This is a genomic window from Methanoregula sp. (genome assembly GCF_049518935.1).
Classification (GTDB): domain Archaea; phylum Halobacteriota; class Methanomicrobia; order Methanomicrobiales; family Methanospirillaceae; genus Methanoregula.
The window spans coordinates 1-55,978 of sequence record NZ_JBEKRH010000006.1 but is presented as its reverse complement, the minus strand read 5'-3'; the positions used below and the strand labels follow the sequence as shown (position 1 = coordinate 55,978).

62 protein-coding genes and 1 pseudogene are annotated in these 55,978 nt (G+C 53.5%); 35 read left to right on the top strand and 28 right to left on the bottom strand.

The features are described from left to right. The first annotated feature begins 46 nt into the window (after positions 1-46). The 5 genes from ABSE13_RS06025 to ABSE13_RS06005 all read left to right on the top strand — a co-directional run bounded on the left by ABSE13_RS06025 (position 47) and on the right by ABSE13_RS06005 (position 4,277). Positions 47-544: a hypothetical protein gene (locus ABSE13_RS06025; protein ID WP_424027602.1), complete on the top strand. Its 498-nt coding sequence runs from the start codon at positions 47-49 to the stop codon at positions 542-544. Between the two features lie 473 nt (positions 545-1,017). Beyond that, a complete protein-coding gene (locus tag ABSE13_RS06020) occupies positions 1,018-1,473 on the top strand; it encodes a hypothetical protein (protein ID WP_424027601.1) in 456 nt (151 codons plus the stop codon). A gap of 144 nt (positions 1,474-1,617) precedes the next feature. Continuing rightward, positions 1,618-2,904 carry a nicotinate phosphoribosyltransferase gene (locus ABSE13_RS06015; protein WP_424027600.1) on the top strand — a complete coding sequence of 429 codons (1,287 nt, stop codon included), beginning with the start codon at positions 1,618-1,620 and terminating at the stop codon, positions 2,902-2,904. A gap of 19 nt (positions 2,905-2,923) precedes the next feature. Continuing rightward, a complete protein-coding gene (locus tag ABSE13_RS06010) occupies positions 2,924-3,694 on the top strand; it encodes a YkgJ family cysteine cluster protein (RefSeq protein WP_424027599.1) in 771 nt (256 codons plus the stop codon). A gap of 88 nt (positions 3,695-3,782) precedes the next feature. After that, positions 3,783-4,277 carry a peroxiredoxin gene (locus ABSE13_RS06005; RefSeq protein WP_424027598.1) on the top strand — a complete coding sequence of 165 codons (495 nt, stop codon included), beginning with the start codon at positions 3,783-3,785 and terminating at the stop codon, positions 4,275-4,277. 23 nt (positions 4,278-4,300) lie between these two features. Here ABSE13_RS06005 and ABSE13_RS06000 read toward each other — a convergent pair whose 3' ends face one another. After that, a complete protein-coding gene (locus tag ABSE13_RS06000) occupies positions 4,301-5,122 on the bottom strand; it encodes an N-formylglutamate amidohydrolase (protein WP_424027597.1) in 822 nt (273 codons plus the stop codon). A 135-nt stretch (positions 5,123-5,257) separates the two neighbouring features. Next, the gene (locus ABSE13_RS05995) at positions 5,258-5,509 is read right to left on the bottom strand and encodes a DUF504 domain-containing protein (protein WP_424027596.1); all 252 of its coding nucleotides are present in this window, start codon (positions 5,507-5,509) and stop codon (positions 5,258-5,260) included. Between the two features lie 580 nt (positions 5,510-6,089). Here ABSE13_RS05995 and ABSE13_RS05990 point away from each other — a divergent pair. Continuing rightward, entirely contained in the window at positions 6,090-7,574 is a 1,485-nt protein-coding gene (locus ABSE13_RS05990) for an MFS transporter (protein WP_424027595.1), read from the top strand. 49 nt (positions 7,575-7,623) lie between these two features. Here ABSE13_RS05990 and ABSE13_RS05985 read toward each other — a convergent pair whose 3' ends face one another. After that, entirely contained in the window at positions 7,624-8,139 is a 516-nt protein-coding gene (locus ABSE13_RS05985) for an adenosine-specific kinase (RefSeq protein WP_424027594.1), read from the bottom strand. Positions 8,140-8,264: 125 nt separating this feature from the next. On the opposite strand from ABSE13_RS05985, the gene ABSE13_RS05980 reads away from it, so the two are divergent. The 3 genes from ABSE13_RS05980 (at position 8,265) to ABSE13_RS05970 (ending at position 10,383) form a co-directional block, all read left to right on the top strand. Continuing rightward, entirely contained in the window at positions 8,265-8,936 is a 672-nt protein-coding gene (locus ABSE13_RS05980) for a lactate utilization protein (RefSeq protein ID WP_424027593.1), read from the top strand. Between the two features lie 94 nt (positions 8,937-9,030). Further along, positions 9,031-9,774 carry a hypothetical protein gene (locus ABSE13_RS05975; RefSeq protein ID WP_424027592.1) on the top strand — a complete coding sequence of 248 codons (744 nt, stop codon included), beginning with the start codon at positions 9,031-9,033 and terminating at the stop codon, positions 9,772-9,774. A 102-nt stretch (positions 9,775-9,876) separates the two neighbouring features. Beyond that, positions 9,877-10,383: a hypothetical protein gene (locus ABSE13_RS05970; protein ID WP_424027591.1), complete on the top strand. Its 507-nt coding sequence runs from the start codon at positions 9,877-9,879 to the stop codon at positions 10,381-10,383. A gap of 119 nt (positions 10,384-10,502) precedes the next feature. Here ABSE13_RS05970 and ABSE13_RS05965 read toward each other — a convergent pair whose 3' ends face one another. Together ABSE13_RS05965 and ABSE13_RS05960 are read right to left on the bottom strand one after the other, a co-directional pair. Next, positions 10,503-10,988 (bottom strand): deoxycytidylate deaminase, encoded by a 486-nt coding sequence (locus ABSE13_RS05965; RefSeq protein WP_424027590.1) that lies wholly within the window; start codon positions 10,986-10,988, stop codon positions 10,503-10,505. 60 nt (positions 10,989-11,048) lie between these two features. Further along, the gene (locus tag ABSE13_RS05960) at positions 11,049-11,336 is read right to left on the bottom strand and encodes a DUF1294 domain-containing protein (RefSeq protein WP_424027589.1); all 288 of its coding nucleotides are present in this window, start codon (positions 11,334-11,336) and stop codon (positions 11,049-11,051) included. 137 nt (positions 11,337-11,473) lie between these two features. Between ABSE13_RS05960 and ABSE13_RS05955 the strand changes: the two genes are divergently transcribed. After that, complete coding sequence (locus tag ABSE13_RS05955) at positions 11,474-11,845, top strand: hypothetical protein (RefSeq protein WP_424027588.1); 372 nt, start codon at positions 11,474-11,476, stop codon at positions 11,843-11,845. On the opposite strand, the gene dinB is transcribed toward ABSE13_RS05955, so the two are convergent. The 4 genes from dinB to ABSE13_RS05935 all read right to left on the bottom strand — a co-directional run bounded on the left by dinB (position 11,846) and on the right by ABSE13_RS05935 (position 15,959). Continuing rightward, positions 11,846-12,928 carry a DNA polymerase IV gene (gene dinB / locus ABSE13_RS05950; protein ID WP_424027587.1) on the bottom strand — a complete coding sequence of 361 codons (1,083 nt, stop codon included), beginning with the start codon at positions 12,926-12,928 and terminating at the stop codon, positions 11,846-11,848. It abuts the gene before it with no gap. A 417-nt stretch (positions 12,929-13,345) separates the two neighbouring features. Next, entirely contained in the window at positions 13,346-14,434 is a 1,089-nt protein-coding gene (locus tag ABSE13_RS05945) for an ABC transporter permease (RefSeq protein WP_424027586.1), read from the bottom strand. Beyond that, positions 14,431-15,513, bottom strand: a complete 1,083-nt coding sequence (locus ABSE13_RS05940) for an ATP-binding cassette domain-containing protein (protein ID WP_424027585.1) — start codon at positions 15,511-15,513, stop codon at positions 14,431-14,433. Before ABSE13_RS05940 ends, ABSE13_RS05945 begins: the two co-directional genes overlap by 4 nt. An 8-nt stretch (positions 15,514-15,521) precedes the next feature. Then, a complete protein-coding gene (locus tag ABSE13_RS05935; protein ID WP_424027584.1) occupies positions 15,522-15,959 on the bottom strand; it encodes a MarR family winged helix-turn-helix transcriptional regulator in 438 nt (145 codons plus the stop codon). A gap of 226 nt (positions 15,960-16,185) precedes the next feature. Between ABSE13_RS05935 and ABSE13_RS05930 the strand changes: the two genes are divergently transcribed. The 5 genes from ABSE13_RS05930 to ABSE13_RS05910 all read left to right on the top strand — a co-directional run bounded on the left by ABSE13_RS05930 (position 16,186) and on the right by ABSE13_RS05910 (position 20,084). Next, complete coding sequence (locus tag ABSE13_RS05930) at positions 16,186-17,247, top strand: RMD1 family protein (RefSeq protein WP_424027583.1); 1,062 nt, start codon at positions 16,186-16,188, stop codon at positions 17,245-17,247. Between the two features lie 11 nt (positions 17,248-17,258). Then, positions 17,259-17,741: a YkgJ family cysteine cluster protein gene (locus ABSE13_RS05925; protein ID WP_424027582.1), complete on the top strand. Its 483-nt coding sequence runs from the start codon at positions 17,259-17,261 to the stop codon at positions 17,739-17,741. Between the two features lie 133 nt (positions 17,742-17,874). Further along, positions 17,875-19,065, top strand: coding sequence for an Nre family DNA repair protein (locus tag ABSE13_RS05920; RefSeq protein WP_424027581.1), 1,191 nt, complete (start codon positions 17,875-17,877; stop codon positions 19,063-19,065). Between the two features lie 430 nt (positions 19,066-19,495). Beyond that, complete coding sequence (locus ABSE13_RS05915; protein WP_424027580.1) at positions 19,496-19,807, top strand: MarR family transcriptional regulator; 312 nt, start codon at positions 19,496-19,498, stop codon at positions 19,805-19,807. 139 nt (positions 19,808-19,946) lie between these two features. Beyond that, entirely contained in the window at positions 19,947-20,084 is a 138-nt protein-coding gene (locus tag ABSE13_RS05910) for a hypothetical protein (protein WP_424027579.1), read from the top strand. A gap of 42 nt (positions 20,085-20,126) precedes the next feature. Here the strand turns inward: ABSE13_RS05910 and ABSE13_RS05905 are convergent, their stop codons facing one another. Together ABSE13_RS05905 and ABSE13_RS05900 are read right to left on the bottom strand one after the other, a co-directional pair. Next, positions 20,127-21,113: a hypothetical protein gene (locus ABSE13_RS05905; RefSeq protein WP_424027578.1), complete on the bottom strand. Its 987-nt coding sequence runs from the start codon at positions 21,111-21,113 to the stop codon at positions 20,127-20,129. Positions 21,114-21,205: 92 nt separating this feature from the next. Further along, entirely contained in the window at positions 21,206-21,949 is a 744-nt protein-coding gene (locus ABSE13_RS05900) for a hypothetical protein (RefSeq protein WP_424027577.1), read from the bottom strand. A 104-nt stretch (positions 21,950-22,053) separates the two neighbouring features. Between ABSE13_RS05900 and ABSE13_RS05895 the strand changes: the two genes are divergently transcribed. Further along, entirely contained in the window at positions 22,054-23,283 is a 1,230-nt protein-coding gene (locus tag ABSE13_RS05895; RefSeq protein WP_424027576.1) for an MFS transporter, read from the top strand. Here the strand turns inward: ABSE13_RS05895 and ABSE13_RS05890 are convergent. Continuing rightward, a complete protein-coding gene (locus ABSE13_RS05890) occupies positions 23,273-23,890 on the bottom strand; it encodes a YbhB/YbcL family Raf kinase inhibitor-like protein (RefSeq protein ID WP_424027575.1) in 618 nt (205 codons plus the stop codon). The genes ABSE13_RS05895 and ABSE13_RS05890 overlap by 11 nt on opposite strands. A 146-nt stretch (positions 23,891-24,036) precedes the next feature. On the opposite strand from ABSE13_RS05890, the gene ABSE13_RS05885 reads away from it, so the two are divergent. Continuing rightward, on the top strand, positions 24,037-25,113 hold the full coding sequence (locus ABSE13_RS05885; RefSeq protein WP_424027574.1) for a CorA family divalent cation transporter: 1,077 nt from the start codon (positions 24,037-24,039) through the stop codon (positions 25,111-25,113). On the opposite strand, the gene ABSE13_RS05880 is transcribed toward ABSE13_RS05885, so the two are convergent. The 3 genes from ABSE13_RS05880 to ABSE13_RS05870 all read right to left on the bottom strand — a co-directional run bounded on the left by ABSE13_RS05880 (position 25,061) and on the right by ABSE13_RS05870 (position 26,843). After that, positions 25,061-25,624: a ribonuclease III domain-containing protein gene (locus ABSE13_RS05880; protein WP_424027573.1), complete on the bottom strand. Its 564-nt coding sequence runs from the start codon at positions 25,622-25,624 to the stop codon at positions 25,061-25,063. The genes ABSE13_RS05885 and ABSE13_RS05880 overlap by 53 nt on opposite strands. A 123-nt stretch (positions 25,625-25,747) precedes the next feature. Next, positions 25,748-26,212 (bottom strand): peptide-methionine (R)-S-oxide reductase MsrB, encoded by a 465-nt coding sequence (msrB, locus tag ABSE13_RS05875; protein WP_424027572.1) that lies wholly within the window; start codon positions 26,210-26,212, stop codon positions 25,748-25,750. A 79-nt stretch (positions 26,213-26,291) separates the two neighbouring features. Next, positions 26,292-26,843 carry a DUF2179 domain-containing protein gene (locus ABSE13_RS05870; protein WP_424027571.1) on the bottom strand — a complete coding sequence of 184 codons (552 nt, stop codon included), beginning with the start codon at positions 26,841-26,843 and terminating at the stop codon, positions 26,292-26,294. A gap of 499 nt (positions 26,844-27,342) precedes the next feature. On the opposite strand from ABSE13_RS05870, the gene ABSE13_RS05865 reads away from it, so the two are divergent. After that, entirely contained in the window at positions 27,343-27,732 is a 390-nt protein-coding gene (locus ABSE13_RS05865; protein WP_424027570.1) for a hypothetical protein, read from the top strand. 50 nt (positions 27,733-27,782) lie between these two features. On the opposite strand, the gene ABSE13_RS05860 is transcribed toward ABSE13_RS05865, so the two are convergent. The 10 genes from ABSE13_RS05860 to fhcD form a co-directional block, all read right to left on the bottom strand. Then, the gene (locus ABSE13_RS05860; protein WP_424027569.1) at positions 27,783-28,751 is read right to left on the bottom strand and encodes an isocitrate/isopropylmalate dehydrogenase family protein; all 969 of its coding nucleotides are present in this window, start codon (positions 28,749-28,751) and stop codon (positions 27,783-27,785) included. After that, positions 28,748-29,548 carry a DUF7714 family protein gene (locus ABSE13_RS05855; RefSeq protein ID WP_424027568.1) on the bottom strand — a complete coding sequence of 267 codons (801 nt, stop codon included), beginning with the start codon at positions 29,546-29,548 and terminating at the stop codon, positions 28,748-28,750. The genes ABSE13_RS05860 and ABSE13_RS05855 overlap by 4 nt, the downstream gene beginning before the upstream one ends. After that, positions 29,545-30,072 carry a LeuD/DmdB family oxidoreductase small subunit gene (locus ABSE13_RS05850; protein WP_424027667.1) on the bottom strand — a complete coding sequence of 176 codons (528 nt, stop codon included), beginning with the start codon at positions 30,070-30,072 and terminating at the stop codon, positions 29,545-29,547. The genes ABSE13_RS05855 and ABSE13_RS05850 overlap by 4 nt, the downstream gene beginning before the upstream one ends. After that, positions 30,072-31,283: an aconitase/3-isopropylmalate dehydratase large subunit family protein gene (locus ABSE13_RS05845; protein WP_424027567.1), complete on the bottom strand. Its 1,212-nt coding sequence runs from the start codon at positions 31,281-31,283 to the stop codon at positions 30,072-30,074. Before ABSE13_RS05845 ends, ABSE13_RS05850 begins: the two co-directional genes overlap by 1 nt. After that, positions 31,280-32,407, bottom strand: a complete 1,128-nt coding sequence (locus ABSE13_RS05840) for a homocitrate synthase family protein (RefSeq protein ID WP_424027566.1) — start codon at positions 32,405-32,407, stop codon at positions 31,280-31,282. The genes ABSE13_RS05845 and ABSE13_RS05840 overlap by 4 nt, the downstream gene beginning before the upstream one ends. Continuing rightward, on the bottom strand, positions 32,388-33,665 hold the full coding sequence (locus ABSE13_RS05835; protein WP_424027565.1) for a thiamine pyrophosphate-dependent enzyme: 1,278 nt from the start codon (positions 33,663-33,665) through the stop codon (positions 32,388-32,390). The genes ABSE13_RS05840 and ABSE13_RS05835 overlap by 20 nt, the downstream gene beginning before the upstream one ends. Further along, the gene (locus ABSE13_RS05830; RefSeq protein WP_424027564.1) at positions 33,662-34,630 is read right to left on the bottom strand and encodes a radical SAM protein; all 969 of its coding nucleotides are present in this window, start codon (positions 34,628-34,630) and stop codon (positions 33,662-33,664) included. Before ABSE13_RS05830 ends, ABSE13_RS05835 begins: the two co-directional genes overlap by 4 nt. Next, positions 34,612-35,508 (bottom strand): methanogenesis marker protein 11, encoded by an 897-nt coding sequence (gene mmp11, locus ABSE13_RS05825; protein ID WP_424027563.1) that lies wholly within the window; start codon positions 35,506-35,508, stop codon positions 34,612-34,614. Before mmp11 ends, ABSE13_RS05830 begins: the two co-directional genes overlap by 19 nt. Continuing rightward, positions 35,492-36,448 carry a tRNA(Ile2) 2-agmatinylcytidine synthetase gene (locus ABSE13_RS05820; RefSeq protein WP_424027666.1) on the bottom strand — a complete coding sequence of 319 codons (957 nt, stop codon included), beginning with the start codon at positions 36,446-36,448 and terminating at the stop codon, positions 35,492-35,494. The genes mmp11 and ABSE13_RS05820 overlap by 17 nt, the downstream gene beginning before the upstream one ends. 91 nt (positions 36,449-36,539) lie before the next feature. Then, positions 36,540-37,424 carry a formylmethanofuran--tetrahydromethanopterin N-formyltransferase gene (fhcD, locus tag ABSE13_RS05815; RefSeq protein ID WP_424027562.1) on the bottom strand — a complete coding sequence of 295 codons (885 nt, stop codon included), beginning with the start codon at positions 37,422-37,424 and terminating at the stop codon, positions 36,540-36,542. A 301-nt stretch (positions 37,425-37,725) separates the two neighbouring features. On the opposite strand from fhcD, the gene ABSE13_RS05810 reads away from it, so the two are divergent. The 12 genes from ABSE13_RS05810 (at position 37,726) to ABSE13_RS05755 (ending at position 50,116) form a co-directional block, all read left to right on the top strand. Beyond that, the gene (locus ABSE13_RS05810) at positions 37,726-37,992 is read left to right on the top strand and encodes a ferredoxin family protein (RefSeq protein ID WP_424027561.1); all 267 of its coding nucleotides are present in this window, start codon (positions 37,726-37,728) and stop codon (positions 37,990-37,992) included. 22 nt (positions 37,993-38,014) lie between these two features. Beyond that, positions 38,015-39,190 (top strand): 4Fe-4S binding protein, encoded by a 1,176-nt coding sequence (locus tag ABSE13_RS05805; RefSeq protein ID WP_424027560.1) that lies wholly within the window; start codon positions 38,015-38,017, stop codon positions 39,188-39,190. A 5-nt stretch (positions 39,191-39,195) separates the two neighbouring features. Beyond that, the gene (gene hdrC, locus ABSE13_RS05800; protein ID WP_424027559.1) at positions 39,196-39,777 is read left to right on the top strand and encodes a CoB--CoM heterodisulfide reductase subunit C; all 582 of its coding nucleotides are present in this window, start codon (positions 39,196-39,198) and stop codon (positions 39,775-39,777) included. A 2-nt stretch (positions 39,778-39,779) separates the two neighbouring features. Continuing rightward, a complete protein-coding gene (hdrB, locus tag ABSE13_RS05795) occupies positions 39,780-40,703 on the top strand; it encodes a CoB--CoM heterodisulfide reductase subunit B (protein WP_424027558.1) in 924 nt (307 codons plus the stop codon). Positions 40,704-40,713: 10 nt separating this feature from the next. Continuing rightward, positions 40,714-42,888 (top strand): 4Fe-4S dicluster domain-containing protein, encoded by a 2,175-nt coding sequence (locus tag ABSE13_RS05790; RefSeq protein WP_424027665.1) that lies wholly within the window; start codon positions 40,714-40,716, stop codon positions 42,886-42,888. Continuing rightward, complete coding sequence (locus ABSE13_RS05785; protein WP_424027557.1) at positions 42,889-43,347, top strand: hydrogenase iron-sulfur subunit; 459 nt, start codon at positions 42,889-42,891, stop codon at positions 43,345-43,347. Positions 43,348-43,765: 418 nt separating this feature from the next. Further along, on the top strand, positions 43,766-45,079 hold the full coding sequence (gene mcrB / locus ABSE13_RS05780) for a coenzyme-B sulfoethylthiotransferase subunit beta (protein ID WP_424027556.1): 1,314 nt from the start codon (positions 43,766-43,768) through the stop codon (positions 45,077-45,079). A 17-nt stretch (positions 45,080-45,096) separates the two neighbouring features. After that, positions 45,097-45,567 carry a methyl-coenzyme M reductase operon protein D gene (gene mcrD, locus ABSE13_RS05775; RefSeq protein WP_424027555.1) on the top strand — a complete coding sequence of 157 codons (471 nt, stop codon included), beginning with the start codon at positions 45,097-45,099 and terminating at the stop codon, positions 45,565-45,567. Positions 45,568-45,569: 2 nt separating this feature from the next. After that, positions 45,570-46,205 carry a methyl-coenzyme M reductase I operon protein C gene (mcrC, locus tag ABSE13_RS05770; protein WP_424027554.1) on the top strand — a complete coding sequence of 212 codons (636 nt, stop codon included), beginning with the start codon at positions 45,570-45,572 and terminating at the stop codon, positions 46,203-46,205. Positions 46,206-46,212: 7 nt separating this feature from the next. Beyond that, complete coding sequence (mcrG, locus tag ABSE13_RS05765) at positions 46,213-46,980, top strand: coenzyme-B sulfoethylthiotransferase subunit gamma (protein WP_424027553.1); 768 nt, start codon at positions 46,213-46,215, stop codon at positions 46,978-46,980. A gap of 2 nt (positions 46,981-46,982) precedes the next feature. Further along, positions 46,983-48,671 carry a coenzyme-B sulfoethylthiotransferase subunit alpha gene (mcrA, locus tag ABSE13_RS05760; protein WP_424027552.1) on the top strand — a complete coding sequence of 563 codons (1,689 nt, stop codon included), beginning with the start codon at positions 46,983-46,985 and terminating at the stop codon, positions 48,669-48,671. Positions 48,672-48,958: 287 nt separating this feature from the next. Continuing rightward, a complete protein-coding gene (locus ABSE13_RS05755; protein ID WP_424027551.1) occupies positions 48,959-50,116 on the top strand; it encodes a TIGR04083 family peptide-modifying radical SAM enzyme in 1,158 nt (385 codons plus the stop codon). A gap of 97 nt (positions 50,117-50,213) precedes the next feature. Here the strand turns inward: ABSE13_RS05755 and ruvB are convergent, their stop codons facing one another. From ruvB to ruvC, 3 genes are read right to left on the bottom strand one after another with little or no spacing between them, the layout of a single operon-like run. Then, a complete protein-coding gene (ruvB, locus tag ABSE13_RS05750; protein ID WP_424027550.1) occupies positions 50,214-51,215 on the bottom strand; it encodes a Holliday junction branch migration DNA helicase RuvB in 1,002 nt (333 codons plus the stop codon). A gap of 4 nt (positions 51,216-51,219) precedes the next feature. Next, on the bottom strand, positions 51,220-51,816 hold the full coding sequence (ruvA, locus tag ABSE13_RS05745) for a Holliday junction branch migration protein RuvA (RefSeq protein WP_424027549.1): 597 nt from the start codon (positions 51,814-51,816) through the stop codon (positions 51,220-51,222). A 4-nt stretch (positions 51,817-51,820) separates the two neighbouring features. Then, positions 51,821-52,291, bottom strand: coding sequence for a crossover junction endodeoxyribonuclease RuvC (gene ruvC, locus ABSE13_RS05740; RefSeq protein ID WP_424027548.1), 471 nt, complete (start codon positions 52,289-52,291; stop codon positions 51,821-51,823). A 662-nt stretch (positions 52,292-52,953) separates the two neighbouring features. Between ruvC and mtrE the strand changes: the two genes are divergently transcribed. The 5 genes and pseudogenes from mtrE to ABSE13_RS05715 all read left to right on the top strand — a co-directional run. Next, entirely contained in the window at positions 52,954-53,853 is a 900-nt protein-coding gene (gene mtrE, locus ABSE13_RS05735) for a tetrahydromethanopterin S-methyltransferase subunit E (protein WP_424027547.1), read from the top strand. Then, positions 53,850-54,701, top strand: a complete 852-nt coding sequence (mtrD, locus tag ABSE13_RS05730; protein ID WP_424027546.1) for a tetrahydromethanopterin S-methyltransferase subunit D — start codon at positions 53,850-53,852, stop codon at positions 54,699-54,701. The genes mtrE and mtrD overlap by 4 nt, the downstream gene beginning before the upstream one ends. A gap of 10 nt (positions 54,702-54,711) precedes the next feature. Continuing rightward, positions 54,712-55,560, top strand: a complete 849-nt coding sequence (gene mtrC / locus ABSE13_RS05725) for a tetrahydromethanopterin S-methyltransferase subunit MtrC (RefSeq protein WP_424027545.1) — start codon at positions 54,712-54,714, stop codon at positions 55,558-55,560. Between the two features lies 1 nt (position 55,561). After that, positions 55,562-55,855, top strand: a complete 294-nt coding sequence (gene mtrB, locus ABSE13_RS05720) for a tetrahydromethanopterin S-methyltransferase subunit MtrB (RefSeq protein WP_424027544.1) — start codon at positions 55,562-55,564, stop codon at positions 55,853-55,855. A gap of 1 nt (position 55,856) precedes the next feature. After that, positions 55,857-55,978: pseudogene (locus tag ABSE13_RS05715) on the top strand (tetrahydromethanopterin S-methyltransferase subunit A); the annotation flags it as partial.

The window sequence follows — 55,978 nt, the reverse complement described above, 5'->3', positions numbered from 1 at the left end:
CTTGCTTGACAAAACCCTCAAATACCCTCCCGGGAAACCATCCGGTATGAATAAGATACTGACTATTGCATTCACGCTGATGCTCTGCATGGTCCTCACGCTTGCGGCGGGATGTTCCCAGCCTGCAGCGCCGGTTGCAACACCGGCACCGACCACCGTCCAGACCACGGAAATAACCGTAGCCCCGACGACCATGGCCACCACCCCCGCATCCGTCACGCCCGGGCCTACCCAGACGCTCCCCGAGATCTGGAGCATTGAGGTCCAGGTGCAGAGCAACGGGGAAGCGATCGACCCGGAGATCACCACCACCCTCCGCGGAGGAAAGGGTATGAACGTAGTTCCTGAGATCGATGTCCAGATCACGCGGTCTGACGGGGTCGTTGAGAATGACAAGATGGTCAAGCCGCTCTTTGTCGGAAAAAATATCGCTCTTCCCGGAACGACGTCGAATAACGACAGGGCTGAAGTCTGGGCGATCACTCCCAACGGGGACAGGGTGAAGATCTACGACGCTTACATACCGTTCCGGTCGTATAACTGATTTTTTCTCATTTTTTTTAGTTATGTTTCGGACTGGTCGTCCAGTTGTCCCACATATAACGTTATGATGGGGATGAAAATCCCGACCGAATGGCATATCCCTGAGGTTCATCACCAAACGGGGGCATCAGGACAGTTCAGATACCATTCGCGATAACAAAAAGGCCGATCAGAACACCTGCCACTTTCACAATAACCTGTATGCTTTTTCCTACGCTCCTTGTATGGAGGAGGCAGGCCGGGATTATTAGGTACTTTCATTACCGGCAGAGGGGGAGATCGTCATAACGTGTTTTGAGCGGCAGTCTTCCCAAAGCGGATTTCATCAAAGATTATCTCAGCCTGAAAATTCAGTGCCACGGATGCGGGTGAGCGCAGTGAGGTTCAAAATGGAACAGGTCAGTCCTGTTCGTTTTTTTCCTGATTTTTTTCCTGATATCTTCGTATATCCCTGTCCGCGAAAAAATATATATCATGAGAAATCCAGTTCCCTCCATCCACAGTGCAGGTTCCCTCAGGCGTAATGCCAGCGGGACGCGGGAATGGTCCAAAAAAACGGAGGGGAGCGTGATGGGATGTCAGCATGCGGGTGAATCCCGCTGGGTAATCATTTCAGACCCTGTGCAGGGATCGGATGAGGAAGAATACGGCATCGTGCTGGAGAGGGTACAGAAAGACCGCCGATCCCTGGTCGGGAATAATTATTACTTCATCCGGGTCAGGTGTTCAAACCCGTGCCTGTGCAGGATTCCGGCGTCCCCGCACCAGGTTCCCCGGGAAGAAACACTGGATCACGAATGTCATGGGATCTCCGACCACGAGCTGGAGGAGGCAATCCGGAAACTGGTGGGTGATCCCCGCCCGGATGGCTGTTTCCAGATATCCGGGCATATAGAACGCAAAATCCGGGTCCTGCTGGAATTTGAATAACGGGAAACCGGGTGGCCGGATGATCTGCGGGTATCCGTGATCACTACATCCATTGTTTTTTCTCATCTGCTGTTGAATAAAATGGAGACGATCCCTGATCGTGCAGGGATCAAAGAAGCGGGATAATAACCTGGTGAAACCTCGATGGGAACAGCACTGCTCACCGATCTCTATGAACTGACGATGGCGCAAAGTTACCTCGAGCATGGCAAAACCGGCACGGCGGTCTTTTCCCTCTTTTGCCGAACCCTCCCGGGCGAAAGGAATTTTCTTGTCGCATGCGGGCTTGAAACGCTCATCAATAAGCTTGGGGAGTTCCGTTTTACTGATGAAGACCTCGCGTACCTTGACAGCCTCGGCATATTCAGTAGTGAGTTCCTTGAGTATCTCCGCAGGTACCGGTTCGCCGGGAACCTGTATGCGGTGCCGGAAGGTACGATTGTCTTCCAGAACGAACCTCTTGTCCAGATAGAGGGGCCTCTCCCCGAGATCCAGATCCTCGAGACGCTGGCACTCAACTGCATCCATTTCGAAACCCTTGCTGCATCCAAAGCCGCGAGGATAACGGTTACAAGCCGGGGGAAACGTATTGTTGATTTCGGTTTCCGTCGCTCCCATATGCCGGAAGCCGGGATTGCAGCGGCCCGGGCCGCATTCATTACCGGATTTTCCGGGACTTCGAACCTTGAGGCTGGCCGTTTGTATAGTATCCCGGTCGTCGGGACAATGGCGCATTCATATGTAATGCTGTTTGCGAGCGAAGAGGCTGCCTTCAGGGCATACCATGCTTCATTCCCGGACCGGGGACTGTTCCTGATCGATACCTATGATGCACTCGCCTGCACGGACACGGTCATCCGGCTCGCGAAGGAGGGTATGTCGGTTACGGGGGTCAGGATCGACAGCGGGAATATTCCGGAACAGGCAACCGCGATCAGGAAGCGCCTTGACGTGGCCGGCCTGTCCCGGATAAAGATCTTTGTCAGCAACGGTGTTGACGAGTACTCGATTGACCAATGGCTGGCGGCAGGCATTCCCATCGATTCATTCGGTGTAGGAACGCATTTCATCACGTCATCGGATGCACCCTACCTCGACATGATCTACAAACTCGTGGAATATGAGGGGGAGCCCAGATCCAAGAGCAGCCCGGGCAAGGCCACGTTCCCGTACCGCCGGCAGATTCAACGCCATTATGCGGGCGGGATCATGGAACATGACGAGGTGGTGGTTGCGGGCGATGAAGAGGGGAAGGGACTGGTCAGGGTATATCTCCGGCACGGAAAACCAGTTCTGCCGCTTCCGTCACTGGCAGCGATCCGTGCAACATACGAGAACGGGGTCGCACAGGTCCCTGAACACCTGAAGAAGCTTGCAAAAGAAGAATATCCTGTTATCGTGCAGCAGAAACGCGGACAGGGCCGGCCATAAACGATCGGGAGCCCGGCCTTTGTGGTACAAAAAAACAATACCATGCCCTGCCAAATGTCCCCATAGCGAATACGATGTGATCACCATTTCCCTTGTACCGATTCCTTTCCGTAGTTCAGCCCTCACCCAGGAGCGCAACAGTCTCTTTGAGTACCCCATGGAACGTCTTGCCGCCATCATCCGGGAGATCGGATTTACGTGCACCGCTTGCGCAAAATGCTGCACCCGTGAGTTCAACGGCCATGTCTTTCTGCTCGATCGCGATGTTGCCACGGTCAGGTCGATCGATCCGGAGGCCCTCGAGCCGGCCCCGGACCCGGAATTCTGCGACCAGAACGGGACATTCTATGTCTCCGGGTATGCCCTGAAAGCAAAGACGGACGAACATGGTTCCTGCTGGTTTCTTGAAAACGGCCGTTGCCGTATCTATGACAGCCGGTTTGCCATCTGCCGCATCTACCCGTATATGCTCCACCGCGAGCCGGATGAAACCGGGAAGGTGGACTGGCGGCAGATCTCCGGGCTCAATCACCACGGAGAGTACGGGCAGGTGATTCCTGACGAGGAAGCCATCGCCAGTGCACGGGAGACAAAGGAATACGAGAATGCATTCCTGACCCAGGAGATCAGCTTTCTTGAATGTATCCAGGAGCACTTCGCCCGGCACAAACTCAGGCATGTGCAGAAGATCTATGATGACCGGATGCGGGCCTTTGTAAAAGGCGGGGTGATCCGGGTGATGGTCTATTACGACGGCGGATTTGAAGAGCACCTGATCCGCAATGACTAAAATACCGCAAAGACGGGACGGGTCGTTCCCCGAACAGTACCTAACAGTACCTTGAAGAGCCGGGATACCAATCACTCTGCTGATACCAATGGCCCAGTCACCCGATGATCCCCTCATGGGAAAGAAAGCACCACCGTTTTGCCTGCCGGATGCAGAAGAGTCCCGGGTATGTCTCGGCAGTTTCCAGGGAAAATGGATAGTGCTGTATTTTTACCCGAAGGATAATACCCCTGGCTGCACCGTGGAAGCGATGCAGTTCAATGCTGCACTTGAAAAGTTTGCGGAACTCGGTGCGCAGGTCATAGGAATCAGTGCAGATTCTCCCGCGAGCCACCAGAAATTTGCCGAGAGGCACAGCTTGTCCATCCTGCTCCTTTCCGATACGAACCACACGGTACTTGATGCATACGGTTCCTGGAAACCAAAGACCCTGTTTGGCAAGGAGTTTCTCGGGACGCAGAGGGATACGTTCCTGATCGATCCTGAAGGCATCATCGTTGCTGTCTGGCGAAAGGTCAGCCCGAAAGGGCACGCGGAGGACGTCAAAGCAGTGTTACTTGCGAAAAAGAAGGAAGTTTCCTAAAAAACCTTCATGGCAGATCGCATTTATTCCCTTTTTTCATCCGTGCCCAGCCGGTCCCAGAAGCCGGTCAGTACCTGCCAGAGTTTTTCCCGCAATTCACCGGTCTGCCCATATACGAGTCCATGGATAGGATCCGGATCCACGCAAGGTTCATACAGGGACCGGTTGATCTCAATCTGGATCCAGGGAATACCTTTTCGCCAGTAATGCGCATTAGAGATGAAACCCCCGGAGAACGGGGTGTTGATCGCGACGGCATCCTCAGGAAATTCCGGGGAAAATTCCCTGCGGAATTCCCCGGCAAGCGCATGTATCCATGTTTCAGGACAGGTAGTAATACCCCCGTTCACTGCCAGACCCCGGGGGTCTCCGTTGTTTCCCAGACAGACCAGGGGTCGCTTCTTACCTGCATCCTTCTGTTCGGGGGATCCGAACGGAAGCATCGTGTGGCAGTCGAACGCGATTTTGATCCCGTTCGTATCGATCAGTTCGTCGATCCGCTGGTGATACGGGAAGTACCATTCCATCATAAGACGGTGGATCGTGTGCATGTCAGGGAACTGGCCTGCGCGGTAGACCGGTTTGCCATCGATAGTACGTACTTTGATGATACCATCCGGGTCATGGGGTGGAACGGGCAGCGGGGGCCGGTTGAGATCGACCACCATGCGGGAGACGGGGGTGTCGATCACCGCCCCGGCTGCACTACCGAAATGGAACAGCGTCCGTGTGTCTGGATCACTGTAATAGGCGACCTCCTGCTGGTCCAGGGCAAACCTGTCTGCTACGAGAGGAGGGATCGCGGTACCGCCATGCGGGATGGAGATGAGGAATGGATACTGCATTCTTATCCTGTCTGAAGATGGGAGTAAGGGTTTGTTAATCTTTGGATAGGGTGCCGTTGCACACCAGGTTATCTACAAGGAATAAACGCACATTTTTTGTGGGATCTCTGTTGAAAATGTTCAACTCCCTCAACATTACCGGCCCTGCCGTTCCCAGACCGGTTCACCGGCATAGGTAATCTTTTGTATGCGATGATAGGGTATGTATTTTGTAATTTCTCCGGAACCGATCTCAAAATAGTACGATTCGAGTACCCGTATAGCACTCCCGTTTACGCATGAGCGGTCGCCAAGTGCCCCGCGATCGACATAGCATACCATAACATCAGCAAAGACATACCGCGGATCATGCCAGTATTGCAGGAGCAGTTCGTGGCTTGTGAGCATTACGCATCAGCGTACCTGATGGGCAATGGACTCTTGGACGCAATCAATATTTCCTCATCCTGCAACAGGATGGGGACGAATCGGGAATCAAGGTGCATTTCCTTTTGAACCGGCCAGACCGGGAATGTTATTAAAAGGTATTGTTTTTTAGTTTGTGCCATTTATATAGGGTTTTCCAGTGGAAGGAAAGGGGTATAAAAGTATTATGGATTTGCCGGATTAACGGGATACGCCAGAATATAATATGAAATTTCTAAAACTGTATCAAAATACGCGATTTTCTTTACAGAGTATTTTATAGAAGGTGCAACCGTTCTCGAAAACTGCGTGAAGAGTCCTGTGGATGCTCCCTTATGAATGAGAAGGAGAACACCTGATTCCTTTCGTGATTACAGCAGTTCCGAAAGTAACATCCGGCATAAAAAATTGATAGTGCGGCACCCGGGATTAATGACAGAAAATACTCTTATGGAAAGCGGGACGAGGTACTCTACCACAGGTTACTGGCACCTCGCATTCCCTGTGCACGGGTTGCATTCAACAGTTTCCAGAAATACCAGATAACGGAACACAGATACCGATGCAGAAACCAGAATCGACCGATGGCACCCTCGCTGAACCTGCTGAACCTGATACGGGCAGTCCGGGACCGGTAACCGATGAAATCTGCCGGAATCCGACGGATGCCCTGACCGGGACCGAAAAGGGAATAGTTCTCCTGATTGCGGTTCTTGCGGGATTCCTGACCCCGTTTGACGGGGCAGCAGTAAACATCGCACTCCCTACGATCGGGTCAGAATTCCACATGGACGTCATCTCCCTTTCGTGGATCGCAACCGCATATCTCCTTGCGGCAGCGCTCTTCCTTGTCCCGTTCGGAAAGATTGCAGACATTTACGGAAGAAAAAAGATCTTCCTGTATGGCATCGGCATTTTCGCAGCCGCTTCATTTGCAATGACCATGGTTCCTTCCACGAACGTGATGATAGTAATTCGTATCATCCAGGGTCTTGGGGGCGGGATGATCTTCGGGACTACGGTTGCTATTCTCAGCTCGGTCTTCCCGCCCGGAGAGCGGGGAAAAGCTCTCGGCATCTACATAACCTCAGTATACTTCGGCCTCTCGCTGGGTCCTTTTCTCGGGGGCGTCCTGACCCAGTACTTCGGCTGGAGGAGTATCTTCTTTGTGAACGTCCCCATCGGGATCGCGGCTATTCTCCTTGTCACCTGGAAACTGAAAGGAGACTGGGCCGAGTGCCGGGGCGAGCGCTTTGACCTGACCGGGTCTGTCATCTATGGGATCGCAATTGTTGCAGTCATGTACGGGCTCTCCGTTGCAACCGAAGGTGCAGGATACACATTCCTTCTCACCGGGATAGCGGCAGGGATCCTGTTTGTCCTGTACGAACGGAGGATCTCCTTCCCGGTCCTTGATATGAGACTGTTCACCGGAAACCGGATCTTTGCGTTCTCCAATCTTGCTGCATTGATCAACTACAGTGCAACATATGCGGTCACGTTCCTGTTAAGCCTCTATCTCCAGTACACCAACGGCTTCACTCCTGAGAGTGCCGGGCTGATCCTGATAGCGCAACCCGCTTTCCAGGCCATTGTTTCCCCGATCGCAGGAAAACTGTCGGATCGTATTGAGCCCGCGGTGGTTGCATCGGCAGGAATGGCACTCACAGCGGCAGGTCTTTTTCTCCTGATATTCCTTACGGAAACAACCACTCTCTGGTACCTCATCCTCTGCCTCATCATACTGGGGGCGGGATTCGGTCTCTTCTCTTCCCCGAATACGAACGCCATCATGAGCGCTGTCGAAAAGCGCAATTACGGGGTTGCATCGGGGATGGTCGGAACGATGCGTCTCCTTGGGCAGATGTTATCGATGGGGATTGCGATGCTGGTCTTTGCCGTGATCATCGGCCCGGTAGAAATAACGCCCGCGTATTACCCACAGTTCATGACAAGTATGCACATCGGGTTCATCCTCTTTGCGATCTTCTGCCTGGTGGGAATCTTCTTCTCACTGGTCAGGGGAAAAATGCACAGGACCTCGTGATTCCACCGGCCCTGCGCTTCCTCCTTCCATCAGCTGGAATACGGGGGCGCTATCCCCGTTTGTACCCGAATTTCCTGAGCATTCTGACCCGCGCTGCCACATCCTCGGGACTTTCAACACCCCGGGGTTTCTCCCCGTCAATCACGCCCATGATCCCTCGTCCCTGGACAGATTCCGCGATGATCACTTCAACCCGGTTTGACGTGGCACAGTAAATGGTGCAGACTTCCTGGATGTTCTTGATCGCATTCAGGATATTGATGGGATAACAGTCTTTCAACAGGAGGAGGAAGGAATGCCCTGCACCAATCCGGCCCGCATGATCTGCCGCCATCGTTTTCAATTCGTCATCATTCCCATCAACCCTGATAAGGCAGTCCCCGGAGGCTTCACAGAATGCAAGGCCGAACCTTGCAGCCGGCACGGACCCTGCTACAACCTCGCTGATGTCCTCGACGGTCTTAATGAAATGGGACTGCCCAAGAATGAGGTTCACATTATCGGGCATTTCCAATGCCACAATTCTGAATACCACGTTATCTTCCATTGCTGCCACTTCCACCACACATTATGTGGGAGATGCATCTTTCCCGTAATAAAGGATTGTTCTGTCGTGGAGAAGGATCCCGGGGCTTGTCCGTCAGGCAAAAATATAAACCTCCCTGAGATACACCCCCCTGATGAGAATACATGACAAAATCAACGCCGTTCAGTGCCGCGAACCAGATCCGGGAAGCAGAAGTGGATTTCCGTAAATGGAATACCCTGCCATCGCCGGATATTGTGCGCCTGACCATCAGGGCCGTGGAGGATCGGGGAATAACCGTTGTCCCGGCAGCAGATGGGGATGCGGCCCTCGCTATACTAAAGAAGCTCATTCCTCAGGGTGCGGAGCTGATGACCGGTTCGTCAACTACCCTGATCGAGATAGGGTTCGACGAATATATTGCCAGCGGCAGGTCGGGATGGAAAAGCCTTCACGCGAGCATCACTTCAGAAAATGACGAGAAAAAACGGGCTGAACTCAGGAGAAAATCCGTAACTGCAGACTACTTCGTATCTAGTGCAAATGCGATCGCACAGACTGGCGAAATTGTTGCCTGCGATGCAGGCGGGAGCCGGGTGGGTGCATGGCCGTTTGCTGCGGGTCACCTCATCCTCGTGGTCGGGATCAACAAGATCACACCATTACTCGAACTGGCGATGCAGCGGGTATTTGAGTACGCGTTCAGGCTGGAGAATGCACGGGCACAGCGGGCATACGGGACGCCGAGCAGCATTGGTAAATGTGTGATCCTTGCCCGCGAGAAAATTCCCGGCCGGGTGACACTGGTCCTTGTCAACGAGGCACTGGGATACTGAACAGGCCATTTGTAATGCACGTATATCGCATCCTTTTAATCATAGACAGTATATGTCAGATTAACAACTTCAGCAGACCGGATGAGTGTATGCAATGACGATAAAATACCTGAAGTGCTGCGCGCTCCTGTTCCTTGTATGTGTTTTGATTGTCCTGGTTCCCGTTTCCGCGGCAACCACAACTGAGCAGTCGATCAGCGACTCATTGACAAGGGGCAGCAGGTTCACCGTTTCCCTCACCGGCCTGCCGAACACCTCCTATTATATCTGGCTCCCCGGAACATTCACCATGACGGGCAAACCGGGAGACCAGCCCCCGTATATTGCGGATAATACAGAGAATGTGATGAAGGATCCGGCCGGCGGCCCGTACACGATAGGGTCATACCAGTACAATAATGGCGGGGGACGCACGATACGCGACGACGTAGCAGCATCCACACCTGATATGCCCAATACCAATTATTACGCGCTGGTCACGACGGATGCAAGCGGTCAGGCAATCGTCCAGTTCCAGACATCTACGAATACGGCACTCAGGTCTTATTCGGTAAAAGCGGAAAATCCCCAATCCGTTGAAGGGGACAATCTCCTGATCGAAGAGACGCTTTATACCCGAAAAGCACCGGGCCCGATGATCATCACACCCACGGAGATTCTGGTAACCCAGACTACGACACCTCTCCCGATACCTGTCCCCACCACCGTTCCTGAGATTAGTTCACAGGTCCCGACCACTCCTCTGCCTGCGACTACACTCCCACGACATGCCTCGCTGGAAACAGGTATTGCGCTTGTTTCTGTGTTCGCCGGCCTGATATTACTCCGGAGAAGGTGAGCCCGGGCAGTTGTCCGGACGACACGGGGAAACTACGAGGAAATAGTTGCCCCGGCAAAAAAAACACCTGCGTACCCTGCCAGGGAGAATGGGTGATCTCCTATGCCTGAAAAACAATTCACGCTGGATACTATGATGCGACCACCGGAAACCGATCCCATAAGGAGGTTCTTCGTACGCCCGGTTTTCCTGAGCCTGACGATAGGTATCCCGTTTTGTATATTCAAACTCCTATTCGGTATGATGGCGATCCGGGAAAACCCCTTGGGTATCCCGTTTTTTCCGGTTTTGGGCTGGCTGATCGTAATCTGGGCGCTTGCTGACCTTCTCATGAACACCGGGAGATCCCTCCTGGATCTCAGTCACCGTCAGGCAGGATTTGAATATTGTACTATCGCACAAATCGGACGGATTGTCGGTAAACCCACCGTCTTCCTTGCGATCGATACCCTGATAAGTTTCTCACTTATCTGTACCATGCTCTGGACGGGATGGATCACACAACTCAGTCCTTTGGAATCATTCCTCTGGTACGCAGCCACCACCATGAACCTCATCAGTCTTTCCCTTGTGTCGCTCTACAATGAGATCCGGCATGCGGATGCATGAAGAGTGTGAAGAGAAACTCCACTGAGAATTTTTTTTTAAGATTCGTGTGGCTTCCTGTTACAACAAGAAAAAGTTACAGGAAAAGATGAGAACAGGAGAATGAGACCTGCGCGCCCTCGTTATTTCGTGTCCTCTCCGAGGGCTTCCCGGCTCCGCATCTGGTACAGCACCATCGGATCCATCTCTTTGTAGCTGTCCCCGCCGGTCCGCATGATCACGTTGCCGATTCCGCTGTTGACGATCATCTTGGAACAGAGAAAGCAGGGCCATATCTGGGTAATTTCGTCAGTTTCAACGTCGAACCCGGCCAAGTAGAGCGTACACCCCCGGGAGTGCTTCCCGGCCTGGAGGAGCGCGTTCATCTCCGCGTGAACACTCCTGCACCGTTCGTAGTTCGAACCCGAGGGGATGTTGTGCTCCTTTCTCCAGCACCGGTTCAGTTCGGTGCAGTCCATCTGTTTCCGGGGCGCGCCAGTGTACCCGGTGGAAACAATCGTATTGAATTCATCAACGATGATTGCACCGAAATTGCGCCGGAGGCAGGTACCTTGGTGGGCGCACCGGGCAGCAAGGTCAAGGAAATACTGATGCCTGTTGGTCCGCATTCAAAAGAATATGGCAAACCCCGGTATTAAAGAAGCATGGTTTGAACGCTTGATCCCGGGCTACATAACCCTGCTGACAATGTACACGATTATTACGAGATGTATTACAAGAAACACGGGGACCAGGTAAAATTTTACTTTGTGAGTCTTATGCCGGCAGAGCCTCATGGCACAAAACCCTCCCACGGGACCGAGGAATGCCAGTGCCAGGAGGGTATTTTCGCTTATCCGCCATGCGGTACGCTTTGCCTTCCCCTTGTCAAGGGCAAATGCACCAAATGCGAGCAGGTTTGCCACAAGGTAGAGAACAATAAAAACCAGCATATCGGCTATGATTACCAGCTCCAATGAGTATCTGTCCTTTGTCCGGGATAATCCTATGGAGGCTGCATCGTGAGGGCGAGTTATTAACGATAGGGATGTATTCCTGATGCACAAGCCTGCCGCAACCTATGCATTCACCACGATACAATACCTCAGTATCCATGGATGATCTGACCACAGATGACATCATCGCCATCCATTTGCGTCTCATCGCACATGAGGGAGGCGATGCACGGATACTCTCGGAGGCCGGTCTTCACCAGATGGTCTTTCAGGTAAACCTGTCTGGCAATGGGTTCCATAAAGCAGCGTTTGTCCTCTTCTCGTTCTGTGCGTATCCCCCGTTCATCGAGGGAAATGTGGGGACTGCACTCGGCATTATCAAAAAAATCCTTGACGCAGATGGCTATCGGATTGACTTCGGGAACAAGGACCTCTCATATCTGCTCAAAGGTGTTGAATCATTTTCCCTTGAGATCGAAGACCTGGAAGACTGGATGCACCTGCATGCTCAAAAAACAACCGGCCGCTGATTATAACGGCAGGGTGGTCTGCTGCACATCGGGTTTTTCAAAGGAGGAGACGCGGATACCGATGAGCCGTATTTTCCTGCCGTTGTACAGCTCCCGGAACAGGGCATGGGCATGGGATCGCAGGAGTGCCGGGTCGCGGGAATAGTGGGGGAGACTGTGACTTTTGGTCCTCGTGACAAATCCCTGGAACCGGACTTTGACGGTAAGTGTCCGGAACCTGAGCTGCCCGTCTGCAAGAGCTGCATGGACATCATCAGCAAGGGTGTCGACTGCCGGGAGCAGGGCATCGATCGAATCGGTATCCGTTTCGAAAGTCATCTCCCGTGAGATCGATTTCATGCCGTCGCGGGCCACAACCTCACTGTCATCGATTCCCAGGGACACCTGCCGGAGCAGAACCGCCCCACGGCCAAACCTTCCTATCAATACCTGGATATCATACCGTGCAAGATCACCGATGGTCCTGATTCCGAGATCAAAGAGCGCGGTTTCGGTCTTTTTCCCGATCCCGGGAATCTTTCTCACGGTCATCGGATCGAGAAATTCGTGGAGTACTGCGGGTTCCACTATCATCAGCCCATCCGGTTTTTTAACATCTGATGCAATTTTTGCCACAATTTTCGACGGGGCGATCCCTATCGAACAGGTAAGGCCAAGCTGCCGGTGAATGGTTGCCTTGATCTCTCCTGCCAGGGTACGTGCCGCTTCAAAATTCCCGAGAGGGGATACATCGAGGAAGGCCTCGTCAATACTTACCTGCTCCAGAGGATACCCGTACGATCCCAGGATCTCCATCACTTCTGCAGATGTCCGGGTATATTTTGCAAAATCCGGGGGGAGAAAGATCGCATGGGGACACAGGACAAATGCCTGCGAAACAGGCATTGCCGACCGGACACCAAACGCCCGTGCTTCGTACGAGCAGGTAGAGACAACACCCCGGCCTTTGCCTTGTTTTGGATCTGCACCTATTACCACAGGTTTTCCCGCAAGGCCGGGTTGGTACCGGACTTCTACGGAGGCGTAAAAACTGTCCATATCCAGGTGCAGGATAATCCGCTGCCGGGGGTCATGCGGAACCATTTTTTAAAAGATGGTACTCCCGGAGATATAGTACTTTAGCGGGCAGGCTGAAAGTGACCGCATGTTTTTTTACCGGTGCAGGGAATTCGTACGGTCTTATCCGGGCAGGCTAAAAAATATCGTGATAGTGCCCATCAGGTGTAATCCTGAACGTTGAACCACATCCGCCACCCGGCTCCTGGCAGGAGAGGAACCTTCCGTCATCACCAAGGTCATCGTCGCAGCATAATGTTTTAGAGTTGCCACAGACCGGGCATATATGTGACATTTTTTTCTCCGGGGTTCTTTACGTGATGGACAAAATGTTTGAACCGGGCATATGCATAGTGATTGGTCATTCCCTGGCAGGATTGAGAATGACTCAATATTTTTTCAGGTTTTTTAAAAAAAATCTCTCTATAAAAAATGGATTTTTCCCTACTCCAGTGTTCTGCGGTAGGTGACTATACCGAGGATGAACATCGCAGTGGAGAAGATTATCAGTGCAACGAGGTCGGTACCAATCACGTCGAGCCCCTGGCCCCTGAGAATGATGCTTCTCAGGGCATCAACCCCGTAGTATTCAGGGTTGATCACGGTGATCCAGCGAAGCCAGTCCGGCATACCGATAACCGGGTAGAACGCTCCCGACGTCATGAACAGGATGAGGTTGAGGAAAGCGACAGTAGACGCATATTCCTGCTGGGCAGAAAACCGTGAAGCAAATGAGACCACAAGACTGGTAACTCCGATACAGGCAATCAGGATCACCAGCACGACAAGGAAGAAATCCGTGAGGCTCTGGATGATGATACCGGTAATGAGGATATCGATTAAGAATATGGTAAATCCCGCAATGAATGCCCTGATAGTTCCGCTCGATATAATACCGGCAATAATGCTTGTACGTTGGACCGGTGTAACCAGGTAACCTTCGTGGATTCCGTTTTCACGGTCCTTGATGAGCGCTATCCCGCCACCGAACATAGTGGAGGTGAAAATTGCCATCATAATGACGCCGACGCCGAAGAACTGGAGGTATTTTATGTCTCCGTAGATATTGTTGATCATTACCGGGTTTTTCGCTGCAAGACTGGCGAGGACCCCGTTAAGCGCGGATTCGACGAGCGTCGGTGTGATTGAATCTGAGCTGTCTACGTACAGGCGGATTGCATGGTCACTGGATACTTCCGACGGAAATACAATGACTGCGGTTACGAGCCCTTTGGCAAGATCGTGTTTGGCCGTGTTCTCATCGGAATATACAGTAACATCGAGGAGTTTTGGATAATCTTTCTGTGTAATATGGTTGAGTTCGTATGTGGCGCTTGTGAAGAGCGGTGTATTGTTGTAGGGCGGCCCTTCCTGGACAATCGCAACCGGTATATGACTGATCGTTCCACCCATCGCGTTCCCAAAAATCACGAGATACATGATGGGCATCGCGAGCGTCATGATGACGACAAACGGGTTGCTCAGGAATTTCTTGAAGTCCCGGTTGAATATTGCCACGGCCCCGCGTATCATGACGGCCTCCCCCTGGCTCCCGGTTTTGCCCCCTCCATGTTACCTGAATCCAGTTTGCTCCCGGTCAGGTAGATGAAGACATCTTCCAGAGACGGTGAATGGATCGATATGGAGTTCATCGGAAGGGAATACTCATCAAAGACATTAATTATGGCGGGCAGAACTCTGCTCCCGTTCTTTGCAGAAATGTTGAGTGTATTACCCTTGAATTCAGCCGAATTGACAAGCTGGTTGCCTCTGATTCCCGGGAGCACCCGGTCATCCGTCCTGTCGAGACCGATCTCGATCAGATCGCCTGCCGGGAGTAGTTGTTTAAGGTTTTCAAGAGTATCGAGAGCGATAAGATGCCCATTGTCGATGAAAGCGATCCGGTCGCAGAGCTTTTCTGCCTCATCCATGTAATGCGTTGTCAGGATGATAGTTGTTTTTTCCTTGTTCAGATCAGAGATCTGCTGCCAGACTTCGCGACGGGCCTCGGGGTCAAGACCGATCGTCGGTTCGTCAAGGAAAAGGATGAGTGGATGGTGGATAAAAGCGCGGACGATCTCCAGTTTCCTCCGCATACCTCCGGAGAATGTCCCGACTCTCATATGGGCACGATCGGTCAGTTCAGTCATCTCGAGGAGTTCCCAGATTCTCTTATCAAGGATCGCGTCCGGGACGTCCACCAGTCGGCCGTAAAAATCGAGATTATCATATGCAGTAAGTTCTACATCGAGTGTGCTGTTCTGGGGACAAACGCCGATAATGCTGCGGACTTTTTCCGGATGTTTGGTAATTTCGAAGGTATCGAGATATGCAGTCCCGGATGTTGGTGTGAGAAGGGTTGTCAGGATCCGTATGAGAGTGCTTTTCCCGGCCCCGTTTGGCCCGAGAAGACCAAAGATCTCCCCCCGGTATACGGTGAATGCGACATCGTTGACCGCCGTCACCGTCTTTGTCTTGCTCTGGAAGGTTTTTGTGATATGGTCTATGCGGATAATTTCGTCCGGGTGCAGACCCGGATAGTCCGTATTTTCTGTTATTTCCTTACCCGGAATCCCGTATCCCGGCTGGTTGTCTGGTATTTGCGATCCCATACCTCACCTTAACTGATTTTGGAGAGAATGCTCCGGAGTTTTTCCAATGACTGACAGAGTTCTTCGAGATCTTCCGTATTCAGATCACTGAGAAGGTTTTTAACGTCGTCTTTATACAACGCCCCTGCCTGTTTCAGGTGTTTGCTTCCGGATGATGTGATGGTAATGTTTATCACCCGACGGTCCCGGGTATCAGGGATGCGTTCAACATGACCTTCCCTGATAAGCTGGTCGACGAGGGTCGTCATATAGGGTTTGGAGATGTAAAGGCGCTTTCCGAGTTCTGACATCGGAAGCGTGCCTCCTCGCATCAGGACGCCGAGCAGACGATACTGTGCTGCCTGCATTCCTGTAATGCCGTGTTCCGACCTGAATATTTTTTTGTGGTAAAACGGCAGGAGTGCAAGAAGGTTGTCCGCAATCATGTCCCTGCGATCATCGGTCACATTCGTAGGTTTTGGTTTTGAGGATTAATAGTTTTATGATCAAACTATTCTGCGTATGAACTATTCAGGAGCTGATGATTCGTAATTGCACACTACGGAACGTTCAGGACCTGGCAAAAATAACCTCGTATTGCAGAAGATCCCGCCTTACAAGGATTTATTATCTCCATAGTTGTTCATTATTGCAGATACTCAGGTGAATCTACTAAAAGTGGGGAGATAAACCATGATCACGCTCCGTTTTTATCGGATCTATGATATCGGAAGGGAGATCGATCTTGACTGGCTTGAGAAGGCCCTTGCCCAGAATTATTTTACCGCACGGTCCAGTTTCGTCAGGGTAAAACCCAAATCGATCATGCTCGAAGACCCCCCGCTGATGATCCAGATGCACCCGATCCGGGTCGAGCGGGATGGCAGGCCCTTTGAATTCTCCGTGGTTGCCCGGGTCTATGATATCGGCGCAATCAGTTATTGTTTCATTTACGAAAACCAGGATGCGGATCCCGCTGAACTGGAAAAGATAGCATTCCAGTTTGCGGGACAGGAGGGGCTCTCTGAATTCTATGTCCAGTATCTCAAGACGCTTGGTGAGATCATCCGCCCGCATATCAAGAGTTTTGCCATCAACCCGGATTTCTACGAGGATTATACGATTTATGTCACGGATCGGCGGGACGATTCCTTCGATCCGGTCGCGCTCCTGATCGGGGAGAAAACCAATGTGTCCCCGCAGATGCGCGAAGAGATTACTAGGAATTCCCTCAGTTACACGACAGATGACCTTGCGATTCTCTCATGGGATTCAGCACTTCTGTGCAGTCCTGACAGCCCGACTGATATCATAGACCTGATCGAATTTGCCAATGTGCAGGTGCTCGAACTCCGGTACTATGACCGGGAGCTGACCCGGGAGATGGAGAAGATGTACGATGATATCGAGCATGCCGACCGGCTATCAGCATTCCGCCGGAGCCGCCAGTATCATGCGATCATGGTAAAACTCATGGAGACTTCGGCAGAGATCTCCGAGATCATCGAGAAGGTTGACAACCTGATCAAGGTTACAGAAGACGTGTACTACGCAAGGGTCTATGCAACAGCATTGAAAGTACTGAGGAGCAGCCAGTGGAGCGAGAGCGTCAGCCGCAAGATCGAGGTCATCCAGGAAAATTACTCAATGCTGTCCGATGAAGTGCGCATCCAGCACTCAAACTTTTTGGAATGGGTGATTATTATCCTGATCGCCCTTGAATTCGTGCTTGCTATCTGGCAGAGCATACGGTAAGGGGACAGTCTTTGGCCTTCGAATGTTTCCAGTGTGGCGAGTGCTGCAGTCACCTGGGCTATGTTCATGCCATAAAGGAATCGTACGGGGATTACCGTTTTTTAATTTACAATAATTATACCGGAGAAGAGACCCCGGTAACGGTGGATCCTGACAAGCACGAACTCTTCGATGACAAGAGTATTTTTGAAAAACTACCGTACACCTGCCCGTTCTTCCGGCACCAGCCCGGCAGCGAGCTGGCATACTGCACGGTTCACCTGACCCGCCCGGAGATCTGCAGGGATTACGGATGCTGGCGTCTTCTCATCCTCAATCACACCGGGAGAAGGGCCGGGAGAATCAAGTATATACGGACGCTCTGTTCTGAAGATAGCCTCCTGACCCGTATCTGGGACAGCTGCACCGAAATCCATAGCGAGCCGGATGATCAGAAGTGGGAAGATGCCATGATACGGATCCTTATGAGGGCAGGTTATACCGTCCGGAGATAACTGGCTGAATAGCCGATTTTTCCTGTCAATTTCATGCGCCCGCCCGGGAACTGAAGCGTACCGGCGCCCCACTCACTTTCGCCTCATGCACCCGCCCTATTATATAGCCGGCTGCTGCGATTTTCATAACGAAATGATCGGCAAAGGCGCGTATCTCCGGCAACTCACGGCATCGACAACGCAGATGAAATCTGTAACTGTGGGTAAAGAACTCGAAGGAAGTACTCCGCCGTCAGTTTTTATCGGCAGCTGGAATTATCCCGATGTCTATGCCGGCCCCATGGTAGTGCAGGAACACGGCGATACCCGGATCATGGATATGCCGGAATCATGGATCTCCGGTAACAAAACCCAGGAAGAAATTATCGGGTACCGGCTTAATCTCATCCGTGGAAAGCGCCGGGTCCATGCTGCCGATCTCGATAACCGGTTTGTGGAAAAACTTCAGGCGATTTCCCTTTCCGGATCATCCATTGAGAGTGAAATCTCTTTCACAAGCACGCCGCAGGGACAGTCATTTTCAGAAGAGCATACCCCGTTCGGGCCGAGTGCACCGATAGAACATCTTGCGATTGAAACCGGCCGATGGGACCGTGATCTGGAAAAAGTGTTTTATGATACCGATCTGAAGGCTGCCGAGGCTGTCCGGGACCTCCATAAGACCGGGGTCCCGTTCTCGAGCATCCAGAAAGCATTCTCTGTCGGGACCATGGGTCGGGACTCTATGAGGCACCTTGTCCCCACCCGGTGGTCGATCACGGCCTGCGATACCATCATTGGCGACAAGCTTCTCGCGGAAGTGAAAAAATGCCCTGTCATCGACACATGGCGGGTGCATGAGTTCTCCAGCCTGCACAACAACTATGCAGTCATCCTGATGCCGACCGGCTGGCAGTACGAATGGTCGGAAGCCTTCCTCCATGTGCTGGGAAACGAGGAACTGGTCTTCTCGGATCACGAGGGAAACCGGAAAAAAACTGAATACTCCCCGCTCGGGGGTTGTTACTACTCCTGCAAGATGGCAGTTCTCGAAGCGCTCGCCCGGGAACAACGGCAGGCAGGAGCGATCATTCTCCGTGAGGCATTGCATGGGTATGTGCCTATGGGTGTCTTCAATGTCAGGGAAAACGTGCGGAGTGCCATGCAGCAGCCGGCACGGGAGTTTGAGGATATCAGGCCTGCGCTTAACTACCTCTCCGGCAAATTTACCCTTCCCATGGATCGGTTCATAAAGGAAGGTGACCTGCTCAGGACAATGATCCGGCAGCGGCAGTGCACGCTCAGTGATTTTTCAGGATTGCATACTGAATGTTCAGTGGTCTAAAGCTCTCACAATGTTTCGGAGATTTGCGCGCTGTAAAGAAATTTTTTAAAAAATTAAATTGATAACCTAAATTAACAAAATATCTCCGCAACATCGATATTAAAACAGGGGTTCTTTTCCCCGCGACCCTATACCCCCCCACCCCCCTCCGGTTTCGCTTCCCATTAGCGTACATTAGCGTTTTACAGCGCCACGTAAAATGCCCCGTTCTCCGTAAATCTGGAGCAAAATGCGTATCTGGAAAAAGTGTGTAAAAATGCACACATTTTTGCAATAGTTCCGGAAATGACCTTGCCGGATTGGCAAACCGGCCTCGTATAAGGCCCGGATTTGAGGGTTTGACTACAGGTATTCCGGAAGATCCTTCTCCGACGGGGATATACCTGGCAACTCTTTCCCTGCCTATCCCCGGGTCCGCCCTGCGATCTTCATGGAGTATCGTCGGGGCTCCTCGATCACAATCCCCGTGCCCCTCGCCCCACCTGCCCGGCCACAGCCCCGCCGCCGTTTTCACCAGCGATGTGCTCCCACCTCATTTACCGGGATCACTCGGCCTAACACTCCCACAGAACTTGCGAAGACACTTGGCGTCGCACGATCCGCAGTGAGCCGGTCCATCCAGGCACTGGAAAAAGTGGGACTCGTGGAATGCCTGACGCCGGACGAAAATAGGGACCGGTATTACCGGACAAATGAGACCGGGAAAAGGGTTGTTGCGATTATTGAGGGGGAAGGGGAATAATTTTTCCGGGAGTTTACGAGAATCATAGGTCAGCTTTTCGTTTATTCGAATTTTTTTAGGCTGGTACAACGATACAGGGATATTTTTAAGAAGGAAAAACGCTAAATAGAGACAGCCAAAGGCGTAGCGAGGTGATTGTATGCCAACGAGTAAGAAACAGATGGTGAAGCTGAACCAAGTGAAGAAGGCCAAGGCAGAAGAGCTCTCGAAGAAGGCGGCGGCGGGTAGCCAAGAGGCCCAGAAGAAGCTCAAGAAGCTCGAGAAAAAGCTCAAGTGAGCCGCGTGGAAGCTGCCTCGCTCATTTTTTTTTATAAAAAAATTATTTCCTCGAACCCAGCGCTATTACATATGCCACGAAAACAATGGACAGGAAACCCGGCACAACAGGCAACGGGGATTTCTGGGTGGTTGCGGGAACAGCGGTAGTACCTGAAGCAACGGGGCTGAGCGTGGCATTCAGATCAATGGTTTCGCCTTTTTTCGGGTACTGGTCGATTGTTCCGGTAAACGGAATGTACCCGGCCTTGTAAACCGCGAACGTCTTGTAGGGGGTACCGGTAACATACACCTGGACTACCAGGTTTCCCTTATATATCTGACCTTTAACATCGTTATCGAACGAAACATCCGCGCCATCAACATTGGAGTGGACTGCATAGTATCCTGTATCTCCACCGACCGTATCCGGAGTCGCGGGGGTTGCGATCGTTGTGGCAACCGGATTTAAGGTGGCATAGAGATCGATGCTCTCACCTTTTCCCGGAACACTGCTGATGGTTCCTTTGTATGTCGTGAAACCCTCCTTTTCCACAGTAAAACCCTGGTACGGTGTTCCCGTACTGTAGACGGGCACATAGACAACTCCTTGTGTGATATCACCCTTATCGGAGCCGTCAAACTGGACATGCGCACCATCGATATTACTGTGCACAACATACCATCCCATATCCCCGCCGACACTGGTCTGGGTTGTGACGGGAAGCTGGTTGAGTGTCGCATAGATATCTACCGATTCTCCTTGTCCGGGCACCTGCGTTATAGAATCAACAAACGTGGAGTATCCATATTTCTGGACCCGGATCGTTTTGTAAGGCGTGCCTGTTGTCGAGGCAAGGATCGTAAGAGTTCCCATCTGGACGGTCCCGACAAACTTGTCATCCATATAGACGTTCGACCCGTAGACATTGCAGTGGATCACATACCATCCCGAATCCCCGCCAATCGTTCCGGAGTCGGCAGATACCGGGAACGGGCAGATCACCAGGAGAAGACTTAACATAAGAACAAACGAATACCCGCGCTTCATCACGATCACTTCTGATATATCTCACGTTTGAGGGACTGTTATAAAAAACTCCCGGATAAAACCCGGCTTAAACGTGCAATGAAAAAGGGGAATTAGGGGCGTGAACGCCACGCCATGACGAAACCGGCGATCCCGATTCCCGCAATAAGGGGGAGCGGCGAAAGGGGAGATTTCGCTGTCGTCGGGAGCGGCGAAGGTGCCAGGGACGTCACTGCAGGAGCTGCCGTTGAAGCAGATGTGGGGGCCGCCCCGGGCACAACCAGCTGGAAGGTGCACTTGGTAAAGACATCATCGACACCAGGCAGGTTGAAGGCCGCCGAAAGGGCCGAAGCCGCTGCAGCATCCTGGATGCTGCCGGTACCCGTGAAATTGAAGATATCAGCACCGGTTTTGGCATTGATAACCTGACCCGAAAACTGGCCGGTAGTCTGCATGAAAATGTCCAATACGCCGTTATTACCCGGGTTCTGGACGATCACATAATAGGTAGCCGCTGGAAGGCCGGTTGTCTGGTACGTTTTTGAGAAGGTCCCGTCGGCATTGACCGGGACAGTCGTGATATTGACATAATTACCGGCAAACACCCAGATCTGGATGCCCGCAGTAAGGTTCCCACCGGTAGCCACACCGCTTATCGTTACAGGATCACCGATATTCGGTTGTAAAGGGGATGCAGATGCAGATATAAAGGGCTTCTGGGCAACTGCTGCAGCCGTGGTTGTTGCAGGGTTTGCGGTGCTTGCAGATACCTCAAAACCGGAAACCGGCAGCATAATACATGCCGCAATACAGAACAGCGCACATATAACCATTCCATAGGAACGTGACATCTTCATACGGGACATTGGGACGGTAACTGATATTATAGTTATGATGCGTTTTTATGTTCCCGCAGACTCTCATCTTATGAAGTATTACGGCTAATCCCGGTAGAGAAATTATGCCGCAGACCAGGGGAACAATGGAGCAGTCCGGAACTAATCGGAGGACCGTTTATTATCTCTTCCTTCTGGGGTTCTTTGCCATCTTCTCAACAACCATTTCGAAGAACCCGGTGTTGCCCCTCTTCGCACAATCACTCGGAGCGGACGATTCGATCATTGGACTTATCGCTGCTTTTTCTCCTCTCGCAGGGATCCTCTTCTCATTTCCCATAGGTGTTCTCTCCGATCATCTTGGCAGGAAGCGGCTGCTTATCTGTGCGGGATTCGTATTCCTTGCAGCCCCGCTCGCCTATCTCCTCATCACAGACCCGCTCTGGCTGATACCGGTCAGATTCTTCCATGGTACTGCGACGGCAATTCTCGGCCCGGTTGTCTCAGCCGTGATCGCAGAGCGGTTCCCCTTAATCAAAGGAGAGATGCTGGGACAGTACGCCTCGGCGACCCTTATCGGCAGAATGATCGCACCGCTTGCCGGGGGTGCTATCCTCACATGGTTCATCATGTACCCAGGACTCGTTCCGTTCCAGATGGTATACATCGTGGCGGCACTCGCCGCAATCCCGGTTTTTATCCTGACCCTGATGTACCGGGAGGATCGATCCGCGGCGCTATATATCCTCCCACTCTCGGTCTTCCGGGAGAGTTTCGTCACATTCTTTTCGAATCCACGACTGAGGGGGACCGCCTTCGTGGATATGGCGACCTATTTCGCATACGGGGCGTTTGAGACATTCCTGCCGGTCTTCCTGTCAGGCCGGGGCGTCAGCCCGTATGAGATCGGTATCATCTTCGCCGTTCAGGTTTTAATGATCGCCGCAACAAAACCGTTCTTCGGAAGAATTGCCGACAGGGTAGACAAACGCCTGCAGATTGTCGCCGGGCTCCTTATCACCGGTTGTTCAACAGCCATGGTCACGTTCGCCTCATCGTTTGGGATCTTCCTGCTCGTGAGTTCCCTGTTCGGTTTCGGAATATCCCTATCGACCGTTGCAACCAGCGCCTACGTCGCGGACGTAGCACGAAAAGAGCAGATAGGCGCGTCTATGGGAGCACTTTCTTCGATCATGGATATCGGTCAGTCTGCCGGACCACTTATCACTGGAATCATCATAACCGCTGCAGGTTACACATCCGGTTTCCTTGCCAGTTTCATTCTTGCTGTTGTGATCACCGTTTTCTTTGCAGTATCAGTGAGAGAAGGATCTCCCGGAAAAATCAACGCTTGAAGATGGTCACAAACTCGGTTTTTGCAATTGTATGACCTAAAAGGGCTCCGTCTACTGATTCACGGTTCGCAGTCGGCTGGGTAATATCCATGTCAACGGCATACAGCCTGAACACATAATGGTGGGTGGAACCGATAGGAGGACAGGGAGGATAATATCCCCGTGAACCAGCACTGTTGTCCCCTATATTTGCGCCGTCGTCCAGCACTTTTTCGTTCGGCTGCCCGGCGCTCAATCCCCCGGCAACCGGGGGGATATTGTATACTATCCAGTGAGTGAACGTGCCGGCCGTGGCATCGGGATCATCGATGATCAGCACAAGACTTTTTGTGCCTGACGGGATCATATCCCAGGATACTGCGGGAGATTCACTTGCTCCCAAACAGGTACTTGCTGCAGGAAGCGGAGAGCCGGGTGAAAGCGAACCAACCCTTATGGTTAATGTACCGGCAGGAGCTGCCGAGGCTACAGGAGGAGAGATTGATCCGGTGGTGGGAGTGGGGGACACAGATTCCGGGGCGGCTGAAGGAGCGGGCGCAGTGCATCCGACGATACCGGTAGCCAGGAGCATGATGACAAACAGGAAAAGGAATGACCAGACATACATACACGGGAGAGGACATGCAAATACATAAGCATGATGATGGACCGGTCCTCTATTGGCTACCCGCTATTGGCTATCTATTTACGTCCCCGGCATCAATAGCTCGTACAATCAGAATAAAACCGGAAACGACTCCGTGAGGCGTATTGATGAGACTGCAAAGCACCCCGCAGACACCCGCGCCGGCCTCTCCGGTTTCCCTCAGTTTCTGTATCCTGCTTTACCAGGATGATCGTATCGAGCGCCTTGCAGACTGCACGGTAGATGAGTATTTCACCGCGGTCCGTGAGGCAAGTATTGCCTGGATTGACTGCAGTACGGTAGACGACGACAAGGAGATCGAACGGATCGCCCAGCTTGCCGGGTTTACAAAAGTCCCGATCCCCAAGCTCTCTCACGGGTTTTACTCGGCATACGAGGATTACGATACGGAGCTCGGCATCATGCTGCCATCCGTGACGGTAAAGGGAGAGAAGATGACAGTCAACCCGCTCTTCATCCTGATCCGGGAAAACCTTGTCCTCACGGTCCACTCCGAGGAGATCAACCGGCTGCTGCGGTTCTCCCGGTACGCCCAGCCGTTCTTCAAACGGATCGCAGGAGAGAATACACCCGACAAGATCACGCTCACGCTCGAGCGGATTATTGATGAAAACAATGATCGTAATTTTGAATACCTGCGTGAGATCGAGATGCACGGGGATGCGATCAGCAAATCCCTTATCGAAGAGAATGTTGCCAAGAAAAAGATCGCGCACGACATATACCGGATGAAGCACGTCCTGATAGATTACCTGAACGTGCTCTGGGCGACAAAAGACGTGGTGGACTCGCTGCGATACGGCGACGCCGATCTGATCACAAATGATGAGAAACTGCTCGGCAGGATCGGTATCCTCTCGAACAATATCGACCGCCATATCGAGCTCACCGAACAGATGTCCAACGTGCTCGCATCCGGTCTCGAAGTGATGCAGAGCATTTACAACAACCAGCTCCAGAGCCTCAATAACCGGTTCGCTCTGGTCACGGCATACTTAACGGTCCTCGGTACAGCATTCCTGGTACCGAATACGATCGCAACGATCGCGGGGAGCGGCGTGATGGGGGGAACCATGGCTGCGCAGTGGTGGTATGTTCCCCTGTTGATTGTCTCGACGCTTGTTGCAACGCTCACTTCCTTACTCTGGGTGGTCCACGTCTGGAAGAAGCCGGAAGAGGATTAAAGACACGCTTTTTTGTCTTCTCGGCAATATCCTCTTTTTTTACCCGTTTCAGCTCCGGTTCGAACCATGCTTCAATGCACTGTTTGACAACGCCCAGCCCGGCATCGCTGTCGAGGAAGATCGCCCCGATAAGGGCTTCCATCGTATCGGAAAGGATCGTCTCCTCCCCATCTCTCCACAGCCCTTTCTCCCCACGCCCGAGCCGGATATATTTTCTGATGTGCAGACGTCGTGCAACCTTTGCCAGAGTCGGGTTATCCTCCAGCCGTTCTTTCTCCTGCGTGATCCCGCCTTTATTCTGGATCCCCTTTTCCATCAGGAACAGGATCAGACCGGTCTTTAACACAGCATCTCCCAGCGTGCTGTAGGCCATCTGGTCCATGCACCGTTTGTTCTGCTGGAGCAACTCGTTGGCATACGCCGGGTGGGTGAGCGCCCGGATCAGGTGTTGTTTTTCAAAAAAGTGATACCCGATAATCTGTTCGATTTCTGTTATGTCCTTTTGATCCATCGTATAATAGACCGTTCATTGTCAGAATTAATAAAGAGCACCAATGATAATGGATTGGATAGTGGGGTGGCCCAAAAGGCCGGATGCCATTAAAAGTCCGGCATTACTCCGGTAGCACCGTCATCAGCTCTTTTTCCGGAGTGTGAGAGCCGCTGAATTCATGCAGTACCGTTTACCGGTCGGAGCCGGACCATCATCGAATACATGACCGAGATGTGCCTGGCACCGGGCGCAGAGCACCTCCGTCCTCTCCATCCTTCCGCTCCTGTCTTGGTGGAAGAGGACATTGAATTCAGAAACCGGTGCGTAAAAACTCGGCCACCCGGTACCTGAATCAAACTTTGTTGCCGAATCGAAGAGATCGGTGCCGCAACAGGCACAGACGTATATCCCGGGTTCTTTACAGGCATGGTATTTACCGGTAAACGCATACTCCGTCCCTTTGTTCCGGGCCACTTCGAACTGGTCCGGCGCAAGAAGTGCCTGCCATTCCATTTCGCTCTTTATTACGGGAGGAACATTCTCGATATGGCCGGTCTTTGTATTGAAGATCGGTATCAGCCCGTTTGCCGTCCTTTCAGGGTTCACGATTTGTTACACCTGCATGATTCATGGCAGAGCCGGAGTATAGAGCTTTGTTTCACGGCAGGTTAAAAAGAATATGAGATTACATGCCGAAAAATCCGAGGATGCAGCGTTTTGGATCCTTGTAGAAGATCCGTGCACCGTCTTTGATATTGCGGACATCCTCGATTGTGTACAGGATATCCGGGTATTCTCTTGAGAGGATTCCAAGCAGCCGGGACAGTTCAGTCCTCGGGACGATCATAAAGATGATATTCACCGTATGGGAGAAACATCCCTGTCCCTCGATCCGCGTCATCCCGTACCCCAGCGTGGAGAGTGATGAGACGATTGGCTGGGGATCACCGGGCGTGATGAGGCGGACGATCACATAGCCGATCGAGATCATGTTCTCAAGCTGCATACCTGCAAGGGTTCCGATACCGTACCCCGCAAGATAGGCAAAGAGATTCCAGTAATCCGTGAGGTTCGTAAGCACAAGCCCGGTGGAGATCAGCCAGATACCGGTTTTTACAATCCCGACGCATGCGGCAAGATTCGCATGTCCCTTGCTGATATAGATCGTGCGGATCGTTTCAAGGGCTGCCTCACCGATCCGGGCGATCAGAATGACTATGGGTATAACGGTTATCAATCCAAAAATTTCCGGTGCTATGGACACTCACTTCCCGGTACCATAATCGAACCGGCCGGTTTGAAAAACTTACGGAATTGTCGTGATAGCCTGACATTACAGAAGAACATGAAGAGAGCATGGGGCCGGATTTGAGCAAAATGCAGATCAAGATCAAACAGTACCGGCCGAATCCGGAGGTTTTGATCGCATATTTTTAAAAAACGGCAAAATGCAGACATTTTTGGAAAATATACCATTTTGATGGGTTTAGACCGGCCATTTTATTCCATTTTGGACAGGATTTTTCCGCCCGCAGCCGGTAATGGTAATACCCTGAAAAATCCAGGTATACTGCAGGGAGCAGGACGCAGCATTCTTACCGCGAGAAAAATAACATCGCGACATCGGAATGCCAGTTTTCAACAGGTTTGCAGTAAGTTCCGATTATTATTGGCAATCGGAAGATACAAAGCACATTAATGAAGGAAGATGGGCAACATAATCCTGACAAAGATCCATGAGACCCACCTACCTGATCCTGCTCCTTGTGCTCATTGCGTCATTCGGAGCAGGCTGTGTCTCCAAAGCCCCGAATCCTTCGGTCCGTGTTACTGGTACTGACATTGAGGATATCACTCCGGTCCAGGTAGGGGATTTCGATGTCTACACGGCAAATTTCCGGATAGAGAATCCCACGAACAAGACGTTCAATAACGTGGACGTCCGGTTCAACCTGATCCCTGCCACCATATACTGCCATACGCAGACACAGGATGTCATGATCCCCTCTGTTGCCCCGCTCGAGCGGAAGACCGAGCGGTTCTCCTTCTCGGAATTTGCTGACCTCAACTGTGAGTATACCTACACGTTCGAGGTCACATCAGATACAGAAAATACGTTTTTTTGATTTTTATTAAAGATCGGGAAGAGATAAAAATATCCGGTTATCGTAAGAGTTTACCGGTTTTTTCTGATGACTCTGATAACGGCATCCCCGAACTCCCGGGTCCCTGCCAATCCGCCAAGATCCCGGGTTCGGATACCCTGTGAGATCACGGTACCGATCGCAATCTCCACCCTGCAAGCACCATCCTTGTCCCCAAGATAGTCGAGGAGCATCACAGCGCTCCGGATTGCAGCGATGGGGTTTGCAATATTCCGGCCGGCGATATCGGGAGCGCTCCCGTGTACAGGCTCGAAGAGCGCGTACCGGTCGCCGATATTTGCACTCGGGGCAAGTCCAAGACCACCAACCAGGTACGAGGCCACATCGGAAAGGATATCCCCGAAGATGTTTGTTGTCACGACCACATCATACGCTGCCGGGTGCTGGAGGAGATCGAGCGCAAGCGCATCAATGTACTTGTCATTGAAAGTGATTCCGGCAGACCTGGCCTCGGACGTGCAGATGTCCCGGAAGAGGACGTCTGACTTGAGTACGTTTGCCTTGTGCCCGATAGTGAGCCGGCCGCTGCGCTGCTGTGCAAGCCGGATTGCGGACCGGACGATCCGTTCAGTCCCTTTTCGGGTCACGACGCGGAGAGTCGTAGCCCGGTCCGGGCCGGACTCCTCGATACCGGAATAGAGCCCTTCCGTATTCTCCCGCACAATCATAATATCGAAACCGTCCCCTTGGACGGGGCGGAGATTCGCATAGAGATCGAGGGCCTTCCTGATCCGCAGCACCACACTCTGGTAATCTTTCATCGGGGGTGTGGTAACCGCCCCGAACAGGATAGCATCAGCAGTCTTCAGCGCATCGATCTCCTTGTCTGCACACGGGCAGCCGGTCCGCTCCCACATCCCGTATCCCACATCCACCGGGAGAAATTCGTATGCCGGATGCAGGGCCTCAAGGACACTTCGGGCAACCGGGATCACCTCATGTCCGATCCCATCGCCTTCCACGATTGCAATTGTTGTCATCGGTTCCTCCACTGCCTGACCATTTCATTCACCGACCACGCAATCTTTGCCGGGCTCGCCCCCCAATGGACGATCGCCCCGAACATCCCGTTCCATGTCCCGACCCCTTCCCGCTCGGCCCTGCAGCACCGGGCAATGAACGGCTCCTCCAGGATCTGATCAAGGGGGCAGATGTTCACCAGCTCGAAGTTGTTCCCATAGCATTCTGTGAACAGCTGCACTGCCGTGAGGCATCCGGCCACGCGTTCACCACCATACAGGGGATCGGCATCAAGCGTACGGATATACCCTGCAGCCCGACACGGAAAAACGTCTGCCGTAATCTGCGAGATATCCCGTACATGATGATCGAAGATTACTGAGAGATCCCCGAAGAACCCGATACCCTCAAGCTCACTGAGGCTCGCTGACAGGGTCGGTCGCGGGGGAATGACATCGTACACATGGACAGTAAGAAAACCGGACATGTCAGGATCGAGCACGAAGGTCATATTCTCTTCAAGGCCTGTGAAGACGGTGCAGCGGTACCCTCTCTCAAGGGCAAGCCGTACAAGGTGCGTGCGGTCGTTGAGCTGGACTTTTTCAGGATAAGTGTAGATCTCCCGGGGTGACACAAGGATGCGCGAGCTGGAGATGTCCCTCATCACGCCCTTTTGGAGTGGATCAAGGGTAATCTCAAGGAGTTCGAGCCCTTCGGGGGTGTCCCTCAGCAGGTACCTGCTCAGTGCGTAGACACGATCCCCGCAGGGTTTTGTTGAAGCACGACCGATATACTTGCAATGTTCGGGAAAGATCATGTATGAATTCTCCAGTACTCCACAAGTCCGCCCGCTGCAAGGATCTCCTGCATCCGCGGTGAGAGGGGCCGTATTTCGTGGCGTTTTCCTTCGGTCTCCAACCACCCCTCCGCCAGGTTGAAAGTCACGGTGCTCCCCTCAGTACATGTGAGGTCGCATTCAATAAGTGGGAGGCCGATATTGATCGCATTCCGGAAGAATATCCGGGCAAATGATGGGGCAACAACAGCAACTACACCAGCTTCCTTGATCGCGATCGCTGCCTGCTCCCGTGAAGAGCCACACCCGAAGTTCTTGCCTGCTACAATCACCGACCCATTCAGTCGTGGTGCAAGTCCGGGATCGAGATCCTCGAAGACATGCATACCCCAGATGCTCCGGTCCTTGGTCCTGAGATACCTCCCGGCAATCACGACATCGGTGTCAATATCGGCGGGAAGGCATACGGCGTGCCCCACGTTCTTCTCCATCGTCCCTGATGCAGGATCAACGTGTATGTGGACCACAGGTACTTCATTCTGCATCATGCCACCTCCGGCACAGTAATTTCACCTTCGAGTGCACTGGCAGCAGCCGTAGCCACCGATGAAAGGTAGATCTCTCCTCCCACACCCATGCGGTTCTTGAAATTACGATTTGCTGTCGAGAGACAGACTTCTCCTTCACCGAGAACACCCATATGGTACCCGATACAGGGACCACAGCCGGGCGTCCCGATGGTGCAGCCGGCTTCAATTATGTCAGCAAGCACACCGGTCCGGATCGTCTTTCCGAGAATTTCGGCGGATGCCGGGATTACGATCGTTCTGACCGCCACTTTTTTCCCCTTCACGATCCGGGCGAACCGTGCCAGATCGGAATATCGCCCGTTAGTGCACGTGCCAACAAACACCTGATCGATCGGAAGTCCTGCCAGATCCTGTACCGGCTTGACCGTGTCCACCCGGTGCGGTACAGCAACGAGCGGGACGATGTCGGAGAGATCAAAATCAAGCTCCTGTACATAGGAGCATTGCTCCGGTATCTGCGGTTTGACAGCATGCCCCCGCTCCTTGAGGTACCGAACCGTAGTCTCGTCTGCATAGCAGAGACCGGCCTTTGCGCCCGCTTCAACCGAGAGATTGGAGAGGACAAGTCGCTCGTCCACCGAGAGATGCCTCATACCGTCACCAAGGAATTCAAGCGCCTGGTAAGACGCACCGTCCGTGCCCAGTTTTCCCACATAGGTCAGCGCGAGATCTTTTGCTTCGGCGGCTCCAGAGAAGCTGCCGGTAATGTGAATGCCAACCGACTCCGGCACCCGGAACCAAGTCTCACCGGTGAGCCAGATCGCTGCCATATCTGTTGCACCGACACCGGTAGCAAAAGCCCCAAACGCCCCGAGCGTGACGCTGTGCGAATCGGCCCCGATAACGATCTCGCCGGGAAGGACAATTCCCTCGCTCATCAGCTGGTGACATATTCCGCAGCCGATATCCGCAAAATGCATGAAGGAACTCTTTGCAAAATCCCTGAGCTCGTGCTGGAGTGTCGCTGTCGTGCCGTTGTTTGCCGGGACTATGTGATCGAAAAGGAGGGAAAATTCGGTCTTGTCGGAGAGCCTTTCTGCGCCCATGCTTTTCCAGGCCTCGAGAGCAAGGACACCGGTACCGTCATGGGCATAGGCGCGATCTACTTTACGATCGACATAATCCCCCGCCGGCGCTCCAAGGATCCTTTCGGATAAGGTACTCATTGATGCGTCTCCTTTGCTTTTTTGATCAGTTTACGGAGTACCTCAGGAGTGATGTTGCATTTATGCTCGGAATGGTCCTTGACCATGTCAAGCACTCTGCAGATCTGTTTGTCCGACAACTCGCAGCCGAGGGAGGCCACAACATGCTCGAGTGCTTTTTTCCCGGTGTGCTTCCCAAGTATGAAATGACGCTCCCCACCTACGAGTTCCGGCGTGAAATATTCGTAAGTCGACGGATCTTCAAGAATAGCCGCGATATGTATCCCGCTCTCATGGGAGAACGCGAGTTCCCCGGTGACAGGCTTATTCCTTGGGAGTGCAATGCCGGAATATTTTTCGACCATGTGCGAGAGCCGGTTGAGCTGGGAGAGGTCGTACCTGTCGATACCCTTCTTCATATACAGGGCAACGAGCAGTTCCTCAAGTGATGCGTTCCCCGATCGTTCTCCGATTCCGTTTACGGTAGTATGGAGCTGGAATGCCCCCGCCTCGGCGGCAGTAATCGTGTTAGCCACCGCACATCCCATGTCATTGTGGCAGTGGGCGCAGAACGGGCGATCGACGGATGCGACAAGCTCTGTCATGATACAGTTCATCTCTGAGGGGATGAGACAACCAACCGTATCGGCAAAACTGAGCAGAACCGCACCGTGATCAGCAGCCTGCCGGTAGACTTCTTTCAGGAAGGGAAGATCAGTACGGGAAGCATCTTCGGCAGCAAATCTTACCTGCACACCGTGATCGCGGGCAAAGTCGATCATCTTCAGCGAATCTGCAAGTACCTCTTCCCGGGGCTTTTTGAACTTCAGTCGTACGTGCAGTTCAGATGTGGGGATAAAAATGCTCACCATGTCGACATCGCAGTCGATCGCCGTCTGGATATCGGCTTCGCGTGCCCGGGAGAAACCGCAGATTCGGGCATCAAGACCGAGGTTCGCAATCGTCTTCACGCACTGCTTCTCATTCAGGGACACGGCAGGAAAGCCAGCCTCGATGACTTCGATGCCGATCTCGTCCAGCGTTGTTGCTATCTCTACTTTCTCCTGACATGAGAACGAGACGCCCGGCGTCTGCTCCCCGTCTCTGAGTGTCACATCACAGATCTCAATATTCAATGGTTTCATGCCTGCTTCCCTCCGGACAGGTACCTTCGATCACAATCGTTCTCGGCCGGTCACCTATCACCAGTTCTTTCTCCAGCATCTTCCGGTCATCCGCACGGCAGATCACCGGTCGGGCCCATGACAGGTAGGGAACCAGATCACAGGTGGGCTGTTTCCCGGTCATCGCCGTACAGTTGTTTTTCATAACAATGCAGAGAAGCGGCAGACGCTTCTCGTACACATCAATCAGTGCATTCAGCCCGGAATGGAGCAGGGCATAGTCACCAATAAGGGCGAGCTTTGTGCTCCGTGCAGCTACCGCGATGCTTGCGCCCATCCCGTAGCTGGCGACACCCAGCTCGTATGGCGGTTTCATGCCGAGCACCGAGCAGCCCGCATCGCAGATCATGGGCATATTCCGGGACTTGAGAATGTCCATCATTCCCTTGAACGGGCAGTTGCTGCAGAACGTGCGGTAATAACCCCGGTCTTCCATCGCTTCCGGACGTTCCTGCGGGACCGGCGGTTGGATGCCGCGGTGATCGCGGACAAAAGTCCTCCCGTATTCATGGATTTCGTGAATAGCAGATACCTGTCGGGGCAACGGGTGAACCGTAACGATCCGGGTTTTTCCTGGTTCGGCACCGGTCCCTGCCGGTTCTCCCGCCCACTGGTTGAGGGGAAATGAATCGGACCAGGCAAACATGCTCCGGTATAATTCCTCTGCGGCAGTAACACGGCCATTCATTGTCCAGGTCCGCTCGGAGAGGCGTCCTTTCCCCGCAGATCGTTGAATCTGAAGTGGTTCCGGATTAACATCGGCTTCAAGAATACGGGGAGTCAGGCGCAGGATTGCTACACGGGAGAATTTCTCGGAGGCTTCAAAAGCGGCCTCAACTGCATGGGAACAGGTCGTTACACCCGGTTCGATCACCGGGAGTTCCGCGAGTTCCCCGTAATACCGGGAGTCCTGGGCAGTCTGGGATCCTTGTGCATCCGGATCATCTCCGGCAACGAGGACAACGCCCCCGATGAGACCCTGGGCTGTTGCCTGGAGCAGGGGATCGGCGCAGGCGTTCAGGCCGACATTCTTGATGATTACGGCAGCCCGTTTACCGGAGAGTGAGTCTCCGAGGGCATACTCAAGAGCGATCTTCTCGTTGATGACCATTTCAGCGTTCACGAGCCCGCCCAGTTCCGTGATCGGGAATCCCGGAACGGTATACTGGCAGTCGGTATAGACTTTCAGGGCGTTCGCAAGCGCATCTATGCCCTTCATTCGTCCCTCCCGGGCACGAGGTCGCAGCCTGCGCAGTTGGTGCACATGGTCAATGCCTGCTTTGCATCAAGACCCGCTTTTGTCAGTGCCTCGGTCTGCAGGGCAAAAAATTTCGTCAGCCGTTCAGCAGATGGCCGGGGTTTTCCCATGAACTCCGCTACCGGGTTGAGGGGGCGGAGAACAGGAATTACTCCGTGGGAGATCATCTTCCGGATACAGGCTTCAAGTTCCTCATCGGTTTCTCCAAGCCCGATTATCACGTTGGAGAAGACACGACCTCTGCCAAAGAGATCCACCGATCGGTCGAGTGTTTTCCAGATCCTGTCGTAATCCAGTCCCGGGCAGACCTTCTCAAACAGCCCGGGTGTCGCCGCTTCGAGGTTGAACTTCACCTCTGCGACTCCAAGTTCCCTGAGCCGGTCCGGAGTATTCTCTGTGGGATAAATGGAGACGCCAATCGGGAGGTCAAAGGACGTGAGGCGTTTCACCACAGCAAGCACATAAGCTTCCTCATCTTCAATGGTAGTAAGCACGCCGCTCGTTACGGAGATGGCATGGATCCGATCACGCACGGAATCGACCATCCCCACGATCTCTTCGATACTCTTCCTCCTTCCTCCGAGATTCGGTACTGTGCAGTACCTGCACCTGAAAATACAGCTGCCTGTGACCGTGATGAACGCCTGGTCAGGGCAATGGAACCCGGGTTCAAGGAGACGACCCATGATGAGCTGGCCTTCAAAATAGAGCTGGGCAGTGCCGTTACCCCGGTGTGCAATCTCGATACTGCTCGTCGGGTTGAGAGCCAGTTTGACCCGGTGGCTGCCCATAGCAAAGAAGATCGACCCCTTGCCCCCGGCTCCGGGTCCTGCAGTCGACTTCGCGATGAACCGGTCCGCTGGCTCTCCGGTAAGTCGGGCCGACCCGGCTTCAAGCAACCGGGCTTTCAGTTCTTTCCATTGCATAACTCAAGTGCCTCCTCGTAATTCGTATAAAATGGAATCGCAGCAACCGCCCCGGTAATCCCCCGACCGTTCATGATGATCCGGAGATGTCCATCCCTGACGGTTTCCAGCAGCCCGGGCTCAACTTCACCCCGCTTCACGCTCCTCCCGAAGGCCAACAGGGTTGCAGAGGGTGTGAACCCGGTATATACGGCCATTCCGGTCTTTGTTGAGAGGGTATACTGTTCAAGGAACTTATGGAACCTTCCGATGAGACCTTCCGGATCATTGGTAGCAAATTCCACAACAAGACCAACGCAGTTCTTGGTCCTGTAGGGGACTGGAAAGAGCTGGACGATCGTATGCGACAAGTATACCGACTGGTCATCCTCAGCGGCTTTTGCGATGTTATGGACAAGTGTCCAAGTCGCCCCTTCTTCCGGTGTGTCGGTATCGTCAACACCAATCAGGACGCGTTGGCGCCGGGGCAGCCATATCGTCGCGCCGGCAATTTTTCCCCCGCCGGCAGGATCGCTGCGACTCCGCAGGACACCCCCAGCATCCGACCGGCAGGCCGCGGCTCCCACACCACCACCGCCCATACCGATGTACGTAATCGCGATCTCATTCTGATCCACGGTGCAGGCAGAAATTCCCGCGGGAAACCGGGACCCTTCCAGGGCGAGATCCACGGATCCTGTTTTCAGGGAATACCGCATGGTGGATCCGACACACCGTACATTATTAACGAGCGGGCTCTGCGCATAATGGCGTTTCGTCCACATGGCTCCCCCGACACAGTCAAAAAATTCGATGAGTTCAACGTGGTCACCCGCTGCATTCGCTACAGCAACGATCTTCGGATAGTGAATCACGTACGGTTCAGAGATGTTCACCATAGAGTCCCGCCGCCTCGATACCCCTGTTGCCCCAGAGTACAGCACCCAGTGCTCCGATCCGTCCCTTCCTCGCATTCCCATCGATAAATCCGATGCCAATCTCACGTGCCGCTTTTTCGGCTTCGGCAAGTGTCATGATCGCAGTCTTTACTGATACCGATGCTGGTGATTCTGACGAAAAACCGATACCCCGGAAGTACGCAATGCCAGTATCAGGAGAAACGGTATTTTTTTCAACAAATGATCGGACAAATTCCAGAAGTTCCGGAATTTTTTCCGGCTTCCCAGCAAAATTGAGGGCTGAGCTGACACAATTCGTGGTCTTGTAAGGGACAGCCGGATTGAGCTGGACAAGACGCATATTCAGAAATTCAACACCTTCGATGCGACAGGCTTCTGCACACTTCAGCGCCATCACCCAAGTCGCTCCTTCAGTTTTCGTATCAGTGTCATCGATCCCTATGCAGACCTTTTCGTATTTCGGCGAAACTATCCTGACCCGGTTAGTGCGTGCTCCGCCAACGTTGAGATCCTCCTCAGTGGGATACTCTGCGCGGAGCACGCCAGGGGCTTGGGGCAGACACGCGGCAATACCGACACCAGCCCCGGCGATCCCGGCCCACGAGGTTATCACCTCGTTGCCATCAACGTCCACCGATTCCAGGGCCTGGCCCCCTATATCCCCGGCAGCTGCACCGAAATTAACCGGATACTTACCGAGTTTCGCGCTGATTACCATTGAGGTCCCTTCAACGGAACATGAAGTCACGGCACCACCGGCCCTGCGCCGGTTCATTGCATCCCATTCAATTGTTCCCCGTGCCCGGCACTGCTCAATAATCTCTGCCCGGGCAGTACATTCATCCACCATCACTAGGAATTTCTGTGCAAAAAGCGGCCCAAATCGCTGTTTTACATCGTCGGGAGTGAGCGTGATCATATTATCGCCGAAATTTTCGTTAACAAAAGAATCGGCAATAACCATATATATAAAGATCGATAACTACCGGAAAATTTTCAGTTAAAAAAAGTTAGAGTACTTTGTGAAGGTCAATCTTGTAGGGCCCGAGCGTGCCGCCAAAGTTTCCTGCCGATATGAACGTGACACCGGGAATCTTTGCAGCGGCCTTGACACCGGCACCCATTGCGGCTGCTACCGACTTCTCGTCCACGCCATCGATGACGATCTCATACACGGCCTTGACTCCTGCCGGAATCTTGGTGTCCGGGACCTTTTCGCGAAGGGTCGGGCAGTACTTCTCGTTGGTGGATGCAGGCATGAACTTGTATTTCAGGCTGCCGACTTTTGAACCGCTGGCGACAATGCCACCGGGGAAGCTGGTAATGACACCGGGGACGGCATCGATTGCCTCTACTGCTGCCTCGGCACCCATGAGGGCGGCCATCTGATTCTCGCCCATGATGAAGAAGTTGCCTCCGGCAACACCCTTGACAATGCCGAACTCTTCCTCGCCGACATATTCTCCATTCATGATCGGAATGACCCAGCACTTGCGGCCGCCAACTTCCTTCTGGTATTCGTAGCCGTCGCCGAAGAAGTGGAGCTTGACCGGGATCTTCTCTTCTGCATTCGTGATACCGTTGAAGACTGCGGTGGTCGGTGCAGTCAGTACGCATTCTGCCAGACGCTCCACAACCTGTTCCTTGAGTTTCTTCTTGCTGGCACAGATCAGGATGGCCACGCCGGGTCTACCGTCTGGAGTTTCACTTGCCGGGATATAACCTTCAATGCCTGCCTCGCAGGGACAGCCAATCGCAGATGTTGCAAAACCGGTTGCCTCGGTAGCTGCTTTCTTTGCCCATTCCTTTGTAACCGCAGTGATGATGATCCGGCAGACCCAGGTGGGGAATGCCTCTGCATAGGTATCGTCAATCGTAACGCCGTTGATTTCCATATGATAACCTCCGGTACAACAAAGGTACAATGATGGTGGTTGAATAAATTTTCTAAATTGATTTTTGAGTAAACCGGTATTTCGGGAGCGCATGAAAAAAAAAGAGGAAAGTACAAAAGATCATTTTAACTTACAGGATTTTTACGTTAACTGCCCAATCGGGTATTTAAACTAAAATAAATAAAATCAGTATAAAACGGGCATGCTCCCTCAACCAATTTCAGAACATTTATCTAGATTCTTCTACCACTTTTTGTTAGTCGATTTTCAGAATCGATCATAGCTGGTGCGTGAAAAGCGAATGGCATTTGCAGTGCACATCAACATGGAACGTTGTACTGGCTGTAATAATTGTGTGGTTGCATGTCCTGTTGACGCGTTAGAGATTCATACAGTAGATCCTGCATCAAAAGAAAAGATCTATGCAGTCAGGGACGGAAAATCCGTCATCCTTGATCTCAGGATTGAACTCTGCGCCGGGTGTGGCGTATGTGTTCAGGCATGCCCATATGGTGTTATCAGACTTGCAGGCCCCTGGGAATCAAGATCAGCGGCAGATGTGCAATAAGAAACAGCGTGAGGGTTAATTCATGGCATTGTTTCCAAAGTTTTCCAAAAAGAAAGACGGTATTAACGTTGTGATGGAGCAGAAACTCCTTCAGAACGTAAATAACCTTATTCTCAATGCAGAGACCTGCACGGGATGCGGCATATGCGTCGAAGCATGTCCCGAGGACGCCATTGTCCTTGGACTGGTCGGTGCGTCAAGACGCGGCGCTATAAATTACGCTGCTCCCATTGATGTCGATGAGACCAAGTGCTCGTATTGTGGCGTCTGTGTCATCATGTGCCCGTTCAATGCATTGACATTGAAGGTGGATGGACAGGAGAGACTCCCAATCATCGAAAAGGAAGGGTTCCCGCAATACGACATGAAAGCGGAAATTGACGACGAGAAATGCGTCAGGTGTACCATTTGTGAAGAGGTATGCCCGCGTGATGCCATTGACCGCAATGTCCCTGCGTACGAGGGAACGTACAAGGGTCCGGTGGCCGGTGCCAAGGACCGCCAGACTGCAATCAAAACCAAGACGATATTTACCGTAGACAAAGAGAAATGTTCTCTCTGCGGTCTGTGCGGTGCCCTCTGCCCGGCAATCGTGGTGAAACACAAGCAGTTCACCGCAGAAGCCGGCAAAGTCGAAGGCGACGTCATCTGGGATGAGACCAAGTGTGATGCCTGTAAGGTGTGCGTTGAGGCATGCCCTGAAGAGTGCATTACCGTTGAACGCGAAGTTATTTCTGATAAAGTTGACGGCAAAGTTGACATTATCCAGGACAACTGCTGCACGTGCACATGGTGCTCACGGAACTGCCCGACCGAGGCAATCACCGTTGAGAAGATTTTTGAAGGCGACATCGAATTCCACGCCGATAAATGTCCCGGTGGCTGCTCAACCTGTGCAGAGATCTGCCCGGCAAATGCAATCTACCTCCCGTCATCGATACCCGCAGCCGAGATGAAGCGTGACGGCATCGAAGCGACTATTGCCGTCAACAAGGACTACTGTATACTCTGTGGTGCCTGCGTCAATGCATGCCCCGGTGAAGACATCATCGTCCTGCAGAGAACCGGTATCCGCGTGAAGGGCAAGGAAACTGACCTGTTCAACAAGATAAAGGCAAAACTTTTCGAGAAGAGAACTTCGAAAGTTAAAGAAGAAATTACCGGACAGGTCAACCTCAAGATGATGGAGAAGGCGTGATCAGCATGGCACGAACAAAAGGTTATCCCGAAGCGCTGGAGAAAAAACTCCACGAGCAGAGATACTTCCGCGAGGACTCAAATCCTGAATTCACCAAGAACGTGAGGGCTATCTCCCGCACCATCGCCCACATGTGCTTCCAGTGCGGTACCTGCACCGGCTCATGCCCGTCAGCCCCCCGCAGCACCTACCGGATCCGCAAATTCATGAGGAGAGCGGTGCTCGGTCTCGAGAATGAGGCACTGACCGACCCGGACCTCTGGCTCTGTACTACCTGTTACAGCTGCTCTGACCGTTGCCCGCGTGACATCATCCCCACGGATGTTATCATGTCCATGAGGAACCTCGCATTCAAGAGGGATATCATACCTGTCAACTTCCTCAAGACCGTTCAAGCGATCTACAACTCAGGCCACGGTGTCCCGAACAACGATGTCAACCGTGCAGCCCGCGAGCGGCTCGGTCTGACCCGTGATCCGCCAACCACTCACACATATACAGAATATATGCCCGGTATCAGGAAGATCATTGACCACTACAAGCTCAAGGCAAATGCCGACAGGATCGTCAAGGAGAGGGAGGGCTGATAATGTCTGAATCAGGTGCAAATCACAAGTTCGCATTCTATCTCGGATGCATCGCCCCCAACCGTTATCCTGGCGTAGAATCGGCCTCCATCAAGGCCATGAAAAAACTTGGCGTAGAGCTGGTTCCCCTTAAGGGTGCAAGCTGCTGCCCCGCACCAGGTGCATTCGGTTCAATCGACCTCAGTGTTTTCTATGCAATGGCGGCCCGGAACCTCGTGCTCGCCGAGCAGATGAAGATGGACATTGCCCTTGTCTGCAACGGTTGCTACAAGTCAATCTGGGAGGTCAACCACAAGCTCAAGCACAACAAGGATCTCCGCGACAATGTCAATGAAGTCCTCAAGGAAGTCGACATGGAGTATAAGGGTACCATTAACGTGTACCACACCGCTGAGCTTCTTTACAATGACAAATTTATCGGTGTCGAGAAGGTCCGCGACAGTGTCACGAATCCCCTGACCGGTGCCCGCATCGCAGTCCACTATGGCTGCCACCTGACAAAACCCCACAAGGACCGGGAGTTTGAGAAGGAAGTCATGCTCAACACGGAGCACCCCGTATGGATGGAAGAACTGATATCTGCTCTTGGTGCAACACCGGTTGAATACCGCAACAAGATGCAGTGCTGTGGTGCCGGAGGCGGTGTCCGCGGGTACGATATTGTCCATGCACTGGACATCACCAACGAGAAGCTGATCAACTTAAAGGAAGAGAAGGTAGATGCCCTTACCGATATCTGCCCGTTCTGTCAGCTCCAGTTCGACCGCGGCCAGATCGAGATTCAGGAGAAGTTTGGTGTTAGTTACAACCTGCCCGTCCTTCACTTCGCTGAACTCCTTGGACTGGCACAGGGAATGAGTCCGCAGGACCTCGGGCTTGATCTCCATGGGATCAGCTGTGAGTCTTTCCTGCAGAAGGTGCTGTGAGGTGGTAATGATGGCAGAAAAGAAGAAATCAACTACCAAAAAGCCCGTGACCAAGAAGCAGGATGCAAAGAAGGAAGCTCCCGTGAAACAGGAAGTCAAGAAACAGGCCCCCGCAGCTACCCCTAAGCCAAAGGCAGCAGCCCCGGCAAAAGTAGCAGCAACAACCGGTAGCACGACCGCGCAGAAGCCACGCATCGGCGTGTTCATCTGTCACTGCGGTACCAACATCGCAGGGTCAATGGATATCCCTACGGTTCAGGAATATGCAAGTAAACTTCCCGGCGTTGAATATGTAGACAATTACCAGTACATGTGCTCCACGCCCGGGCAGGGTAAAATTGACAAGGCAATCAAGGACCACAAACTGACTGGTATCGTTGTAGCAGCATGTTCGCCCCGTCTCCACGAGCCAACATTCAGGACCGCCACAAAAGAGGGCGGGTTAAACCCGTTCCGGTTTGAGATGGCAAACATCCGTGAGCAGAACTCATGGGTGCATATGCACGACCGCGAAGGATCCACTGACAAGGCAAAGGACGCAGTTCGGATTGCAGTCGCAAAGGCGGCACTCCTCCAGGATCTCTACCCGAAGGCAGTATCTGTCGAAAAGGCAGCGATGGTCGTCGGCGCCGGTGTTGCCGGTATGCAGGCCGCCCTCGATCTGGCAGCAGCGGGCATCAAGACCTACCTAATCGAGTCTGCCCCAAGCATTGGCGGACGCATGTCCCAGCTCGACAAGACCTTCCCGACCCTTGACTGTTCCCAGTGTATCTTAACACCCAAGATGGTGGATGTCGGAAGAGACAAAAATATCGAGCTGTATACCTACTCGGAAGTTGATGCAGTCGAAGGTTACATTGGTAACTTCGATGTGACCATCCGCAAGAAGGCACGCGGTGTGCTAACCCCCATTGAGGCAGAGGCACGCGGAATTGTCGGTGGCGGCTGTAACGGTTGCGGTGACTGCGATGCAGTCTGCCCGGTCATCAAGCCCAACGAGTTCGAAGTTGGCATGAAGCCGCGCAAGGCAATCTACATCAACCACCCGCAGGTCGTTCCCCTTATCTATACGATTGACTTCGACTCCTGTATCAAGTGCGGACTCTGCGTAACTATCTGCGGTCCCGAGAAGCGGGCAATCGACCTCGAATCCAAGGACGAATTTATCAAGGTCAAGGTCGGAACAGCAATCCTCGCAACCGGCTACGACATCTTCCCCATTGAGAAGAAAGAGGAGTGGGGATACAAGAAGTACGAGAACGTCATCACGAGCCTCGAATTCGAGCGGCTTATCTGTGCATCCGGCCCAACCGGCGGCCACCTTGTCCGCCCGAGTGATGGCCAGACCCCGAAGCGGGTCGCCTTTGTACTCTGTGCAGGATCCCGTGACAACACCGGAACCGGCAAGCCCTACTGCTCGCGGTTCTGCTGTATGTACTCACTCAAGCACGCCCACCAGATCATAGAGAAGATCCCAGGATGCACTCCCTATATCTTCTACATGGATATCCGTTCATTCGGCAAGATGTATGAAGAATTCTACTACCGTATTCAGGACGAGGGCGCGAAATTCATCCGTGGTCGTGTTGCAAACATTCTCGAAGACAAGGCCACCAAGAACCTCCATGTCATGACAGACGACACCCTGCTCGACCGCCCGGTTGATATGGAAGTCGATATGGTTGTACTCGCATCGGCAGTAGTGCCTTCGGCTGACACCAACCGGACCCGAAAGCTCTTCGGTGTTTCCTGTTCCATGGATGGCTGGCTGCTTGAGGCACACCCGAAGCTGAACCCGTGCGGTACAACAACTGCCGGTGTCTTCCTTGCCGGTGTCTGCCAAGGACCCAAGGATATCCCTGATACCGTAGCATCTGCCGAAGGTGCAGCGTCTGCGGCAAGCATCCCCATCCACAAGGGGGAAGTGGAACTTGAGCCGTACTTTGCTACCTGCATCGAAGAGAAATGTGCAGGCTGCGGCATGTGCGTCAACCTCTGTCCCTACAGTGCTCTGGCACTTGTTGAAAAAGACGGTCGCACAGTTATGGAGGTCACCGAAGCCAAGTGTAAAGGCTGCGGCACCTGCGGAGGCTTCTGCCCTGGCGGTGCCATCTGGATGAACCACTTTACAACACCACAAATCGTGGCACAGATCGATGCATTCCTGCTCGGAGGTGAGCAGTAAATGTCAGCTCCAGGAAATTTCACCATCCCTGAACGGGGACCCGGCATCTGGCAGCCCAAGATCCAGGGTATCGTCTGCAACTGGTGTTCCTATGCCGGTGCAGATCTTGCCGGCGGCGGTCGTATCCAGTACCCGCCCGACATCAGGATCGTCCGTGTCATGTGCACCGGACGTATCGACGCGCTATTTATCCTTAAGGCATTCGCAGACGGCGCCGATGGTGTGCTCGTCTCGGGCTGTCACTTTGGTGACTGCCACTACCTTGAAGGCAACTACAAGGCAGCCAAGCGCATGTTCATGGTCAAGCGCCTGATGAAGAGCATCGGGCTTGATGACCGACGCTTCAGGATGACCTTCGTATCTGCGTCCGAAGGTGCAAAGTGGGGTGCTGTTGTCACGGATGTTGTCAACATAGTACGCGAACTCGGACCAAGTCCAATCAGTGAATTCAACAAATAACGCACTGCAAACAGCAACCATGGATTAACCGGGAACGCATCAAGCGCATCAGCAACCTGGCCAAAATCCTTTATTTTTTTCTACACAGCGCACAGGAAAATCGAACATTATTATAGCTGATATAACAACCAGTAGTACTTTTTTTTGCATAGTTAATACTGCGTAAAACAATGAAAGCAGGAATTTATGTAATATTTGAACATTGCTTCCGTTTTTATTTGTATCTTAAAAAAAATATAAAATTTTTTTCCGAGATAAAATAGGAATGCTTATATGGAGAAATTGGGAATTATTGTCTGTCCCATCTTAGGGGACGTGCAATAGCGACTTTCATTCACCACCAGTGTTCCTGTTAGTACACACCATCGTTCAGTGACAGTATTGTACCGCGGTTAAATGGAAATTTGGAGGAATTCACATGGCAAAATACAAAGAAACGATCGACCTCTACGACGATGAGGGTAAGCTCTTAAAGAGCAGTGTCACTCTTGACAAGATCAGCCCGGTTGTAAACAAGGGCGCTCTGCAGGTCATTGACCTGACCAAGAGGACCGTTGCAGTCAACCTTGCTGGTATCGAGGATGCCTTAAAGACCGGAAAGGTCGGCGGCAAGTCGAATCAGATTCTCGGCCGCAACATGAATTGCAGCGTTGTCAAGGACTGTGACGCACTTTCAGCCAAGATCAAGGACATGGTCCAGGTCAACGAGGGTGACAACACCAAGATCACCAAGGTCGGCGGCGGCAAGATGATCCTTGTCGAGTGCCCGACTGCCCGTATGGATGCAGCATCAACCTACGATGTCGCATCAACCGTAGTGGCAGCAGCCACCACCTATGCACTGGTTGACCAGTACAAGGTCGACATGTTCGACGGTTCCTACGTCAAGGCAGCAGTCTGGGGTACCTACCCGCAGACTATGGACATGCAGGGCGGCAATGTCGTCTCGATTCTGTCGATCCCCCAGTTCAACGAAGGTCTCGGCTATGCACTCCGTAATATTCCGGCCAACCACGCGGTCATGATGACCCACCGGAATGCAATGCAGGGTGCAGCACTCTCAGCAACCTTCGAACAGGCAGGTATGTTCGAGATGGGTAATGCAGTCGGCCCGTTCGAACGCGCCCAGCTCCTTCTCTACGCATACCAGGGACTCAACGCAAACAACATTGTCTACGATCTCGTCAAGAAGAACGGCAAGACCGGTACCATCGGTACTGTCGTGCAGAGCCTCGTCGAGCGTGCACTTGAGGACAAGGTCATCAAGGCAGGCAAGAAAGGCAAGAGCGGCTACATCTTCTACGACACCAAGGACCCCATGCTCTGGAACGCCTACGCATCCGCAGGTACTCTTGCAGCAACCATGGTCAACTGTGGTGCCGGACGTTTCGCCCAGGCAGTCTCAGCAACCCTGCTCTACTTCAACGACCTGCTCGAGCACGAGACCGGCCTCCCAGGCTCCGACTTCGGTCGCGCAATGGGTGTCGCAGTCGGGTTCTCGTTCTTCAGCCACTCAATCTACGGTGGCGGCGGCCCCGGTGTCTTCAACGGTAACCACGTCGTAACCAGGCACGCAGCCGGTGTAGGTATGCCCTGTATCGTTGCAGCCTGTGCACTCGACGCAGGAACCCAGATGTTCGGACCCGAGCACACCTCGAAGATCTACCAGGACACCTTCGGCCAGCTTGACGCATTCAAGAAGCCGATCCAGGCAGTTGCAAAGGGTATCTGAACCCTCAAAGGATACGAATGACCGAAGCCACGTTCCCCCAGTGCAGGATAATCACCGAGCGTCTGCTCAACCCCGAGACAACAGAACGCCTGCTGAACAAAGTCGTCAGTGTTGCTGGTGTACGGCGGATGGTCCTCAACGGGCCCCGCCTTCCCGCCACCATACCTTACGGGCCGGCAAAAGGACAGGCCAATCCTCATCCCATGAGGAAGACCATCCGCGTCGGCGACCAGGAGGTTCCCCTCCAGGTCCATGTCGGCACCGTTCTGCTTGAGTTGGAGAGCCGTGATGTGATCCCCGCACTGCAAGCCGCAATCGAACCGGTCTTTACGGATTTTACCTTCCGGATCCAGGAAGGCAGATACATGAAGACCGAACCGTCACTTGTGGATTACTGCAAGTTCGGTCCGAACGCGGACAAAGAAATGCTCGGCCTTGCTGATCCTAGCAGCAAGTCCAAGCCGATAATCCTCCAGGGAATAAAATAACTATGCCGATTGGACGAGTAACCCAGGTTGTTGACTGCCGCGAGGCAATGGGCATGGGTAAAGGAGGCGGAATTGCCCAGAGGGGCACCATCTCCGAGTGCCGGTACCCGGATGTGATCGTGGTCGGAATGTCTCCCGGACGCCGCCACGTGACCAAGCCGGTGTGCGATATTACCTCGGGCCTGCGACAGCAGGGCGTGGAATACAGTATCAGTACGCTGGTGCTGAATGCCGGTAGTGGCGTACCGCCGGACGCACCGAAAATAGGCGGTGGCGTCCTCGGCGCTTCTTTTGGGCTTACTCCAAAAGAGATCGTGCAGATCGAGAAACACAAAATCGCCATCCTTCACCACGGGAACGTACGTTCTCACGTGGTGCACAAGGTCAGGTTTATTCTCCAGGCCTGTGATGTGAAGGCGGTCGTGGTCTCCCAGTCCCCGGTTGATTATGAGGATTTCGCAAAGGAGGGAGTGAAGACGTCAGTGGTGATGCCGCCGGAAGACAAGATCCGTACCAAAGGTACGGTCATGTCCATCGTGAGCGGCGTGACCCGGGGTCAGACCCCCACACGCGAGAAGATGGCAGAAGTCATTTCGTCAGTAATGAAAATTGTGAAAAAAAAGGAAACATTGGAGTGATAAAAAAATGGCATACAAACCCCAGTATTGTCCCGGCCAGACCGCTGTCGCCGACAACAGGCGCAAGCAGATGGACCCCAACCACAAGCTCACGAAGCTCCGGGATGTCTCTGACAAGGATCTCGTCCTGATCATGGGACACCGTGCACCAGGCTCAGCCTACAAGAGTGCACACCCGCCGCTCGCTGAGCAGCAGGAGCCCAACTGCCCGGTCCGCAAGCTCGTGACCCCGACCGACGGTGCAAAAGCCGGCGACCGCGTCCGGTACATCCAGTTTACCGACTCAATGTACAACGCACCCTGCCACCCCTACCTCAGATCCTACCTCGAGTCATACCGCTTCCGCGGCATTGACCCGGGTACCCTGTCAGGCCGTCAGATCGTCGAGTGCCGTGAGAGAGATCTTGAAAAATATGCAAAAGACCTCGTCAACACCGAGCTCTTTGACCCCGCACTCACCGGCGTTCGTGGCTGTACCGTGCACGGGCACTCCCTCCGTCTCGATGAGAACGGCATGATGTTCGACATGCTCCAGCGCTGTATCCTCGACAAGAAGGCAGGCATTGTCAAGATTGTCAAGGACCAGGTCGGCGTTCCCCTTGACGGAGAAGTCAAGATCGGCAAGCCGATGGACGCAAAGTGGATCAAGGCCAACTCAACCATCTACCACTCACTCGTGGGCACAGCCTACCGTGACGACCCTGAACTGATTGAATACATCCAGCGTATCCACTCACTGAGGGTAAAATACGGCTTCATGCCAAAGGAGGCATAATTATGGCAAAAGCAGCAAAAATTGAGAGAACCCAGAAGCTCTTCCTGAAGGCCATGAAGGAGAAGTTTGCAGAGGACCCCCAGGCAACCCACACCGTCTTTGCCCGTGAAGGTCTTGAGCAGTCCCCGCGTAAAGTCGAGTTCATGAAGGCCGGTAAGAAGGCCGAGATGGACCGCGGTATCTCCATGTATGACCCGAAGCGCTGCCACTGTGGTGGTATCCCGCTCGGTCAGCGCCAGCTGATGACCTACGAAGTCAGCGGAACCAACGTCTTTGTAGAAGGCGACGACCTCCACTTCGTCAACAACGCCGCAATGCAGCAGATGTGGGACGACATCCGCAGGACCATCATCGTAGGTCTTGACCTCGCCCACAACACCCTCCAGAAGCGGCTCGGCAAGGAAGTTACTCCTGAAACCATCAACGAGTACCTCCACGTGCTGAACCATGCAATGCCCGGTGCAGCCGTTGTTCAGGAACACATGGTCGAGACCCACCCGTCACTTGTCGACGACTGCTACGTGAAGATCTTCACTGGCGACGACGAGATGGCAGATGACATCGAGCCCCAGTTCCTCTTAAACCTCGACAAGCTCTTCCCGGCAAAGAGTGCAGCAGCACTCAAAGCAGCAGTCGGCAAGTCGATGTACCAGGCAGTGCACATCCCGACGACCGTCAGCAGGACCTGCGACGGTGGAACCACCTCCCGGTGGTCTGCAATGCAGATCGGTATGTCCTTCATCGGTGCCTACCACATGTGCGCCGGTGAGGCAGCAGTCGCTGACCTCGCATTCGCCGCAAAGCACGCCGGTGTTATCCAGATGGCAGACATCCTGCCCGCCCGCCGTGCACGTGGCCCGAACGAGCCAGGTGGCATCAAGTTCGGACACTTTGCAGATATGATCCAGGGAGACCGCAAGTACCCCAACGACCCCGTCAAGGCAACCCTTGAAGTCGTCGGTGCAGGTGCAATGCTCTTCGACCAGATCTGGCTCGGATCTTACATGTCCGGTGGTGTCGGATTCACCCAGTATGCAACCGCTGCATACACCGACAACATCCTCGATGACTACTGCTACTACGGTCTTGACTACATCAAGGCAAAGCACGGTGGTCTCGGCAAGGCAAAGAAGACCCAGGAAGTCCTCAACGACATCGCAACTGAGGTCACTCTCTACGGTATGGAACAGTACGAACAGTACCCCACCACCCTCGAGAGCCACTTCGGCGGATCCCAGCGTGCATCCGTCCTTGCAGCAGCAGCAGGTATCTCCTGTTCACTGGCTACGGCAAACTCCAACGCCGGTCTGAACGGATGGTATATGTCCATGCTCGCCCACAAGGAAGGCTGGTCACGTCTCGGCTTCTTCGGCTACGACCTGCAGGACCAGTGCGGTTCAACCAACTCAATGTCGATCAGACCCGACGAAGGCTGTATCGGCGAGCTCCGTGGACCGAACTACCCGAACTATGCAATGAACGTCGGTCACCAGGGAGAATATGCAGCCATTGCAGCCGCCGCCCACTATGGACGCCAGGATGCATGGACCCTCTCCCCGCTGATTAAGATCTGTTTCGCAGACCCGTCGCTCAAGTTCGACTTCTCCGAACCCCGCCGCGAGTTCGCACGTGGTGCAATCCGTGAGTTCATGCCAGCCGGCGAACGCTCACTGATCATCCCCGCCAGGTAAGCACGATTTCCCCAACACAAATTTTTTTCTTTTTTTCCGGTGTTTCATACCAGTTCAGTACCGGTCCGATTTTTTTTGCGTTAGCGGATGAGATCGTTTTTCCGGAAACTGCAGAGTGCCGGATAGCAGAAGAAGGCAACCAGATCCCTGAAAACGGATGTTCCAGCTTCATTGATGTCGCTCGGTCGCAGAAGGAGATTGGTGAGAGCAAAACCCATCACGGTCACACAAGGGAAAGCGTTGGTTTCGTAACCATCTTACCCTCACAGGAGAAACACAAAAGTATCATGAAAAATCCCTTCCACATCATGCTCATCCCGACATTAGGATGTCCCTCCAAGTGCAAATACTGCTGGAGTTCGGAGGAAGGGTCACCGATCATGAACATCGATACGGTAAAAGACGTGGTTGCGTGGCTCAAAAATTTCCGTTCTGACCGGGTCACATTCACGTTTCATGGGGGGGAACCGCTCCTTGCCGGCGCAGACTTTTACCGGCAGGCGCTGCCCCTGCTCTCGGGCGAGTTGAAAGAAATCACCCCGGAGTTCGCGATGCAAACAAACCTCTGGCGGATGACACCGGAGATTGCCGGGGTGCTGGCGGAGTACCATGTCCCTATCGGATCGAGTATCGACGGTCCTGAGGATATCACCGATTCGCAGCGGGGCGATGGATATTTTAAGAAGACTATGCAGGGCTACGAGATTGCGAAAGCCCACGGGCTCGTGGTGCGGTTCATCTGTACGTTCACCAACAAATCGATGAAGCGTAGGGAGGAAATCTTCAATTTTTTCAAGGCGAAGGGATTCGTTTTAAAACTCCACCCGGCCCTGCCATCGCTCCGCTCGGAAAATCCGAAGGAGTGGGCGCTGGAGCCGGCAGAGTACGGAGAGCTGCTCGTCTATCTCCTCGACAAGTCCCTCGAAAATCTCGGCACTATGGAAGTGATGAACATCAACGATCTCTGCCGGTGCGTCTTTACCCGCCGGGGATCGGTCTGTACTTTCGTCAACTGCATGGGCAACACCTTTGCCATCGGCCCCGAGGGGAGCATCTACCCCTGCTACCGGTTTGTCGGGATGCCGGAGTGGGTGATGGGCCACGTGCGGGACCGGCCTGCAATGGAGCAGCTCATGCAGTCAGAGCCAGGCCGGCGGATGACGGCATTCTCTGAGTATGTAGACAAAGCGTGCAAGGACTGTTCGCACATCAAATACTGCCGGGGCGGGTGCCCGTATAATGCAATCGCCCCTTCAGGAGGATCGCTGGACGGGGTGGATCCCCACTGTGTGGCATACAAGCAGATCTTCGATGAACTCAATGAGAGGCTGAACAGCGAGATGTTCGATGAGCCGATGCCGGGGATGGGGTTCGGTGCGCCAGTGTCACGAAAACCGGCGAAGCCCGGTGTGATGGCGCTGATGCGGGCGATTGTGTCGAAGTAAACGCAACAACAGAAAACCGGTCCGCATCCGGTACCGAAGCACGAATGGGTAATTCCACGATATACCGTTCCCGTGGCTTCGTCATCAGACGACGCTGTCACACCAGCGTCTTCTGCGGATTGTTGAGATGCTTTTTTGCAGCGGACGTGACTTCCCGTCCCTGGGGAGTGCGCTTGACAAAACCGATCTGGATAAGGTATGGTTCGTACACATCCTCGATTGTCCGCACTTCTTCGCCGACCGAGATGGCAATCGTCTTTGCCCCGACCGGACCCCCGTCGAAGTCATTTGCTATGACCGCGAGAATGCGCCGGTCCAGTTCGTCGAGGCCAAGATTGTCGATCTGCAGCATGGCAAGGGCATTGTTCGCTATTTCCCTCGTTATCGTGCCATCCCCTTTGACCGTGGCATAATCCCTCACCCGTCGCAGCAGCCGGTTGACAATCCGGGGAGTTCCCCGGCTCCGTTTCGCAATCTCCTCCGCTCCCTCGGGTGTGATCGGGATCTTTAAGATCGTCGCGCTCCGTGTGACGATCCGGACCAGTTCGGCGGGAGCATACAGGTCGAGCCGGGAGACGATGCCGAAACGGTCCCTGAACGGTGCGCCGAGGAGCCCCTGCTTGGTTGTGGCCCCGATGAGGGTAAAGTGTTCGAGGTTCAGTTTTATCGAGCGCGCACTCGGCCCTTCACCGATCATCACATCGATGAAAAAATCCTCCATTGCCGGGTACAGTACCTCCTCGACGACCGGGTTGATCCGGTGGATCTCGTCGATGAACAGGATATCCCCCCTTTGGAGGGGGGTGAGGAGTGCGGCAATATCCCCGGGTTTCTCAAGCACCGGGCCCGTCGTGGACCGGATATCCGCCCCCATCTCGCGGGCGATAATATGGGCAAGCGTGGTCTTGCCAAGCCCCGGCGGCCCGGAGAACAGGATATGGTCTATGGGTTCACCACGTTTTTGGGCGGCTTCGATTGCGATCTTCAGGCTCTCCTTGACCTGCACCTGCCCGACGAACTCTTCGAGCCGGTCCGGCCGGATAGTGGGATCGTCACCCTCTTCTGTCAGGGGGTCCGGTGAGATAATCCGCTCGGTCATGACCTTACCGCTCCTTTAACCTGACCAGGGCCGCCTTGATGAGACCCTGAACGGAGGGGGTGCCCGGTGCACGGGCTGCTGCATTGACCGCATCCCGGGATTCGTTCTCCGAAAACCCGAGCGAGACAAGGGCGCTGACTGCGTCATGAACCGCCATGCTGTCTTTTCCGGTCTCCCCGCGGGGTATCGTCTCGCTGATCTTCTTCATCTTGTCCCTGAGCTCTAAGATCAGCCGTTTCGCACTCTTCGTCCCGATACCGGAGATCCGGGTCAGGACCTTCTCGTCCTCGTTCAGGATCGCGATGGCGAACTCCCCGATCCCGATCTGGGACAAGAGGTTCATGGCAATCTGCGGGCCGATACCGGTGACGCCGATGAGGATCCGGAACATCTCCAGTTCACTCTGGTGCAGGAACCCGTACAGGGTGATCGCGTCCTCGCGAACCGCCATGTGGATGAAGAGTTTCACCGGTTCATGGGTGTTTACCAGCTGCTGGAGGGCCGGCTGGGTGACCTGCACCTGGTACCCGACGCCATGGACATCGATGACCACCCACCGGTCGCCTGCAAGGACCGGTTCACCGGAAAGAAGCGCGATCATGGTACTATCTCATGATATGGATATGACATAAGGCAATCGAAAGGGCATCGGCCGCGTCATCGGGCCGGGGGATTTCGGACAGATGAAGCAGCCGCATGATCATATCCTGCATCTGGCGCTTGTCGGCCCGCCCGGATCCGGTGATCGCCTGCTTGACCTGGTTCGGGGTGTATTCCGTGACCGGGATCTGCTGCTGTTCTGCCAAGAGGAGGATCACCCCACGGGCTTCGCTGACGCTCATGGCCGACGTGATGTTTTTGGAAAAGAACAGTTTTTCGACCGCGACATGTGCCGGCGGGTATTTCTCAAAGAGGGCTGCAAGTTCGGTATAGATGTGCAGCAGCCGCTCTGATGTGCGCTGGTCCTTGCCGGATTCGATGCAGCCATAGCAGACCGGTTCTGGTTTCCGGTTATTGACCGCGATAACCCCGTATCCCACGCGTGCCAGCCCGGGGTCTATCCCGAAGACGATCATTCTGAAGAATGCTCCTGATCAGGTATTTGTCGCTCCTGTTTTATACGGCACTGGTGTGCGGGGTGAAGGTGATCGGCCGGGCCGGATGAAGGGAGGTCATACTCCCGGAAGGTGTCCCGGAGTGCAGGTTATCCGGGGCGAAGCCGTGCATGATGGAGTTGATACGGGCGGTGATGAGAATATAAAGAGACGGAGCATCCCGTGCAACCGGCTCAGTAGTCCATACCGGTCTTTTTTCTCCGGATGGATATCACTTCTATAACCGGCCTGTCATGAAGGATGAAGAACGTGATCCGGTAATTCCCGGACCGCATCCGGTATCGCGGGGCAGATGGGGTAGCAGCCCTGGCCTGAGGGAACGGGGAACGCAGAAGAACAACCGGCAGGGGAGAGATCCCTTGCCGATCTCATCCATTACGCAAACCCGATTGACCTCAACTCAACTAAATTTTCCTTAACACAAATCCAGATGACTAAATAATCCTGAATCTGACCCTGATTTTTAATCGGCGTGATTTATACTCCGATTTCGTCGGAATAAATTCGAAACCTTTTAATCGAGACCAGACCAAATTTACACTAACCACAAAGAGTATTTACTCGATGTGCGTGGCATTGCATTTTGAATACTCTCGTGCATTTGCACGTAGGGAGGAGGCTAAATGGAACAAATTGTATTTGGCATTGGAATAACTGCATTGACAGGAGCTCTTGCCACTGTAGCCGGTGCTGCGGAAGATACTGAATCCAACATCGGATCACAGGGTGACCCGAACTCACAGGTTCAGCTCGCTCCGCAGATGGGTTTCCTGCACCGCATCTTCAACAAGGCGGTCGCAGGTGAACCCCCAGCATACGGTCTCTGGTGTTGTCTTGGAGCAGGTCTCGCATGGGCCTTTATGGCGATGCAGTTTAACGCGGTTCTTGCAATCGTTCTCGGTTCTGTACTTGCAGTCTTTGTACAGGGCGTCTATGCAACCACCGCATATGTAGGCAGGACAGCCAGCCTGTCCAAGTTCGGGCAGCCGGTCTACGTGGACATCCTGAAGTCCATGACGACGGTTACCATGGCACACGCCTTTATCGCAATCTTTGCAACCGTTGCACTCTGTCAGCTGATCAACGGCGCACTGGGACACCCGTTCCCGCTGCCGCTGCTCGCGCTGATCTGGGGTATTGCACTCGGTGCAGCAGGATCTGCGACAGGCAACCCGTATTACGGGAAGGAACGCCAGTACCAGAACCAGAAGTTCGGTGCAGGTGTCCCGATCTCAGCGTCCGGTAACATCGTACGCTATGCAGAAGCAGGCGAACGCAACTCAATCGACAACGGATGGTTCACCGCAAAGATTGGCGGCTCGGCATCCGGTATCTGTTTCGGCCTGATTGTCTTCCTCGAACTCTGGCGCACGATTCTCTTCGACAAAGTCGGAGCCGGCTGGGGTTCAATCGCAATCGGTGTTCTCCTGATCCTCATCTTCACGGTCGTTGACCGGTACATCGAGGTATGGGCACGGAAGAACTACGGACCCTACTCGGAAATCAAGGAGGCATCCTCATGAGCGCAGTCGCAGCAAAGCCAGCAACAGGATCTGCAATGAACCCGACCGCAATGGGTGTGGGTGTTATCCTGGTCCTGATCCTTCTTGGAATATGCTGGTTCGTTTCCCCGACCGTCGGCCTCATGGCCCTCATCGGCATCATCATTGGTGGTGTCATGATTGGGTTCGGTGTCCACTTCGTCCCGGTCGGCGGTGCACCCGCTGCAATGGGCCAGGCACCCGGTATTGCTACCGGTGTCGCGATGCTCGCAGCGGGTGGCGGACTTGCCGGTCTCTTCGGCGGAGCATGGGCAGCAGCAGCAGGCCAGGACCCTATTGTCGTCGTCATCACTGGCGGCGTTGGTGGCGGCCTGATGATGGCAATCACCTGCATGATGGTCAACTTTGTCTATGTTTTCGGCATGGGTATCCCTGCAGCCTCAGGTAAGGTAGCAAGGGACCCAATCACCGGAGACACCCAGGCGGAATACAAATCCCAGGGTACTGAGGGCCACGGCCTCCCGTTCGTCTCCTTCGTTGGCGGCGTTACTGGGGGTATCTTTGCCGGTGCCGGCGGTACGCTCATCTATCTCGAGCTGCTCAACCTCTACCAGGGAGCACTCCCGACGCTGATGGGCCTCAAGCCGGAACAGGTCCTGCCGATCGCCATATCCATGGCAGGTATGTTCGCCGTGGGTATGTTCCTCGTGAATGCAGTGCTCACTGCCTACAACATCACGGGAACCATCGAAGGACCCCATGACCCGAAATTCAAGCGCTGGCCACGGGCAATTGTTGCATCCGCTGTTGCATCTGCACTCTGCGGACTTGCAGCTGTGCTTATCGTGCTGCCGCTGGGACCATTCTGAGGTGTAGAAGATGTCAATAAAAGTTGAAGTAATTGAAGGGGGCGTCCCGCACAATAAGATCATGATTGCGGGAGTCGTGAGCACCCTTGTTTGTCTCTACCTCACATACCTCAATGTACTCACCGGCACCGAGATGTTCTCATTCTTCGGTGGTCTTGCGGTGGTCGCAGCATTGATCTGGGGGAGTCACACCATCAAGGTGCTCTGCAGCTACGGTATCGGTACCGGAGTTCCCTCAGCAGGTATGATTGCATTCGGCTCAGGTGTTATTGCGATGCTGCTGGCAACCAGGTTCAATATCTGGGCACCCATTGTCGCACTGATCCTTGCAGCCATCATCGGGTTCATCCTCGGTTATGTTTCCAACAACATCCTGAACATGAAGATCCCGGCCATGGTGCAGGCACTGACCGAAATGGCAGTTGTCGGCGCACTGTCCCTCATGGGCTTTGCAGCACTGATGACCGGCGGATTCACGTTCGCAGGACTGACCACAGGAACCGTCACCGTTCTCGGCCAGGTTCTCCTGACCCAGCAGCAGTCATTCATGGGCGGCTGCCTGATTGCAGTCGCGTTCCTCCTTGGAGCAATCGCAATCCAGCACCCGTTCAACGCGTGTCTCGGACCCGGCTGGAAACAGGACCGCATGCTCATGCTTACTGCAGAGTGCGGGTTCCTTTCCATGCTCGTTGCAGCCATCATGTCCTTTGCCCTGATCAGTGTCGGTTCGGCACTTATCTCGCTGGTCATCGCCATCATCGGATGGGGATACACCTACTGCCAGTACATGGTCCTGTCCAAGCGTGACGCAGCCGCATGGCTCGACGCAAAGCCAATTCCTGATGTGGAGGGGCACTGACATGGCATACATTCAGGTACTCCCGGAATTCGGCCTTGTCGCTGACCCGATGATCGGCATCATTACATCGGCGGGCGAGTCACTCTCGCCGGTCCTCGAAAAAGTTGCAATCCTCGAAGCAACCAGCGACGATCTGGTCAACATGCTCTCCGGAGAAGGTAACCTGCTCGCCTCGTTCCCCAACAGGGAGCACGGGCTTGCAATCGGTGGCACGATCACCTCGTTGTGGTATGGACTTGCCGTTGGACTATTCATTGCAGGAATCATTGCATTCCAGTTGATCAAGGTGAGCTGATATGGCAGACAAGAAATCACCAGCAAGTGGATGGCCGCTCGTCAAGGGAGACTTCCACTCAGGGGACGCTAACAGCCCGGTGGCTGTTATCACCATGGGTTCTCACCTCGATGAACAGGGCAT

Coding starts and splice junctions, on each gene's coding strand:
- ABSE13_RS06025 (WP_424027602.1), top strand. CDS start 47: ATGAATAAGATACTGACTATTGCATTCACGCTGATGCTCTGCATGGTC.
- ABSE13_RS06020 (WP_424027601.1), top strand. CDS start 1,018: ATGAGAAATCCAGTTCCCTCCATCCACAGTGCAGGTTCCCTCAGGCGT.
- ABSE13_RS06015 (WP_424027600.1), top strand. CDS start 1,618: ATGGGAACAGCACTGCTCACCGATCTCTATGAACTGACGATGGCGCAA.
- ABSE13_RS06005 (WP_424027598.1), top strand. CDS start 3,783: ATGGCCCAGTCACCCGATGATCCCCTCATGGGAAAGAAAGCACCACCG.
- ABSE13_RS06000 (WP_424027597.1), bottom strand. CDS start 5,122: ATGCAGTATCCATTCCTCATCTCCATCCCGCATGGCGGTACCGCGATC.
- ABSE13_RS05995 (WP_424027596.1), bottom strand. CDS start 5,509: ATGCTCACAAGCCACGAACTGCTCCTGCAATACTGGCATGATCCGCGG.
- ABSE13_RS05990 (WP_424027595.1), top strand. CDS start 6,090: ATGCAGAAACCAGAATCGACCGATGGCACCCTCGCTGAACCTGCTGAA.
- ABSE13_RS05980 (WP_424027593.1), top strand. CDS start 8,265: ATGACAAAATCAACGCCGTTCAGTGCCGCGAACCAGATCCGGGAAGCA.
- ABSE13_RS05975 (WP_424027592.1), top strand. CDS start 9,031: ATGACGATAAAATACCTGAAGTGCTGCGCGCTCCTGTTCCTTGTATGT.
- ABSE13_RS05970 (WP_424027591.1), top strand. CDS start 9,877: ATGCCTGAAAAACAATTCACGCTGGATACTATGATGCGACCACCGGAA.
- ABSE13_RS05965 (WP_424027590.1), bottom strand. CDS start 10,988: ATGCGGACCAACAGGCATCAGTATTTCCTTGACCTTGCTGCCCGGTGC.
- ABSE13_RS05955 (WP_424027588.1), top strand. CDS start 11,474: ATGGATGATCTGACCACAGATGACATCATCGCCATCCATTTGCGTCTC.
- dinB (WP_424027587.1), bottom strand. CDS start 12,928: ATGGTTCCGCATGACCCCCGGCAGCGGATTATCCTGCACCTGGATATG.
- ABSE13_RS05945 (WP_424027586.1), bottom strand. CDS start 14,434: ATGATACGCGGGGCCGTGGCAATATTCAACCGGGACTTCAAGAAATTC.
- ABSE13_RS05940 (WP_424027585.1), bottom strand. CDS start 15,513: ATGGGATCGCAAATACCAGACAACCAGCCGGGATACGGGATTCCGGGT.
- ABSE13_RS05930 (WP_424027583.1), top strand. CDS start 16,186: ATGATCACGCTCCGTTTTTATCGGATCTATGATATCGGAAGGGAGATC.
- ABSE13_RS05920 (WP_424027581.1), top strand. CDS start 17,875: ATGATCGGCAAAGGCGCGTATCTCCGGCAACTCACGGCATCGACAACG.
- ABSE13_RS05915 (WP_424027580.1), top strand. CDS start 19,496: ATGGAGTATCGTCGGGGCTCCTCGATCACAATCCCCGTGCCCCTCGCC.
- ABSE13_RS05910 (WP_424027579.1), top strand. CDS start 19,947: ATGCCAACGAGTAAGAAACAGATGGTGAAGCTGAACCAAGTGAAGAAG.
- ABSE13_RS05905 (WP_424027578.1), bottom strand. CDS start 21,113: ATGAAGCGCGGGTATTCGTTTGTTCTTATGTTAAGTCTTCTCCTGGTG.
- ABSE13_RS05900 (WP_424027577.1), bottom strand. CDS start 21,949: ATGAAGATGTCACGTTCCTATGGAATGGTTATATGTGCGCTGTTCTGT.
- ABSE13_RS05895 (WP_424027576.1), top strand. CDS start 22,054: ATGCCGCAGACCAGGGGAACAATGGAGCAGTCCGGAACTAATCGGAGG.
- ABSE13_RS05890 (WP_424027575.1), bottom strand. CDS start 23,890: ATGTATGTCTGGTCATTCCTTTTCCTGTTTGTCATCATGCTCCTGGCT.
- ABSE13_RS05885 (WP_424027574.1), top strand. CDS start 24,037: ATGAGACTGCAAAGCACCCCGCAGACACCCGCGCCGGCCTCTCCGGTT.
- ABSE13_RS05880 (WP_424027573.1), bottom strand. CDS start 25,624: ATGGATCAAAAGGACATAACAGAAATCGAACAGATTATCGGGTATCAC.
- ABSE13_RS05865 (WP_424027570.1), top strand. CDS start 27,343: ATGAGACCCACCTACCTGATCCTGCTCCTTGTGCTCATTGCGTCATTC.
- ABSE13_RS05860 (WP_424027569.1), bottom strand. CDS start 28,751: ATGACAACAATTGCAATCGTGGAAGGCGATGGGATCGGACATGAGGTG.
- ABSE13_RS05855 (WP_424027568.1), bottom strand. CDS start 29,548: ATGATCTTTCCCGAACATTGCAAGTATATCGGTCGTGCTTCAACAAAA.
- ABSE13_RS05850 (WP_424027667.1), bottom strand. CDS start 30,072: ATGCAGAATGAAGTACCTGTGGTCCACATACACGTTGATCCTGCATCA.
- ABSE13_RS05845 (WP_424027567.1), bottom strand. CDS start 31,283: ATGAGTACCTTATCCGAAAGGATCCTTGGAGCGCCGGCGGGGGATTAT.
- ABSE13_RS05840 (WP_424027566.1), bottom strand. CDS start 32,407: ATGAAACCATTGAATATTGAGATCTGTGATGTGACACTCAGAGACGGG.
- ABSE13_RS05835 (WP_424027565.1), bottom strand. CDS start 33,665: ATGAAGGGCATAGATGCGCTTGCGAACGCCCTGAAAGTCTATACCGAC.
- ABSE13_RS05830 (WP_424027564.1), bottom strand. CDS start 34,630: ATGCAATGGAAAGAACTGAAAGCCCGGTTGCTTGAAGCCGGGTCGGCC.
- mmp11 (WP_424027563.1), bottom strand. CDS start 35,508: ATGGTGAACATCTCTGAACCGTACGTGATTCACTATCCGAAGATCGTT.
- ABSE13_RS05820 (WP_424027666.1), bottom strand. CDS start 36,448: ATGATCACGCTCACTCCCGACGATGTAAAACAGCGATTTGGGCCGCTT.
- fhcD (WP_424027562.1), bottom strand. CDS start 37,424: ATGGAAATCAACGGCGTTACGATTGACGATACCTATGCAGAGGCATTC.
- ABSE13_RS05810 (WP_424027561.1), top strand. CDS start 37,726: ATGGCATTTGCAGTGCACATCAACATGGAACGTTGTACTGGCTGTAAT.
- ABSE13_RS05805 (WP_424027560.1), top strand. CDS start 38,015: ATGGCATTGTTTCCAAAGTTTTCCAAAAAGAAAGACGGTATTAACGTT.
- hdrC (WP_424027559.1), top strand. CDS start 39,196: ATGGCACGAACAAAAGGTTATCCCGAAGCGCTGGAGAAAAAACTCCAC.
- hdrB (WP_424027558.1), top strand. CDS start 39,780: ATGTCTGAATCAGGTGCAAATCACAAGTTCGCATTCTATCTCGGATGC.
- ABSE13_RS05790 (WP_424027665.1), top strand. CDS start 40,714: ATGGCAGAAAAGAAGAAATCAACTACCAAAAAGCCCGTGACCAAGAAG.
- ABSE13_RS05785 (WP_424027557.1), top strand. CDS start 42,889: ATGTCAGCTCCAGGAAATTTCACCATCCCTGAACGGGGACCCGGCATC.
- mcrB (WP_424027556.1), top strand. CDS start 43,766: ATGGCAAAATACAAAGAAACGATCGACCTCTACGACGATGAGGGTAAG.
- mcrD (WP_424027555.1), top strand. CDS start 45,097: ATGACCGAAGCCACGTTCCCCCAGTGCAGGATAATCACCGAGCGTCTG.
- mcrC (WP_424027554.1), top strand. CDS start 45,570: ATGCCGATTGGACGAGTAACCCAGGTTGTTGACTGCCGCGAGGCAATG.
- mcrG (WP_424027553.1), top strand. CDS start 46,213: ATGGCATACAAACCCCAGTATTGTCCCGGCCAGACCGCTGTCGCCGAC.
- mcrA (WP_424027552.1), top strand. CDS start 46,983: ATGGCAAAAGCAGCAAAAATTGAGAGAACCCAGAAGCTCTTCCTGAAG.
- ABSE13_RS05755 (WP_424027551.1), top strand. CDS start 48,959: ATGAAAAATCCCTTCCACATCATGCTCATCCCGACATTAGGATGTCCC.
- ruvB (WP_424027550.1), bottom strand. CDS start 51,215: ATGACCGAGCGGATTATCTCACCGGACCCCCTGACAGAAGAGGGTGAC.
- ruvA (WP_424027549.1), bottom strand. CDS start 51,816: ATGATCGCGCTTCTTTCCGGTGAACCGGTCCTTGCAGGCGACCGGTGG.
- ruvC (WP_424027548.1), bottom strand. CDS start 52,291: ATGATCGTCTTCGGGATAGACCCCGGGCTGGCACGCGTGGGATACGGG.
- mtrE (WP_424027547.1), top strand. CDS start 52,954: ATGGAACAAATTGTATTTGGCATTGGAATAACTGCATTGACAGGAGCT.
- mtrD (WP_424027546.1), top strand. CDS start 53,850: ATGAGCGCAGTCGCAGCAAAGCCAGCAACAGGATCTGCAATGAACCCG.
- mtrC (WP_424027545.1), top strand. CDS start 54,712: ATGTCAATAAAAGTTGAAGTAATTGAAGGGGGCGTCCCGCACAATAAG.
- mtrB (WP_424027544.1), top strand. CDS start 55,562: ATGGCATACATTCAGGTACTCCCGGAATTCGGCCTTGTCGCTGACCCG.